The organism is Pseudomonas sp. NPDC079086, from assembly GCF_044542155.1.
Taxonomy (GTDB): Bacteria; Pseudomonadota; Gammaproteobacteria; order Pseudomonadales; family Pseudomonadaceae; genus Aquipseudomonas.
Window position 1 is genome coordinate 1,477,326 of sequence record NZ_JBITTY010000001.1, and the last position, 56,125, is coordinate 1,533,450.

Here is a 56,125-nt window from a genome sequence, read left to right on the forward strand (position 1 = left end):
CAAGCCGGCTACGTGAGCCATGTCGACGAACAGGTACGCGCCAACTTTATCGGCGATGGCGCGGAAGCGTGGGAAGTCCAGAACCTGCGAGTAGGCGCTGAAGCCGGCGATGATCATCTTCGGCTTGTGTTCAACGGCCAGGCGCTCAACTTCGTCGTAGTCGATCAGGCCGGCATCGGTGATGCCGTACTGCACGGCATTGTACATCTTGCCGGAGAAGCTGACGCTGGCGCCGTGGGTCAGGTGGCCGCCATGGGCCAGGCTCATGCCCAGTACGGTGTCACCGGTTTCCAGCAGGGCCAAGTACACGGCGCTGTTGGCTTGCGAGCCGGAGTGCGGCTGGACGTTGGCGTAGTCGGCGCCGAACAGCTCCTTGGCGCGATCGATGGCCAGCTGCTCGACGATGTCGACGTATTCGCAACCGCCGTAGTAACGCTTGCCTGGGTAGCCTTCGGCGTACTTGTTGGTCAGTACCGAGCCTTGGGCTTCCATCACCGCTGGGCTGGTGTAGTTCTCCGAGGCGATCAGCTCGATGTGATGTTCCTGGCGCTGGGCTTCTTGCTCCATCGCAGCAAACAATTCGGCGTCATAACGGGCGATAGTCAAATCACGGCTGAACATAGCATTCCCCTGAGAAAATCAGCTGGGCGGTAGAAAGAGGGGGCGAATTCTACCTCATCCGCACTAAACAGGCATATGAAGCGTGGTCATCTGACGGACAAGCGGGGCTCATCCAGTGGCCGTGTCGAAACAGGCAATGAGGCTGCGCTTCGCCTCATTGCTCCAGCGATGCCAGCCGGTCATGAGGGTTCCCGCCCCGACCAGGCTGTATCCCAGGAGCCATGGGTCAAAGCTTTCTGTGGCCACCAATAGCAACTGCGCCAAGGAAATTAACACCAGCAATATCAGCGGCAGCGCGATTAGCCAGGGCTCCAAGGTCGCATGTAGCCAGGCGAGAAAGCTATCGCGGCAGCGCCAGGCCATCAGCCGTTGATCAATACGTGCGAGCTTTATCTGCAAGTGCCCTGGGCTTGTGTCCACATAGATCAAGCCACCATAACCCGCTTCTGGTTCGAGCACATCGTAGTCCTGTTTAATCAACAGCTCGCCGCAGCGGTACCAATGGATTGGCGTTTCGTTGCGTAAGCTGATTTGTTCCAGCGGGCGCTCAATGCGAAGCAGCTTGCCTGAGCGCTTGGGGGGGAATAGCTCCAATCGTAGTTGCCAGAGAATAATGGACAGTCCCAGAACGAGTGGCAGCAAGCCCATAAATGAAATATCGAGATAGGACAGGATCAGCATGCCTCCGCACATTATCGCGGTGGCCGCGATCAACCAGTTTGACTGGTCATGTTCTTCAAGAGGTTCGGCAAAGGGGGCATAGATTCGCTCCTCCTGAGCGCTGAGCCGGCGCACCGGTTGCATCGCTGTCAGTGCGTGCCACTCGGCAAGTAGGTCATGCTGTAACCCGGCCACGTGATGGCTTTCGAAGGCCAATAACCAGGCTTCGTTGCCCCATATCAAACAGTCGAGATGAATGTGATGAGAGAGGCTGAGCAGCGCTTGGAGACGCTTTGGCACATGCAGTCGTACGCCGTCCAAAGCGGAGTAGCCATCATGAATGATGGCGCGCTTCCATCGACGAATCTCTAAGGGGGCATTCGCATCGGTGTCGCTGATACGGCGACTAACCATCAGTTGATACTCTATCTTCAGCGCAACATGTGCGCGAATACGCTGCGCTTTCTTGAAGCGTGCTGGGTAAAGCTCCGGATAGTTGGCAGAGAGGGCGGCGAAGTCGGCTTCGCACAGGTCGTTCTGGGGCACCTAAGTTCTTCCTTGAGACTTGTGTGCCAGAGGATATAGATGTCTGTCTGGACTAGGTAGCGGGGTTAGCCGAGCATAAACAGGGCGGTGCCGGTAAACAGCGCGGTGAACTGGTGGGCCGGCATTGGCCTGCCGAGCAGGAAGCCCTGCACTTCGTCGCAGTCGTGGCCGCGCAGGAAATCCAGCTGGGCCAGGGTTTCTACGCCCTCGGCGATTACCGTGAGGTTCAGGCTGTGGGCCATGGCGATGATCGCCCGGGCAATCTGGCCGTCCTGTTCGCCGTGGGGCAGACCGTCGACAAAACTGCGGTCGATCTTCAGCACATCGATGGGGAACTGCTTGAGGTAGTTCAGCGAGCTGTAGCCGGTGCCGAAGTCGTCGATGGCGATAAACACGCCAAGCTGCTTCAGGCTGCTGAGGGTCTGCATGGCGTTGGCCACATCTTCCATCAGGATGCTTTCAGTCAGCTCCAGCTCCAGGCAGGCTGCGGGAACACCGCTCTGCTCAAGTATCTGCGCGATACGCTGGTGCAGGTCGCCTTCGGCAAATTGGCGGGCCGAGAGATTGACCGAAATCTTCGGTACGCGAATCTTGGCCTCATGCCATTCGGCCAGCTGCCGGCAGGATTCGCGCAGCACCCAGTCGCCAACCTGCACCACCAGGCCGAGCTCTTCGAGTACCGGAATAAAATCACTCGGCGGCACCAGGCCGCGCTGTGGATGCTGCCAGCGCAGCAGTGCTTCAGTACCGGTCAGGCGCTTGCCGTCGCCGGAGAACTGCGGCTGGTAATACAGCTTGAACTCACCCTGTTCAAGGGCGTGGCGCAGGTCGCTCTCCAGCTCCAGGCGCTGCAGGGCGCTGGCGTTCATGTCGGCCTGGTAGAACTGGAAGTTGTTTTTGCCGCGTTCCTTGGCGTGGTACATCGCCGTGTCGGCGTTCTTCATCAGCTGGCTCAGTTCGTTGCCGTCCTGCGGGCTGAGGGCGATGCCGATACTCGCGGTGACGAAAAACTCGCGGCCTTCGAGGATAAACGGCTGCGCCAGGCTGGCGAGAATCTGCTCGCCGACGTGAATTGCACGGGTCAGCGCGCCTTCGCGCTGGGCCTGGGATTGCAGCAGCAGGGTGAATTCGTCACCGCCCATGCGTGCCACGGTGTCGTCACCATCAACGCAGGCACACAGGCGTACCGCGACTTCCTTGAGCATGCGATCGCCCGCCGCGTGGCCGAGGGAGTCGTTGATCGGCTTGAAACGGTCGAGGTCGAGGAACATCAACACCACCCACTCCTGGTGCCGTTCGCCATGCTGCAGCGCGCTGTGCAGGCGGTCCTGGAACAGTGTGCGGTTGGGCAACTGCGTCAGGGCGTCGTAGTAGGCCAGGCGGTGGATGCGCTGCTCGCTGGCCTTGCGCTCGCTGATGTCGCTGAAGAAACACACGTAGCTGACCAGATCTCCTTCATCGTCCCTGACCGCTGTGATGCCGACCCACGCCGGGAATTTCTCGCCGCTTCTGCGCTTGAGCCATACCTCGCCCTCCCAGCTGCCCTGCTGGTTGAGCTGTTTGATTACATAGGCCAGGTGGCTGGCTTGCTGGGTGTCGGCGGTGAGCATGCTCGGCAGCTGGTCGAGAATCTGCTTCGAGCTGTAGCCGCTGACCCGGCTGAAGGCATTGTTAACCTGAACGATATAGCCGGCCGGATCAGTCACCAGAATCGCCGCCGTGGAGTGTTCGAATACCGTGGCGGCCATGCGCAGATCTTTCTCCGCGCGGCGCTGCAGGCTGATGTCGCGACCGACGCCAAGCAGGCCTTCGAAGCGCCCACTGTCATCCCACATTGGCACCAGGCGCAGCTCCACCGGAATCTTCTGGCCATCGGCGCGCAGTGCATCGAAGACGAACAGCTGTGGCAGAAACTCGGCGCGCAGTTCGGCCAGTCGTTGTGGGTCGCCCAAAGCGTTGCGCACACGCTCGAGCAGGGCGTAGAAGCCGCTCAGCTGACGTGGGTTGGTAGCCAGGCTGTGGAAGCCGTTGGTCAGCGCCCACTCGCTGTCATAGCCGAGCACCGGCATTACCGACGGGCTGACGTAGTTGAGCTGCAGCTGGGCATCGGTGGAGAAAATCACGTCGCTGATGCTTTCCGCCAACAGGCGATAGCGCTGCTCGCTGGTGCGCAGGGATTCGCTGTGGGTGATTTGCTCGGTGATGTCCTTGGCCACACCGATTAGCCGGCTAACCCGGCCCTTGGCGTCGCGCGCCAGGGCCTGCTCGCGGATGTCGAACCAGTGCCAGCTGCCATCGCGGTGTCGCCAACGCAGCTCGAACTGCATCAGCAGGCCATTGCCTTGCACCTGCTGGATATTGCGCATGCGCTGGTACAGCTCGACATCGTCGGGATGCAGAATTTTTTCCCACAGTCGCTCGCCGAGCTGATGCACTTCCGCCTTGCTGTAACCCAGCTGCGGGCCGAGGTGGTTGTTGCTGTACATCACCCGTTTGCCGGCGATGTCGTGCACATAGATAGTGTCGGGGACTGCGCTGACCACATCGGACCAGAAACGCTCGCGCTCAATCAGCGAGGTTTCGATGCGCTTGCGATTGGTGATGTCGCTGATGCTCAGGGTCACTGCGTGCAGGTCATCGCTGCTCTCCGGCAGGCGCAGCAATAGCCATAGATGGCGATCGTGGCCTTGCGGGGTCGTGATCTGGCGCTCCATTTCCAGCTGGCCGCTGCCACTGAGCAGGGCGCTGATCAGTTGCATGCGGAAGCCATCCGCGCGCAGCGGGCCGCTATTGAACAGGTGTTGCCAGGCTTGCTGATTGGAGTCGACACCGAGCAGTTGCAAAGCCACCTGATTGGTTTCGGTCAGGCGCAGGCGCTGGCAGAGCTCGCTGTGGTGCTGCGGGTCGGCGTCCAGCCAGCGTTGCAGGCTGGTCATGTCGCGCAGTTGCTGCTGTTGCAGGTAGCGCTGCAGCTCGGCCAGGTCGAGCACGCACAGGGCGGTGCCGGTGCCGTCGAAGATGTCCTGGTAGCGCCGGCGGGTTTCCTGCAGCACGTGGGAGGCGTGCTGTTCTTCGGTGACATCGCGCAGTACCCAGACAAAACCGGTGCGCTTCTGGTCTTCGCTCAAGTCGCTACGGCTGATGTCGTAGAGGTGGGCGACGCCGTTCTGCTGAATTTCCACCAGATCCGGGCCGAGGTCGTTGTGCAGGGCGGTGTCGTGCAGCAGCAGTGGGTCGAGGCGCGGCAGTAATTTGAGCAGGTGCCAGTTGCGCGCCTCGCTGTTGCTCAGGCCGAACATCGCCTCGGCCTGCGGGTTGAGGTATTGCAGCTGGCCGTTGCTGTCGGTGACCAGCACGCGCTCTTCAATGGCGCCCAACACGCTTGCTGCCTGCTGCAGCGAACGCCGTGAGGCGGTGTTCAATGCATGCAGGCTGCGTTGTTCATTCAGCAGGCGGTACAGCGCAACTAGCGTCAGGGTGGCGCAGAGGATAAACAGCAGCAGTTTGCTGGCCAGTTGCGGCAGTTGCTGGGCGCGTACCTTGCGCTCGTTGAACAGCGCGCGCAGCTGCCAGTCACTGCCCTTGAGCGGGGTTTTCAGCATGCTCTGGTCGAGGTTTTCTGCGGTGACCGGCGGCGCCACCGATGAGCTGTTGGCGCCTTGGGTCGTGTTGCTAGCAATCACCCGTTGCGCATTGCGGTCTTCCAGTAGCCAATGGTGCGAGCTTTGATGATGCTCATGCAGCCAGCTGGTCAGCGCCTGATTGGTCAGGCGTAACACCCAGTAGCCGCTGGCCGCGCTGTCAGGGTTATGCCTCAGCAGCAGGTAGATGCGGCCGTTGTCGTTAGCACTGAAGGTATAGAAGAAGCTTTCGCCGCCGCCGCGCTGTAGCAGCTCGGCCAGGTACAGCGCATCTTCGGTGGGCGCATGGCTGTCGGCGATGATCCGGCCTTGGCCGTTCAGCCAGGCCAGGCTGCGCAGGGTCGGGAATACGCCGCGCAGGGTGTGCAGCAGTTCTTCCAGCTCATCCGGGTTGCTTGGCGGCAGCACATGGGGTTGCAGCAGGGCCTGGCCGGCGCTGGCCTTGAGCTCCATGTTCAAGCTGAGGTGGTTGGCCAGTTGCGAGCTGTAGGCCAGGCCAAGTTGGCGCTGGTTGTCGAGCAGTTGCTGGGATTCCTGGCGCAGTTGCCAGAGCAGCAACACCAGCATGCTCAGCACCAGCACCACCAGTGCGCCACGCGTCGGCCCACGCATCGTCTCAGCCGGCGGAGCGCCGGGTGTACGCGGTGTGGTTGGGGGCGTGACTGTTGGCAAAGACTTACATCCTGGCGGCTGGGCGGCGATGGGCTGGTCCCTGGCGGGTGCGCGGTACGGCCGGCAGGCAGGGGGCGGCTAGAATGCCATAACCGTGGCAAAGTGCCAGCGCCGCCGACGAGCGTCGTTTGCCCTGTCCGGCGCATTCCGGTAGCTTTGCCGCACGCGCGCGTGACTGTGCAAGCGACGCAGCGCAGGCATCGCCTGGCGGCTCCGTCCCCGCCGTGTGGCTTCAGGCTACACGCATCAGTTGGCGGCTTCTTTTTCGTTTCAACCCAGAATCAAGGTCATCATGGCTCAATACGTTTACACCATGCATCGGCTCGGCAAAGTCGTACCGCCGAAGCGGGAAATCCTGAAAAACATCTCCCTGTCGTTCTTCCCAGGCGCGAAGATCGGCGTACTCGGCCTTAACGGCTCGGGTAAATCCACCCTGCTGAAGATCATGGCCGGCGTCGATACCGAGTTCAATGGCGAAGCGCGGCCGATGCCAGAGCTGAATATCGGTTACCTGCCACAGGAACCACAGCTCGACCCGAGCAAGACCGTGCGCGAAGTAGTGGAAGAGGCCGTCAGCCATATCAAGGACGCCCAGGCGCGTCTGGATCAGGTCTATGCCGCGTACGCTGAGCCGGATGCCGACTTCGACAAGCTGGCCGCCGAGCAGGCCAAGCTGGAAGCCATTCTGCAAACCAGCGACGGTCACAACCTCGAGCGTCAGCTGGAAGTCGCCGCCGACGCGCTGCGCCTGCCCGCCTGGGACGCCAAGGTTGCCGTGCTCTCCGGCGGTGAGAAGCGCCGAGTGGCCCTGTGCCGCCTGCTGCTGTCGGCCCCCGATATGCTGCTGCTCGACGAACCAACCAACCACCTGGACGCCGATTCGGTAGCCTGGCTGGAGCATTTCCTCCACGACTTCCCGGGCACTGTGGTCGCGATTACCCACGACCGTTACTTCCTGGATAACGTTGCGGGCTGGATTCTCGAACTCGACCGCGGCGCCGGTATTCCGTACGAGGGCAACTATTCCGGTTGGTTGGAAGCCAAGTCGAATCGTCTGGCCCAGGAGTCCAAGCAGCAGTCGGCTCACGAAAAAGCCATGAAGGAAGAGCTGGAGTGGGTGCGCAAAGGCGCCAAAGCCCGCCAGTCGAAGTCCAAGGCGCGTTTGCAACGCTTCGAAGAAATGCAGTCGCAGGAATTCCAGAAGCGCAGCGAAACCAATGAAATCTACATCCCGGTTGGCCCGCGCCTAGGCGACAAGGTCATCGACTTCGTCAACGTCAGCAAGGGCTACGGCGACCGCGCGTTGATCGACAACCTGTCGTTCAGCATGCCTAAGGGCGCCATCGTCGGCGTGATCGGCGGTAACGGTGCCGGTAAGTCGACCCTGTTCCGTATGCTGATGGGCAAGGAACAACCGGATTCGGGCAGCATCGAGATCGGTGACACCGTGCAGATGGCCTGTGTTGATCAGAGCCGCGATGACCTCGATGGCAGCAAGAGCGTGTGGGAGGCCGTTTCCGATGGCTCCGACATGATCAAGATCGGCAACTATGAAGTCCCGTCGCGTACCTATGTCGGTCGCTTCAACTTCAAGGGCGGCGACCAGCAGAAGTTCGTCAAGGACCTCTCCGGTGGTGAGCGCGGTCGTTTGCACCTGGCGCTGACCCTGAAAGAGGGCGCCAACGTGCTGCTGCTCGACGAACCGTCCAACGACCTCGACGTGGAAACCCTGCGCTCGCTGGAAGAGGCGCTGCTCGACTTCCCAGGCGCTGCAATTGTGATCTCTCACGATCGCTGGTTCCTCGATCGCGTGGCGACCCACATCCTGGCGTACGAAGATGACTCGCATATCGAGTTCTTCGAAGGCAACTACACCGAGTACGAAGCTGACCGTAAGAAGCGCCTGGGTGATGCTGCTGCACAGCCGCACCGCGTGCGTTACAAGAAGCTGGCGCAGTAAGCCACGCTGTTCAACAGAACGGAGCCGCAAGGCTCCGTTTCTGTTTGTGCCCCTCCGCCGTTAGCAAAAGTTACAAAGCACTGACCTGCGACAGTGCACCTCCAGCAGGGCAGGGCCACACTCAAGTCAGTACCCTTGAGGACTGCCAGCATGACCGCGTTTGACCCCCATATCGCCCTCTATACGTTATTGAACGAATACAGCGCTCGCGCTAATGCCATTCGCCAGGATCTGGCGCGTAGCCACTCGGCGGATTTTGCCGAGCAGGCGCAGCAACGGCAGAACGATGAAGTGCTTGAGGCGCTACTTGCCGAGGCCGAAGCCGGCTTGCGTCAAGTCGGCCTGGCCAAGTTGCGTCTGGCCGAGGGGCGATACGGCGCGTGTCTGCATTGTGGTGAGGCCATCAGCCCAACCCGTTTGCAGGCAATGCCAACAGCGCAGTGCTGCCTGGCTTGTGCCGATCAGGCTGAATCCGATTGATGCGATACGCCCATCAGGATTAAGTGCGCCTACTGTCTGGCATCGTTCTCGCGCAGCCGATGCATCACTCTTTGAGATTTGGCCTGCATTGCACGAAACAGGCAGCCGTACGCGCACATTGGATCGAGCATAGCGCTTGTGGATGAGGACCGATGCAGCCATGATTTCCCCAGGCCCCCGTCCAAGGATTTCCAATGCCAGACTCCGTCGCAGCCCATTTGCGGTTGGCACCTGAAGCACTTACCCGTCCCTTTTCACCTGAGCAGTTCAATTTCACCAATACCGAAGACCTGGAGCCCTTCCGTGGCGTATTGGGTCAGGAGCGCGCCGTCGAGGCGTTGCAGTTCGGCGTGGCGATGCCGCGTCCTGGTTACAACGTGTTTGTCATGGGCGAACCCGGCACCGGTCGTTTCTCCTTCGTCAAACGCTACCTCAAGGCTGAAGCCAAGCGCCTGGAAACCCCGGCTGACCGGGTGTACGTCAACCATTTCGATGAGCCGCGCGAGCCGCGCGCGCTGGAGCTGCCGTCTGGCACTGCCGGTGAGTTTCTTGCCGATATCAATGGCCTGATCGACAACCTGCTGGCGACCTTCCCGGCGGTGTTCGAGCACCCCTCGTTCCAGCAAAAGAAGAACGCCATCGACCGCGCCTTTAATAAGCGCTACGACCAGGCGCTGGATGTGATCGAGCGTCTGTCGCTGGAAAAGAACGTCGCTCTGTATCGCGACAGCAGCAATATCGCCTTTACCCCGATGCTTGAAGGCAAGGCGCTGGATGAGGCCGAATTTGCTCAGTTACCGGAAGCCGATCGCGAGCGCTTCCACGCCGATATCGCCACTCTGGAAGAGCGCCTCAACGAGGAGCTGGCCAGCCTGCCGCAGTGGAAGCGTGAGTCGAGCAACCTGCTGCGTCAGCTCAATGAAGAAACCATCACCATTGCCCTGCAACCGTTGCTTGCGCCGCTGTCGGAGAAGTACGCCGAGAATGCCGGCGTCTGCGCCTACCTGCAGGCGGTACAGGTCAATCTGCTGAAAACTGTGGTTGAGCAGCTGGTCGAGGTCGACAAGATTGATGCTCAGACCCGCAAACTGCTCGAAGAGCAGTACTGTCCAAGCTTAGTAGTCGGCCATCACGCTCAGGGCGGCGCGCCGGTGGTGTTTGAGCCGCACCCGACTTACGACAACCTGTTCGGCCGCATCGAATACAACACCGATCAGGGCGCGCTCTACACCAGCTACCGCCAGCTGCGTCCTGGTGCGTTGCACCGCGCCAACGGCGGCTTTCTGATTCTTGAAGCAGAAAAGATGCTCGGCGAGCCGTTTGTCTGGGATGCACTCAAGCGCGCCCTGCAATCGCGTCAGCTGAAGATGGAGTCGCCGCTCGGTGACCTCGGCCGTATCGCCACTGTGACCCTGACCCCGCAAATGATTCCGCTGCACCTCAAGGTGGTGATCATCGGCTCGCGTCAGCTGTATTACACGCTGCAGGACCTTGATCCGGACTTCCAGGAGATGTTCCGCGTCCTGGTCGATTTTGACGAAGACATCCCGCTGGCCGATGACAGCCTGGAGCAGTTCGCCCAGCTGATGAAAACCCGCACTTCGGAAGAGGGTATGGCGCCGCTGAGCGCTGCTGCTGTGGCGCGGGTGGCGACCTACAGCGCGCGGTTGGCCGAGCACCAGGGGCGTTTGTCGGCGCGTATCGGCGATCTGTTCCAGCTGGTCAGTGAAGCCGACTTTATCCGTAGCCTGGCAGGTGATGAAGTGACCGACGCCGGGCATATCGAGCGCGCACTCAAGGCCAAGGCCACTCGTACCGGCCGCGTCTCGGCACGGATCATCGACGACATGCTGGCCGGGATTATCCTGATCGACACCGCCGGCGCGGCGGTCGGCAAGTGCAACGGTCTGACCGTGCTGGAAGTCGGTGATTCGGCCTTCGGTGTGCCGGCGCGGATTTCTGCCACGGTCTATCCCGGTGGCAGCGGCATCGTCGACATCGAGCGTGAGGTCAACCTCGGCCAGCCGATCCACTCCAAGGGTGTGATGATTCTGACTGGCTATCTGGGTAGCCGCTATGCCCAGGAATTCCCTCTGGAAATCTCCGCGAGCATCGCCCTGGAACAGTCCTATGGCTATGTCGACGGCGACAGCGCTTCGCTTGGCGAGGTGTGCACGCTGATTTCGGCGCTGTCGCGCACGCCGCTCAAGCAGTGCTTCGCCATTACCGGCTCGATCAACCAGTTCGGTGAGGTGCAGGCGGTCGGTGGGGTCAACGAGAAGATCGAAGGCTTCTTCCGCCTGTGCGAAGCGCGCGGTCTGACGGGCGAGCAGGGTGCGATCATTCCGCACTCCAATGTCACCACCCTGATGCTCGACGAGCGCGTGCTGCAGGCGGTGCGTGCTGGGCAGTTCCATATCTATGCCGTGCGCCAGGTCGACGAGGCGCTGAGCTTGTTGGTCGGTGCAGATGCCGGTTCGCCCAATGAGCAGGGGCAATTCCCGGCGGGCAGCGTCAATGCACGGGTGGTTGAGCGCCTGCGCGATATCGCCGCCATGGGCATGGAAGTGGACGACAAGGAGGAGCCGAAGAAGGAAGAACCGGCTGCTGCGGTCAAGGAGAAGAAGCCGCGGGCGAAAAAGCCCGCTGCTGAATGACCGCCCGGCTGCGACAATTCGCTCGGTGGCTGGTCAGTCACTGAGCGAATTGCGCAGTCGGCCCGTGCGCCTGGCTCAGGCCGGCTTTTCCTCATTCCATCCACACAGTTATCCACAGCAAGCGGGGGTAACTGTTGGCTTCCCAGCGACGCTTGCTCGGGTGTAGGCTGAAGACCTGCTCCCGAGAGGGTCGTCGCCATGTCGCGCAGCCTCAATCTCACTCGCCACTGTCTGGGTCTGGATACCCGTATCGAATGCGTGGTGTTGCCGCTGGCCGGTAACAATGGCCTCTGGACGCTGATCTGCGCGGCCGGCATGGCCGGTGCGCAGCCTTCCACTATTAAGGCGCAGGGCCCATTCCACGGGGCTTTCGCCGCCGAAAGCATCCTCACGGATATCGCTGAAAACCTGCACGGTATGGGGTACGAGCAATCTACCGATGTGCCTATCTGGCGCCTGCATATCCAGGCCGAGTTGCGCCGTCTTAACGGTGAGCGTGGTCGCCAGCTGGGTGATTACCAGTTTCAGCCGGAAACCTGAGCGGGCAATTGCCGAGAATTTGACCAGGCGGCTGCAAGCCTGCCGAGCGCTGGCTTGCAGCCATTGATCCTGAGCCTGCCCACAAGGTTATCCACAGTTGCCGTGGATAACCGTCGCGGCCATCGATTGCCACACTCCAGGGTTGTCTGGGCGAGGGTGCTGGGTATACTCGCCGGCAGTCTTGAACCCTAAGTGAGCCCCTATGGAACGCTTTATCGAAAACGCTATGTACGCCTCGCGCTGGCTGCTGGCGCCTATCTACTTTGGCCTGTCGCTGGCGTTGCTGGCATTGGCACTGAAGTTCTTCCAGGAAGTCTTTCATATCCTGCCCAATGTCTTTTCTATGGCAGAGGCGGACCTGATTCTGGTGCTGCTGTCTCTAATCGACATGGCCCTGGTTGGTGGTTTGCTGGTGATGGTAATGATTTCTGGTTATGAGAATTTCGTCTCGCAACTGGATATCGCCGAGGGCACCGAGAAGCTCAGTTGGTTGGGCAAGATGGACTCCAGTTCGCTGAAGATGAAAGTGGCCGCTTCCATCGTGGCGATCTCCTCGATTCACCTGCTCAAGGTGTTTATGAATGCGCAGAACATCGACCCTGTTCACCTCAAGTGGTACGTGATCATTCATATGGCGTTTGTGGTGTCGGCTTTCGCCATGGGCTACCTGGATAAGCTGACCAAGCACTGATCACACTGTTAGCGTGACCCACCGCCCGGCCGTGCATAACGGACGGGCGGTTTGCTTTCTGCCTTGCGCTCTTGCTGTATTGTACAAAAATTGTATTTGTATAATTTTTTGTATAGCTTTGCTGGCCTGAGGATATCGCCATGAACCTGCAAGACCTGTCGCTGCACGCCCATGCCGGGCATATCGACGCACTCAACCTGATCTCCATTGAAGGAGGGATCTATCTGCTTGAGGCGCAAATGGATGGCCGCGCCCATCCGCTCAGTGATGGCAAGGGTAAAACCCTGCACCTGCGCTCGGTCGAACATGCGCGCGATATGCTCACTGATATGCCGCCCATACCCTTTCATCTGGTGCATGCGGTAGTGCATGACGAGATGTGCGGCATGCAAGATGGCACCCAGGACGTCCTGCGGGTACCGATTTCCTTCAATTCCTCGTGGTAGTGATGTGACAGCAGCGGCCTCACTGTTTGCCCGTGCGCTTGCCATCGTGGATGTGCAGATCACCGGTATGCACCCCGACAAGGATGGCATCTGGGAAGTAGCGGTGTTGCAAGTTGATGGTGGCTCAGTCACGGCGCGACATAGCTGGTTAATCAATCCCGCAGGTGGTTTGCCAGCCAGTGTCTCGCGCACATCAGGCGTGCTGCTGGCAGAGTTGCTCGACCAGCCGCGGTTCAGCGAGATTGCCGCTGAGCTTGCGCGATGCTTACAAGGGCGAGTTGTGGTGGGGCATAACCTGCGCGTCGCCCACGCTTTTTTACGTCGTGGCTTCGCCTTGGCTGATCAGCCTGTGCGCTATCGCCAGTTATGCACCTTGCAGTTAGCCCGCGCCGCTTGGCCTGACTTGCCCTGTTATGGCCTTGATGTGCTTTGCGCGAGCCAGGCGATCAGTCGTTTTTTCCAACACCGCGCATTGCCAGACGCCGAGGCTGTTTGGCAGTTGCTGCTAAAGCTGGTGGCGCAGTTACCGCAAGATGTAATGAACCGGCAGATCGGACGACAGCTGCGCAAAGCCGCCGTGCCGCGTTATCTGACGGCTGAGCGGCTGCAGGCCTTGCCCGCCAGACCCGGGGTTTACTACTTCTACGGCGAGAATCAGGCCCTGCTGTATATCGGTAAAAGCCGCAACTTGCGCCAGCGGGTGCAGTCGCATTTCCAGAATGATCACCACAGCCGTCGCAGCTTGCAGATGGCCCAACAGGTGCGTGATATCCGCGTGCAGCCGACGGCTGGAGAGCTGGGGGCGTTGCTGCTGGAGTCAGCCGAAGTAAAACGGCTGCTGCCGCTGTATAACCGCCAGCTTCGCCGTCAGCGTGATCTGTTGACGTGGGCGCTTGTCGCCGGCGCAGATGGCTTGCGGCCTGAGTTGCAAGCTGTGGGGCAGAGCGCTGCCGAGGTCAGCAGTGTGGGTCTGTTTCGCTCACGGCGTCAGGCCCATGCTTGGCTGCGCAGTGAGGCCGGCCGCAGCCAATTGTGCTTGCGCGTGCTGGGCTTGGAGCGCGGCGATGGTGCGTGTTTTGCCACGCAGCTTGGCGCGTGTCGGGGGGCATGCTGCGGACGTGAGTCGCGTGAAATGCACGATGCCCGCTTGCTCGCGGGCTGTGAGCAATTACGCATTGCCACATGGCCATGGCCGGGCCCAGTTGCCCTGGTTGAGCGCGATCTAGAACAGCGCGTGTGCCAATGGCATGTGCTCGATCAGTGGCGACACGTGGCCACCGTCGATGATCCCGCGTTGATTCACGCGGCTCGCCAGCAACCTGCTCAGGCATTCAGTCTCGACGCTTATCACATCCTGCGCAGCCATTTAAGGCGTTTTCCGCACACCGAGGTCGTTGTTTTATGAGTGCTCGCCGTCTTGTCCTGGTGCTGGGTGATCAGCTGTCTTTCGATCTGCCCAGCCTGCAGGCCCTTGACCCACAGCAGGATGTCGTACTGCTCGCCGAGGTGGCGGCGGAAACCGATTATGTGCCGCACCACCCGCAGAAAATCGCGCTGATCTTCAGTGCCATGCGTCACTTTGCTGAGGCTCTGCGCGAGCGCGGCTGGCGCGTGCATTACGTCAAGCTGGATGATGCTCAGAACAGCGGTTCGTTGTCTGGCGAGTTGCAGCGTTGGGTGACGCAGCTGCAGGCTGCCGAGGTGCACCTGACTGAGTGCGGTGAGTGGCGCCTGGAAGATCAGCTGAAGCGCTGCGGCTTGCCGATCATCTGGCATGCCGATAGCCGCTTTATCTGTGGGCGTGGCGAATTCGCTCGTTGGGCCGAGGGACGCAAGCAGTTGCGCATGGAATACTTCTACCGTGAGATGCGCCGTAAGACCGGGTTGTTGATCAATGGTGACGGCACGCCGGTGGGCGGCGCTTGGAACTTCGATGCAGAAAACCGCAAGGCGCTGCCCAAGCAGATCAAGGCGCCGATGACGGCGCGCTTCCCCGCGGATGGCATTACCCAGGAAGTGCTGGCGCTGGTGGCTGAGCGCTTCAGTCATCACTACGGCAGCCTGGCGTCCTTCGATTACCCGGTTACCCACGCTGAAGCCGAGGCGTTGTGGCAGCATTTTCTCGATTTCGCTCTGCCGGCCTTTGGCGACTATCAGGACGCCATGGCAGTCGGCGAACCCTTTCTATTCCATGCGCGAATCAGTGCGGCGCTGAACATCGGCCTGCTGGATGTGCGCCGCCTGTGTGCGGATGTCGAAGCCGCCTATTGGCGCGGCCAGATACCGCTGAACGCTGCCGAGGGCTTTATCCGTCAGTTGATTGGCTGGCGTGAATATGTGCGCGGCATCTATTGGCTGCACATGCCCGAGTACGCCGAGCGCAATGGTTTCGGCAATACCCGGTCGCTGCCCGAGTTCTACTGGACCGGTAAAACTCGAATGAAGTGCATGAGCCAGGCCATCGGTCAGACTCTGGAGCACGCCTATGCCCACCATATCCAGCGACTGATGGTCACCGGCAACTTCGCCCTGTTGGCCGGTATCCAGCCCAGCCAAGTCTGTGACTGGTACCTGGCGGTGTATATGGATGCCTTCGACTGGGTCGAGTTGCCCAACACCCTGGGCATGGTCATGCACGCCGATGGCGGCTATCTGGGCTCCAAACCCTATTGCGCCAGTGGCCAGTACATCAAGCGGATGTCCAACTACTGCGGCGACTGCGCCTACAAGGTCAGTGAGAGCGTCGGCGAGCGGGCATGCCCGTTCAATGCGTTGTATTGGCACTTTCTGATGCGCCACCGCGATCAGCTGTCCGGCAACCATCGGCTGGGCATGATCTATCGCGGTTTGGACAAGATGAGTGACGCCAAGCAGCAGGGCTTGTGGGCGCGGGGCGAGCAGTTACTGGCGCGGCTGGATGCCGGTGAGGCGCTGTGAAAAAGGCTGAGCTGCCGGTGAAGACCTGTCAGGTGTGTGGTTTGCCTTTCGCATGGCGCAAGAAATGGACGCGCTGCTGGGATGAGGTCAAGTACTGCTCCGAGCGCTGCCGGCGTAATCGCCAAGGCGCGGCAGGCGGGTAGGGCGGGTAAGCGGTTTGTGCTAGGCTGGCCGACCTTTTTTAGCCCCTAGCGGAGCAGTGTTATGTCCGAAATCAATCTCTCGACTGACGAAACTCGCGTCAGCTACGGCATCGGCCGTCAACTGGGCGGTCAATTGAGCGACAACCCGCCGCCGGGTGTGAGTCTGGACGCCATTCTGGCTGGTCTGACCGACGCATTTAACGGTCAGCCAAGCCGCGTAAGCGAAGCCGAGATGACTGCCAGCTTCAAGGTGATCCGCGAGATAATGCAAGCTGAAGCAGCTGCGAAGGCTGAGGCCGCTGCTGGTGCTGGCCTGGCTTTCCTGGCAGAAAACGCCAAGCGCGATGGCATTACCGTATTGGCTTCTGGCCTGCAGTACGAAGTGTTGAATACCGGTGCTGGCGCGATGCCGACCCGTGAAGACACCATTCGTGCGCATTACCACGGCACCCTGATCGACGGCACTGTGTTCGACAGCTCCTACGATCGCGGCCAGCCTGCCGAGTTTCCAGTTGGCGGCGTGATCGCTGGCTGGACCGAAGCGCTGCAACTGATGAATGTCGGCAGCAAGTGGCGTCTGTATGTGCCGAGCGAGCTGGCTTACGGCGAGCAAGGCGTGGGCAGCATCCCGCCGCACAGCGTGCTGGTGTTCGACGTGGAGCTGCTGGACGTTCTCTAACGTCTCAGGCACTTTACCTTCGCGGGCGCGGCCCGTTCCTACGACGTTGTAGGAGCGTGCCACGCCCGCGATGCGTTTCAGGGGCGCAACGCCCGGGCGTAGCAGTAAAGAAACAGATTACGCACCAGCTCCTTGAGCACCAACGGTTCGCTGGAGCTCAGCTCATGCAGATCCAGATCGCCCTGATCACGCAGCTCATCCAGTGCATCTTCCTTAAGCAGTGCGCAGACTTCGCCGGTGTTGCGATTGAGAATGCGTAGATACGGCTGCGGGCGGTCCAGCCAGGCATCGATCAGATAGGTCATGACTCATCTCCCTTTCAAGTGGTTAGATGAGAATAATTCTTATTATATTTATAGCAAGGATTAATCGCTGTCGTTCGTCGCGTGGTGTATTGCCGTGGATTGCAGGCAATAAAAAGCCCGCCATGTGGGCGGGCTTTTAGTCGGGGCGATCTTAGTGTGTGCGGGCTACAGCAAACCGGCTGAGCTCAATCAGCGCGTCGCGGTATTCGCTAGCGGGCAGCGCATCCAGGCAGGCGATGGCTCGGTCAGCATAATCGCGCGCTAGCTGGGCGGTGTAGTCCAGCGCGCCAGCGGCTTCCACAGCGTTGCGGATGCTTTCCAGGTCCTCGATGCCGCCTTTCTGAATTGCCTGGCGGACCAGTGCGGCCTGCTCAGGCGTGCCTTCACGCATGGTGTAGATCAGCGGCAGGGTCGGTTTGCCTTCGGCCAGGTCGTCACCGACGTTCTTGCCAAGAGTTGTGGCGTCGCCGCGGTAGTCGAGCAGGTCATCGACCAGTTGGAAGGCCACGCCGAGGTGGTCGCCAAAGGTGCGTAACGCTTCAGTCTGTTCAACGCTGGCGCCGGCCAGTGCGGCAGCGCTATGGGTTGAGGCCTCGAAGAGCATTGCAGTCTTGCCGCGGATGACTTCCATATAGGTTTCTTCGCTGGTACTGGCGTCGCGAATTTTCGACAGCTGCAGTACTTCGCCTTCGGCGATCACGCGAGTGGCCTTGGAAAGGATCTTCATCACAGGCATGGAGCCGAGTTCGACCATCATTTCGAATGAGCGTGAATAAAGGAAGTCGCCGACCAGAACGCTGGGAGCATTGCCCCACTGAGCGTTTGCAGTGCTGCGGCCGCGGCGCATGTCGGACATGTCGACCACGTCGTCGTGCAGCAGGGTCGCGGTATGCAGGAATTCGATGGTGGCGGCGAGCAGGCGCAGATTGTCGCCTTCAATACCCAGGGCCTTGCCGCTGAGTAATACCAGCAGCGGTCGCAGGCGTTTGCCGCCCGCGGAGATAATATAGTCGCCGATCTTCTCTACTAGCGGTACGCGCGACACCAGTTGGGCGCGGATGATGCCGTCGACGGCGGTAAAGTCATCCGCCACCACGCGATAGAAAGCCTGGGGTTGCATCGCTTGCACCTGCTACTCATGGGTTGCGCGGCATGCTAGGGGGCAGGGTAGGGGCTGTCAAGGCAAGAGGCTTGGGCTCTAGCTGTCAGGGCCTTGCGTCACGCTGGCTGCTTGCGTACAATCGCGCACCCTGAACTTCCCCCTGGGTATTTCCCTGCCTTACGCAATTGCAAGGGTGTCCTTCCGGCCCCAAGCAGCCATGCCAGCCGACACTTATTCCTATAAAGCGCTGGGTGAGCAGGATTAACGGAGATTTACCATGTACGCAGTAATTGTTACTGGTGGCAAGCAATACAAAGTCACCGAAGGCGAATTCCTCAAGGTCGAAAAAATCGAGCTGGCCACTGGCGAGGCTGTGACTTTTGACCGTGTTCTGCTGATCGGCAATGGCGACGACGTTAAAATCGGCGCTCCGGTTGTTGAAGGTGCCAAGGTTGTAGCTGAAGTGATCGCTCAAGGCCGTCACGACAAGGTCACCATCATCAAGTTCCGTCGTCGTAAGCACCACATGAAGCGCCAGGGCCACCGTCAGTGGTACACCGAGATCAAAATCACCGGTATCCAGGCCTGATTCGTTTCGGTCTGATCCCTTTATAGGAGTATTGAACTCATGGCACACAAAAAAGCTGGCGGTAGTACCCGCAACGGTCGCGACTCAGAAGCCAAACGCCTTGGCGTGAAGATGTATGGCGGCCAGGCTATCAAAGCAGGCAACATCATCGTGCGTCAGCGCGGCACCCAGTTTCACGCTGGTTACGGCGTTGGTATGGGTAAAGATCACACCCTCTTCGCTAAAATCGAAGGCGTGATCAAGTTTGAAGTAAAAGGCGCGTTCAACCGCCGTTACGTGAGCGTCGTTGCGGCTTAATAGCGCGACTGCTGGGAAAGCCCCGTCCTTGCGACGGGGCTTTTTTGTTTCTGTATTCTTGGGGTTCTTGCCAAACTGTCCTGGGTGTAAGCGTTCGATTTGAATACAGGTCAATTTTGCAAGAACCTGGTGTTTCTCGGTTTAGATGACCCGTGTGATAGCGGGAGGCGTAAAAATGAAATTCGTCGATGAAGTATCGATTTTTGTAAAAGCCGGCGACGGCGGTAACGGCATGATGGCTTTTCGTCGTGAAAAGTTTATCGAAAAAGGCGGCCCCAACGGCGGTGATGGTGGTGATGGCGGCTCGGTGTATATCGAGGCGGTCGATAACTTCAATACCTTGGTGGACTACCGCTATACCCGTCGTTTCCAGGCGCAGAATGGCGAGAAGGGTGGCAGCACCGACTGTACCGGTGCCAAGGGTGAGGACCTGATCCTGCCGGTGCCGATTGGTACCACGGTGATCGATGCTGGTACTCAGGAAGTGATTGGCGACTTGGTCCGCTCTGGTCAGCGCTTGATGGTGGCTCAGGGTGGTTGGCACGGTCTGGGTAACACCCGTTTCAAGTCCAGTACCAACCGTGCACCGCGACAGACCACTCCGGGTAAGCCGGGCGAGGCACGCGATCTCAAGCTGGAATTGAAGGTGTTGGCCGATGTCGGTCTGCTGGGTTTGCCGAATGCCGGTAAGAGCACCTTTATCCGCTCGGTGTCGGCCGCCAAGCCGAAAGTCGCCGACTATCCCTTCACCACCCTGGTGCCAAACTTGGGTGTGGTCAGTGTCGATCGCTACAAAAACTTCGTGGTTGCCGATATTCCGGGGCTGATCGAGGGTGCTTCTCACGGTGCTGGCTTGGGTATCCGCTTCCTCAAGCATTTGTCGCGTACCCGTCTGCTGCTGCATCTCGTCGATATGGCGCCGCTAGATCTGACCGATCCGGCCGAGTCGGCAGCGACCATCATTGATGAGCTGACCAAGTTCAGTCCGTCGCTGGCTGAGCGCGAGCGCTGGCTGGTGCTGAACAAGGCTGACCAGATTCTCGATGAGGAGCAGGAGGCGCGGATTGCTGAAATCGTCGCGCGGATCGAGTGGACTGGACCGGTTTATGTGATTTCCGCCTTGGCGCGCCAGGGCACTGAGAAGCTCTGTTATGACATCATGGACTTCCTTGAGGCGCGCGCTGAGCGCATTCAGGAGAACCCAGAGTTCGCCGCTGAATTGGCTGAGCTGGATACGCGCATCGAAGATGAGGCGCGCGCTCAGCTGCAGGCGCTGGACGACAAGCGTGCGCTGCGTCGCTCCGGGGTCAAGGCTGTCGGTGATGTCGATGAAGACGACAGCTTCTGGGATGAAGAAGACGAAGATGATGGCCCGGAAATTATTTACGTCCGGGATTAAGCAACTACAAAAACGCCGCTTAATTGCGGCGTTTTTGTAATCACAGGTCGCGGCTAAGGTTGGAAGATCATGCGTGACAAGGTAACCGGCGCGCAGCGCTGGGTGGTGAAGATTGGCAGTGCGCTACTGACCGCTGATGGGCGTGGTCTGGATCGCGCGGCGATGGCTGTGTGGGTCAGGCAGATGGTCGCGCTGCGCGAGCAGGGTGTCGAGTTGGTGCTGGTGTCCTCTGGGGCGGTGGCTGCGGGCATGAGCAAGCTGGGCTGGAGTGCTCGGCCGAGTGCGATGCATGAGTTGCAGGCAGCCGCGGCGATTGGCCAGATGGTGCTGATTCAGGCGTGGGAGTCGAGCTTTGCCGAGCATGGTCGGCGCACGGCGCAGATCCTGCTGACCCATGACGATCTGTCTGACCGCAAGCGCTACCTGAATGCGCGCAGCACGCTGCGCACGTTGGTGGATCTGGATGTGGTGCCGGTGATCAATGAAAACGACACCGTGGTCACCGACGAAATTCGTTTTGGCGACAACGACACCCTGGCTGCGCTGGTGGCTAATCTGGTCGAGGCTGATCTGCTGGTGATCCTCACCGATCGCGACGGTATGTATAACGCCGACCCGCGGCACAATCCCGGTGCTGAATTGATTTACGAAGCGCGCGCAGATGATCCTGCGTTGGATGCGGTGGCTGGTGGCGTGGGTGGTGCGCTCGGGCGTGGCGGTATGCAAACCAAGCTGCGCGCGGCGCGCCTGGCGGCGCGTTCCGGTGCGCATACGGTGATTGTCGGCGGTGCTATCGAGCAGGTACTGGCACGGCTCAAGGCGGGTGAGCGTCTGGGTACGTTGCTTGCGCCTGAGCGCGGCATGCTGGCGGCGCGCAAACAGTGGCTGGCTGGGCATTTGCAAACGCGCGGCACCCTGGTGCTGGATGACGGTGCGGTCAAGGCCTTGGCGACCGGGACCAAGAGCTTGCTGCCGGTTGGGGTAAAAGCCGTGCAGGGCAGTTTTCGCCGCGGTGAGATGGTGGTTTGTGTAGCGGCAGATGGCCGCGAAATTGCCCGAGGGTTGGCCAATTACAGTGCGCTTGAGGCGCAAAAAATCATCGGTCAGTCGTCGGATGCCATTCAGAAGCTGTTGGGGTATGTTGATGAGCCTGAGCTGGTGCATCGGGATAATTTGATCCTGATTTGAAAGCCTGTACAAAGCCTGCTGCGCGTTGGCCCTGCTGCGTTAAAAGCAGGCTCAGCAAGCCGCTTGCGGCTAACGCGCTTAGCGCGGCCCGGAGGGCGAGCGAAGCGAGTAATGCATTTGCAGCAATAAACTCTGCTTGATTCGCTACGCTCACCCTGCGGGCCAGCCTGCGGCTGTTACTCCGCTACGCTACGTATCTCGCTTGTTTTTGCCTTGCATGGCTCTAGCTCGCGAGGCTTTGAATGGGTTTTGAGGGAAGGCTGATGCGAGTGGTAAAGGGGTTATTGTTGGGTGCGCTAGTGCTGCTGCCTGGTTTTGCGGCGGCTGAGCAGATTGGTGAGGTGTCGACGGTTTTCAAGTTTATGGGGCCGAACGACAAAATCGTTGTCGAGGCGTTTGATGACCCTAAAGTTGAGGGCGTGACCTGCTACCTGTCGCGGGCCAAGACTGGCGGCGTCAAGGGCGGTCTGGGGTTGGCCGAGGATCGCGCTGAGGCGTCGATTGCCTGTCGCCAGGTTGGGCCGATCAGCTTTCTGGAGAAGCTCAAGGAGGGCGAAGAGGTATTTCGCGAGCGCACTTCGTTGGTGTTCAAGACCATGCAGGTGGTGAGGTTCTTCGATCAGAAGCGCAATACTCTGGTTTATCTGGTCTACAGCGACCGGGTAATTGAGGGCAGTCCGCAGAATGCAGTAACGGCCATTCCGATTCTGCCTTGGCCGCAAAAGTCCTGAGCAAAAAGCCCGAAGCGATTCGGGCTTTTTTGTGGCTTGTCATTTTCTGGGCAATAAAAAACCGGCGGTTAAGCCGGTTTTTTAAGAACAATCAGCGTATTGCTAACAGCTTAGGCAGCTGCAGCTTCGCTCAGGGCCTTGATATGACCATTCAGGCGGCTCTTATGACGAGCTGCTTTGTTCTTGTGGATGATGCCTTTATCGGCCATACGGTCGATAACTGGCACAGCCAGGGTGTAAGCAGTAGTAGCAAGAGCTACGTCTTTGGCTTCGATAGCCTTGACGACGTTCTTGATGTAGGTACGGACCATCGAGCGCTGGCTGGCGTTATGGCTACGACGCTTCTCAGCCTGTTTTGCGCGTTTTTTGGCAGAAGGTGTATTGGCCACCGTCAAGCTCCTCGAAAAAATTCTGGGGGTTACAAACAAATAAGGCCGCGAATCATGCCGATATGAGGGAGTGCTGTCAAGCCTGATGGCTTTTCCCTGTGCTGGCCTGACCAGTGGCAGACCGCTACACTCGTCGCCTTTGCGCGCCAGTGCTTGTTTGCGGAGCCGGGATACTACATGAATTTGCTCAAGTCGTTGGCTGCCGTCAGCTCCATGACCATGCTTTCGCGTGTGTTGGGCTTTGTGCGCGACACCATAATTGCTCGCACCTTCGGCGCTGGCGTGGCTTCGGACGCCTTTGTGGTGGCGTTCAAGCTGCCCAATCTGCTGCGCCGTATTTTTGCCGAGGGTGCGTTTTCCCAGGCTTTTGTGCCGATTCTGGCTGAATATAAAACCCAGCAGGGCGATGAAGCTACGCGCACGTTCCTGGCCTACGTCACCGGTCTGCTGACTCTGGTGCTGGCGTTGGTGACGTTTATCGGCATTCTTGCGGCGCCGTGGATTGTTTGGGCCTCCGCGCCAGGTTTTGCCGATGAGGTGGAGCGTTTTGAGCTGACCACCGATCTGTTGCGGGTCACCTTTCCTTATATTTTGCTGATCTCCCTGTCCTCGCTGGCAGGGGCGGTGCTCAATACCTGGAACCGGTTCTCGGTGCCGGCCTTTGTGCCGACGCTGCTGAATATCAGCATGATTGTCTTCGCTCTGTTTCTAACGCCCTATTTCGATCCGCCAGTCATGGCGCTGGGTTGGGCGGTGCTGGTGGGTGGCTTGGCGCAGCTGCTGTTTCAGCTGCCGCATCTGCATAAGATCGGCATGCTGGTGCTGCCGCGGCTGAACCTCAAAGATACCGGTGTGTGGCGGGTGGTGAAGCAGATGGGGCCGGCGATCTTCGGTGTCTCGGTCAGCCAGATTTCGCTGATCATCAATACCATCTTCGCTTCCTTTCTGGTCGCAGGTTCGGTGTCTTGGATGTATTACGCCGACCGTTTGATGGAGTTGCCTGCTGGCGTGCTGGGCGTGGCGCTGGGGACTATTCTCCTGCCAGCCTTGTCGAAAACCCATGCTGGCGCCAGTTGCGAGGACTATTCCAAGCTGCTCGATTGGGGCTTGCGTCTGTGTCTGGTGTTGGCGCTGCCCAGTGCGGTGGCCTTGGCGATTATCTCTGAGCCGCTAATTGCCTCGCTGTTCCAATATGGCAAATTCACCGCTGACGATACCTTGATGACCCAGCGCGCCTTGATTTCCTACTCGCTAGGATTGGTCGGCATCATTCTGGTGAAAATTCTCGCGCCGGCCTTTTACGCCCAGCAGAACATTAAGACCCCTGTGCGCATTGGCCTGGTGACGCTGCTGGCGACCCAGGTAATGAACGTGCTGTTTATTTTCGTGATTCCCCTGGCGCATGCCGGTTTGGCGTTGGCCATTGGTCTTGCCGCCTGTCTGAATGCTGGGCTGTTGTACTGGCAGCTGCGCAAACGCGAGATGTTTCAGCCGCAACCTGGCTGGGTGCTGTTCCTCGGCAAATTGCTGTTGGCGCTGCTGGCGATGGTGGCGGTGCTACTACTGGCCATGCAGCAGCTGCCGGCCTGGGCGGACGGCGCCATGTTCTGGCGTTTGCTGCGTCTGGGCGGGCTGGTTGGGATGGGCATGCTGGTTTATTTGGCTGTCTTGGCGCTGCTGGGCTTTCGCTTGCGGGACTTTGCGCGGCGCAGTTCAGTCTGATGGCTACTAATTTGCTGCCTGTTGTCCGCTGCTCGGTGTGCGTATAATCGACCACTTTATGAGCAAGAAGCGCGTTATGCAGCTGGTTCGAGGCCTACACAATTTGCGGCCCCAGCATCGGGGCTGTGTCGCCACTATCGGTAATTTCGACGGCGTCCATCGTGGTCATCAGGCCATTTTGGCGCGTTTGCGTGAGCGTTCCGCCGAGCTCGGTGTACCCAGTTGCGTGTTGATTTTCGAGCCGCAGCCGCGTGAGTTTTTTGCCCCGGATGCAGCACCGGCACGCTTGGCGCGGTTGCGCGACAAGCTTGCATTGCTGGCTGCTGAAGGCGTCGATCGCGTGCTGTGTCTGAGCTTCAACCGTCGCTTGCGTGAGCTGAGCGCTGCCGAGTTTGTACATCGTGTGCTGGTGGAAGGCCTGGGTGTGCAGCATCTCGAAGTGGGAGATGACTTCCGCTTTGGCTGTGACCGCGCCGGTGATTTCGCCTTTCTGGCTGACGCTGGCGAGCGTGAAGGCTTCAGCGTAGAGGCCGCCAGTACGGTTGAACTGGATGGTATCCGTGTCAGCAGTACGCGGGTGCGTGAGGCCCTCGATGCGGGTGATTTTGCCTTGGCGCAGCACCTGCTTGGCCGTCCTTTCCAGATCGCCGGGCGGGTGTTACACGGGCAGAAACTCGGCCGTCAGTTAAATGCGCCGACCGCCAACGTGCAGCTCATGCGCAAGCGTGTGCCGCTCAGGGGCGTGTATCTGGTCAGCACCGAAATCGACGGAAAAACTTGGCCGGGCGTCGCCAATATTGGCGTGCGGCCCAGTGTTGCAGGTGACGGCAGTGCCCACCTGGAAGTGCATTTGCTGGATTTTGCCGGTGATTTATATGGCCGGCGTTTGACGGTGGCTTTCCACCACAAGCTGCGCGATGAGCAGCGTTTCGCCTCACTTGAGGCATTGAAAACGGCCATTGCTGCCGATATTGCTGCCGCCCGTGCCCATTGGCGCGTTTAAGCACTGAGTGCCAACCGCTTACGAAGAGCCTGACATGACCGATTACAAAGCCACGCTTAATCTGCCTGATACCCAATTTCCTATGAAGGCCGGCCTGCCACAGCGCGAGCCGCAGATTCTGCAGCGCTGGAACGAGATTGGCCTGTATCAGAAGCTACGCGCGCAAGGCGAAGGCCGGCCGAAGTTCGTCCTGCACGACGGCCCGCCCTATGCAAACGGCAGCATCCATATCGGTCATGCGGTCAACAAGATCCTCAAGGACATCATCACCCGTTCCAAAACCCTGGCTGGCTTCGACGCCCCCTATGTGCCGGGTTGGGACTGCCATGGCCTGCCGATTGAGCACAAGGTGGAAACCACCTTTGGTAAGAATCAGCCGTCCGACCTGACCCGCGAGCGCTGCCGCACCTATGCCGGTGAGCAGATCGAGGGGCAGAAGGCCGACTTCGTCCGCCTCGGTGTGTTGGGCGACTGGGACAACCCGTACAAGACCATGGATTTTGCCAACGAAGCGGGCGAGATCCGCGCGCTGGCTGAGATGGTCAAGCAGGGCTTTGTGTTCAAGGGCCTGAAGCCGGTCAACTGGTGCTTCGATTGCGGCTCGGCGTTGGCTGAGGCCGAGGTCGAGTACCAGGACAAAAAATCCGATGCCATCGACGTGGCCTTCGTCGTTGAAGATGTCGACAAGCTGGCCGCCGCGTTTGGCCTGGCCAGCTTGCCTAAGCCAGCCTCCATTGTGATCTGGACCACAACGCCGTGGACCATTCCGGCCAACCAGGCGCTGAACGTTCACCCGGAGTTCACCTACGCGCTGGTCGATACCGGTGAGCGCCTGTTGTTGCTGGCCGAAGAGTTGGTGGAAGGCTGTCTGGCCCGTTATGGCCTGCAGGGCGAAGTGATCGCCACTGCAGGGGGGGCTGCGCTGGAGCTGATCCGTTTCCGTCATCCGTTCTATGAGCGTTTTGCGCCAGTGTATCTGGCCGAGTACGTCGAGCTGGGCGCCGGTACTGGTGTGGTGCACTCGGCTCCGGCCTATGGCGAGGACGACTTCCGTTCCTGCAAAGGTTACGGCATGAGTAATGACGACATCCTCAGCCCGGTGCAGAGCAATGGTGTGTATGTCACCGACCTGCCGTTCTTCGGCGGCCAGTTTATCTGGAAGGCCAACCCGGCCATCGTCGCCAAGCTGGAAGAAGTTGGCGCGCTGCTCAAGCACGAAGCCATCCAGCACAGCTACATGCACTGCTGGCGCCACAAGACCCCGCTGATCTACCGCGCCACCGCGCAGTGGTTTGTCGGCATGGACAAGCAGCCTAACGACGGCGACACCCTGCGTGAACGCGCACTGGCCGCCATCGAGCAGACTGCATTCGTTCCGGCCTGGGGCCAGGCGCGCCTGCACAGCATGATCGCTGGTCGTCCGGACTGGTGCATCTCGCGTCAGCGTAACTGGGGTGTGCCAATCCCGTTCTTCCTGAACAAGGCTACCGGTGAATTGCACCCGCGTAGCGCTGAGTTGATGGAAGAGGTGGCCAAGCGTGTCGAGCAAGAGGGCATCGAGGCCTGGTTTAAACTAGATGCAGCCGAGCTGCTGGGCGATGAAGCGGCTGACTACGACAAGATCAGTGACACCCTCGACGTCTGGTTCGACTCCGGTACCACCCACTGGCACGTGCTGCGCGGTTCGCACAACCTGGGTCATGCCAGCGGCCCGCGTGCCGACCTGTATCTGGAGGGTTCCGACCAGCACCGTGGTTGGTTCCATTCATCCTTGCTGACTGGCGCGGCCATCGACGGCCACGCGCCGTACAAAGAGCTGCTGACCCACGGCTTTGTGGTCGATGAGAACGGTCGCAAGATGTCCAAGTCGCTGGGCAATGTCGTTGCCCCGCAGGAAGTAAATGACAGCCTGGGCGCCGATATCCTGCGTCTGTGGGTGTCGTCTACCGACTATTCCGGCGAGATGGCCGTATCCAAGGTCATCCTGCAGCGCAGCGCCGACTCCTACCGACGCATCCGCAATACCGCACGCTTCCTGCTCTCCAACCTCAGCGGCTTCGATCCTTCGCAGCACCTACTGCCTGCCGAAGACATGCTGGCGCTGGATCGCTGGGCGATGGACCGCGCTCTGCTGCTGCAGCGCGAGATTGAAGAAGCGTACGACAGCTATCGCTTCTGGAACGTTTACCAGAAGGTGCACAACTTCTGCGTGCAGGAATTGGGCGGTTTCTACCTCGACATCATCAAAGACCGTCAGTACACCACTGCGGCTGACAGCGTGGCGCGTCGCTCTTGTCAGAGCGCTCTGTACCATATCGCTGAAGCGTTGGTGCGCTGGATCGCCCCTGTGTTGTCCTTCACCGCTGATGAGCTGTGGACATACCTGCCGGGCGTGCGTAACGAGTCGGTGATGCTCAATGGTTGGTATCAAGGCCTGAGTGAACTGCCAGAAGGCTTCGAGCTGGATCGTGCGTTCTGGGAGCGCGTTATGGCGGTCAAGGTCGCGGTGAACAAGGAAATGGAAAACCTGCGCGCGGCCAAGGCCATTGGTGGCAACCTGCAGGCTGAAGTGACCCTGTACGCTGAGGACAGCCTGATCGCCGATCTAAACAAGCTGGGCAACGAGCTGCGCTTCGTGCTTATCACCTCCACCGCCAGCCTGGCTCCGCTCGCCAGTGCGCCTAGCGATGCCGTGGAAACCGAAGTGGCGGGGCTCAAGCTGAAAGTGTTGAAGTCCGGCCACGCCAAGTGTGCCCGTTGCTGGCATCACCGTGAGGATGTCGGGGTGAATCCGGCGCATCCGGAAATCTGCGGTCGTTGCGTGGACAACATCGAAGGCGCGGGCGAGGTTCGTCACTATGCTTAATAACGGCATGCCTAAGGCCAGCCGTTTCGGGCACTTGGCCTGGCTATGGCTGAGCCTGCTGGTGTTTGTGGTCGATCAGGCGAGCAAGTTCTGGTTCGACAACAACCTGAACATGTATCAGCAGATCGTGATCATTCCGGATTACTTCAGCTGGACTTTGGCCTACAACACAGGCGCGGCATTCAGCTTCCTGGCTGATGCCGCCGGCTGGCAGCGCTGGTTCTTCGCGGCGATTGCGCTGGTGGTCAGCGCGGTGCTGGTGGTCTGGCTCAAACGCCTCAAGCCGGGTGAGAGCTGGTTGGCAGTTGCCCTGGCTTTGGTGCTGGGCGGTGCGCTGGGTAACCTGGTGGACCGTGTGATATTCGGCCATGTGGTCGACTTCATCCTGCTGCACTGGCATCAGCAATGGTACTTCCCGGCCTTCAACGTGGCTGATATGGCCATCACCGGTGGCGCCATCCTGCTGGCGCTGGATATGTTCAAGAGTGAAAAGTCCGGAGAAACAGGTAAATGACTGACGTGCGTATCGGTCCGGACAGGGAAGTGACCCTGCATTTCGCCCTCAAGCTGGACAACGGCGATGTAGTCGACAGCACCTTCGATAAAAAGCCCGCGACCTTCAAGGTCGGCGATGGCAACCTGCTGCCAGGCTTTGAACAAGCTATTTACGGGCTGAAGGCGGGTGACAAGCGCAGCCTGTCGATCAGCCCGGAGCAGGGCTTTGGTCAGGGCAATCCGCAGAATATCCAGATCATGCCGCGCAGCCAGTTTCAGGATATGGAACTGTCTGAAGGCCTGCTGGTGATCTTCAATGATGCCGCCAATGCCGAGCTGCCGGGTGTGGTCAAAGCTTTTGACGACAGCCAGGTGACCATCGACTTCAACCACCCGCTAGCTGGCAAGGCGCTGAGCTTCGATGTGGAAATTATTGAGGTCAAAGCGCTCTGATCAGCGCTATATCTTTGTAGGGTGGGTTAGGCGCCAAGGCTGAGCTTGAAGCAGTTATTTGGCGCGCCGTTACCCACCGTGGTTCGTATGTCAGGTACCGTGTTGTTGGGCTGCGCGGTATTCGTGGCTTAAGCACGCAACGTGCCGCTAACCTTTCCGCGGCAACTTCCGTTTACGCGCGTCGAGATAACCAGCATGCATATCAAACTCGCCAATCCCCGTGGCTTCTGTGCCGGCGTCGACCGCGCCATTGAGATCGTCAACCGTGCGTTGGAAGTCTTCGGTCCACCGATCTACGTACGCCATGAAGTGGTGCACAACAAGTTTGTGGTCGAGGATCTGCGCTCGCGCGGCGCCGTATTTGTCGAAGAACTGGATCAGATTCCTGACGACGTTATCGTCATTTTCAGCGCGCACGGCGTCTCCCAGGCCGTGCGCAATGAGGCCGAGCGCCGTGGCCTGAAGATATTCGACGCCACCTGCCCGCTGGTGACCAAAGTACATATGGAAGTGGTGCGTTACAGCCGGGAAGGGCGCGAGTGCATCCTGATAGGCCACGAAGGCCACCCGGAAGTTGAAGGCACCATGGGCCAATACGACGACAGCAACGGCGGCGCTATCTACCTGGTAGAAGATGAAACCGATGTAGCTGAACTGCAGGTTCGAAATCCAGGAGCACTGGCTTTTGTCACTCAGACCACCTTATCGATGGACGATACCAGCAAAGTAATCGACGCCCTGCGCACGAAATTCCCCGCCATCGGCGGCCCACGAAAGGACGACATCTGCTACGCCACCCAAAACCGTCAGGACGCCGTCAAACAGCTCGCCGCTGAGTGCGATGTGCTACTGGTGGTCGGCAGCCCCAACAGCTCAAACTCCAACCGCCTGCGCGAACTGGCCGATCGCATGGGCACCCCGGCCTACCTGATCGACGGGGCAGAGGATCTTAAACAGGAGTGGTTTGTGGGTGTTGCGGGTATTGGTATTACTGCAGGGGCATCGGCGCCTGAGGTGCTAGTGCAGGGGGTTATTCAGCAATTGAGCGAGTGGGGCGCTACAGGTTCGCAAGAGTTGCTGGGGCGACCGGAAAATGTGACGTTCTCGATGCCGAAGGAGTTAAGGGTTATTGCAAGGCAGTGACCTTTAAGTCAGTTATATATTCATAATGCAATCCGTTTTTTTCATCTGAATATGTCTGATATTTATGCAGGCATGAGGGTTGTGGCGCTTCTGGCTGTCGGTGTATCAACTCGCTCTGCACATTCGTTCTGATACCTGCAATGGCCGATCAATCAGAGGTATGAGTGCGATGGTGGGTGGGAGTGTGTCGGATATCAGACTTAGGTAGAGTGTTCTATTTAAAACAAGGAAGTAAAAGTCGTGTGTAACACATGACGGTTTACTGCTGTTCTAAATAATCTACCGTTGTTGGAGGTGGGGCACTAACCCCGCTACACCACTTCCTCCCATATTAGATATATGGAGGAAGGGGTGTAGGTACAGATTTTTAGCGAGTCTTTATTATTTCCAGCATTCCTCAACAGGCTTTGTTCCAGACCGGCCTTTTATACCTAGGGCATTAAGCGTCATATTTCCACATGCAGTGTCGCCAATTTTTTGTGTTGCTGTCAGTGTGTAACCGCCATCATTAGCGACAGAGGATACTTGTGCTTCGTAGTAGCCATTCTCGGATATTATTTTCTTAGCTGCGGTATCTGTTTTTTGTACCCCCAGCAAGGCCAATTCGTCATTATTTGTTATGTAGCGATTGTTCTGTGCTAAGAATCTTTCTTGACGAGCTGCAATGTCACTAAGTAAGCCGATAGCTTCAGTTCTCTTTGTTCTAGTCATGTATTCGCTGTAGTTGGGTATCGCGATAGACGCGATGATCCCAATTATTGCGATAACCATCATTAGCTCAACTAAAGTAAAGCCTTTGTCCTTATTCTGCATTTTTGAGTCCGTCCATTTCTTCTGCCGTTAGTGGCGGTAGCTCATGGATGTAAACGCTTTTAATGATGTTGTTTGGCGATCCGATGTCGCCGGAAAAATTAATCAAAGCGCCTGGTTTTAACGAGAATATCACCGGCGAATTACTTGATAGTACAGAGTTCGCCAGTGAGTATTTATTGTTGTTTACAGTGATTGTGTTTTTTTCAACAGAAACTTCTTGAATATGACCCACTTCTTCGAAGGTGGCCGCCAGTATAGAAGGAGAAACAATAACTCCTAGAAGAAGCAGCATCTTATGCATTTTCATGGTTAGTAATCCTCAACAATGCGCCAGCTTTGACGTCCACTTGACTCTAAGCCGGGGTCAATAGTTTCACAGCTGCTTGAAGTGCATACTTGAATTTGGCCTTCTGGTGTCGTCGTCACAATCAGGCCGCCCATACCGTCATTTTGGTAGCCTGAGACCGGCACGGTACTTCCGTCAGCTTTTTTATAGTTTGAACGGGAGTCAACATAGCCTTGGCGAGCAAGGTCAAAAACACCAAAGTCGAGTCGTCCCCCGGTTGCTGGGTTTATGCCATAGGTCCAGTTTGATACACCGTCCGCGCAGGGATCGTCATTAGGTGTCAATGTCTGCGCGAGTAAGACTTGACCAATGGCGATCATGTCGTCAACTACCATTTCACCTTCGAGAGTGGTGTTGACTTTGAAGTCGAGAAGCCAACCGTATTTTCCTTTGCCGGTAGTGCTATCGTGCCACTCGAGTGGGTTCTGGCTAAGTATCCTTATATTGCGGTTGTTGCTGCTCCCCGCTTCGTTAGTAAAGGTTGCGCTATTAACTTCCTCAGTGAAAGTCTGCTCAGTAAGATAAGTGTACTCTGTCCCGACCTTGGATCTATTGATGCTTGGTGTAGTTAAGGCCGGTTGGCCTTTTGTTTGTTTGTCCCATATGCCGTAAAGGGTTTGGGCTCTGCTTGTATCGGCTCCCGCATCGCTGGCTTGGAAGTATTTTCCTGTGCCGAAGACGATGATGTAACCCGTGCTTGAGGGGTGCCGAACAATGGAGGGCGCCGCAGTAATTGCTTGGCTAGAGTTATCACTAGCTTGTGCGGAAAATAGTGGTTTTCCGCCAAATGAAACCTTAAAGTTTTTGGCGTTTTCTGGTTTTTCGGCAGAGACAAGTTTCCCACCAGAAACAGCAGTTGTGCGTCCTAGGCGCTCAGAGTCGAGGCTTACGTCTGCTGTAGTTTTGGTCAGTAAATCAAAGCGCCACATATTACCCTGAAGGTCGCCTGCATAAGCATAATCGGCTACGCCATCACTATTGTTGTCTGCTAGTTTTGGTGTTGAAAGACCATTAGGAACACCTTCTTTGCCTTTAACTTCGAGCTTCCGAATAAGGCTGCCGTCCTTAACGTTGAAAATTAACAGCGCTGCTTTGTCATCCTGGCTGGAGTAGCCATTACCAGTTACTACCGCCCACTGACCGTTGTGCAGGCGCGCAACAGTAGGTTTTGGCATGCTGTGACCCATATCCACTTCAGTAGTAAGATTAATCTCCCATAAAAGTTTGATTTTGCTTGGGTCTGTAACATCTAGTGCGAAAATACCTTTTCCGCCAGCCCTGAATGTACCAATTAGTACTGTGCGCCATTCGCCATCAATTACCGTATCTGCCACTACGGGGCTGCCATCAACGTAGAACTGGTGAGCACTACCCTTATAACTGTTGCCTGCAAGTAGGTTGAGCTTTTCAAAGATAGTTGATGGTATAAATGCAAATTCTTCCTTACCGGTAGCCTCATCAAATGCATGGAGCATGCCGTCGTTTGCACCAACGTATATAAGTCGTTTACGTCCTTGTGTTGTGCTTGTCTTGTCTACTTTACTTTTAAAGTCCCCATAAGGAATGCTATCAAACTCTATAGGGTTGGCCAGATATGCAAGGTACTGTGCGTTGGCAACCACAGCCGGAGCGGAGTTGATAATGTCGCCGAGACGAGTTACTCGGTCTCTGAAGTTCGCATTGCTCTTCCCGCGGATGAATTGCAGTCTGGCCTCACCCAACGCATCAACCGTATTATTGCTATCAGGGTTACGATTCAGGAGTGCGCGTTGTGCTGCATTCAGATTGCTCCACTGGAAATCAACCAGGTTTGTCGCGGAGTTGCCGGCAATCATTATTTTCCTGCTATCAGGATCTTGTGCTTCAAGCTTTTCCTGTGCGCTCCATTCTTTGATTTTCTCGGTGATACCGAATTTTTCTTCGAGTTTGTAGCGAATCAAGTCACCAGCCCAGTTTTTTGAACTGTCGAAGCTGCTTTGGTATGCATAACGCAACAAGGTGTCGCCCGATGGGCTCTCTTGCAGTTTTGCTGTAATTGCTGGCCGTGCGGCAGAATTATTGCGATCACCGATACGCGTAAGAATCGTTTGGAAAGCTGACACCATATCTTCGGGAGAATCGGCACTGAAAAACTCGCCACGGGAGTTAATCGCCGCATGCCAAAGGTCATAGACGTTGTTTGCGGAATTATTAGACGCCGCTGGCCATGTAATAGAGCCGTCTGCGAGTTTGCCGTAATCTCCCTCGAAGGTTGACCCGCCCCATGCGGGGCTTGTTAGGCTTGAGGTCAGTCCAAGGCCTAGGGTGAACGTGGTCATGTTCTGCCATGTGGACGGGTTGTTACGTGGGTCCCAATATTCTTTTGTCGAGTCAGTAGGGTTCGCCGCGGAGATAAAAGGCTTGATTTTGTTATCTATATTTGTGCGTGCATCCCGTCTCCAGTAGTTGAAGGCAAGGTCTGCAACTGTATTGCTTGCACCATCCTTGTACGGGGCAATAGCCGTATAGGATTTACCGTCTGGGAGTGTTGCGATGTTTGTGTTGTCAGCATTGCCCACTGAGGCACTGTCGCTGTTCCAGATACCATCAGTCATTAAAATATGGTAGGTGGGGCGGCACGCATACTCTGGATTTGTTTGTTTGCCTAGTGAGTATGCATAGGGGCCATTAATACCTGTTTGGCCTAGAAAATCACCTGCGCGCTGCATTGCTCGGCGTAATGGTGTGCCACCAGTTACGCTTAGTTTCTCAAGCCAAGTGAAAAAGTTGGCACGGTGCTGGCCTGAAAACTCCCGTAGGTAGTTAGTATTACAGTTGCCTGAGCTTGAGCCGCTACCCATCACGTTACAGCTGCTATTGTTTAGCACCTGCCATGTAAGGCGTACATTTTCTGGCAATGAATAGAACGCGAGGTTAGCTGCTGTTTGTGTTGCAAGGGCACGAGTTCGATAAAATGAATACCAGATTGCAAAGTTTTTCTCTGCAGCTGCGGTCGCAGGAATATTTACTTTGCTATAACAGTCTGTGTCGGTTTTTGTCTTGTTGCAATTTGCGTTGTTTGGCCGGTACTCATAGTAGTGCGCACGACCATCTGCTGCCGTATCCACATCTGAGCCGCGGCCATAATCTACGGTAGCAGCATAGTTCGATGAGAGGTTAACAGCTGATGCTTTAGTAAATCCGTTCTTCCATGCGGCGGTGAACGTAGGTGTATCGTATTCTGTTATTTTTAATTCGCCAGAAACTAGAGTTACTTTTTTAGGAAGTTTGTACTCCGTTGTTGGCGAGTAGTACATGGGGTTAAAATAATTAGATTTAAAGTAGTTCTTGTTTCGTTCGCTGACTGCTGCGTCAGGGGCGTAAGCGAATGCCATACTGCCCGAGTCATCGAGAGTTACTAAGATGTTAGGTGCAACACCTTGCGTAAGAAATAGAGGTTGTTGGCTTGGTACCATTGCGGCTGCGCTTGCTTGTTGTGCGCTAGCCATGATTGCAATACTGAGAGAGCTAGCTGTCAGTAATTTACTGCCTTTTACTAAAAGTGCGTTCATTGCGCTCTCCATCAGTTGCTTGTATAGACGCGTGCTACAGTAGACTGCAGCAGGGCTGACCCTTCTGTGCCTGTTGTGGCTCGGGCTCTACTATTGGTGGCATAAAAAAATGTGCCTTCACCGCGCATCAAATTTCCATATTCTGGATTTAGAGCTTCACTGTTCTGCTCGCCAGATGGGATAGGTATGCTGTTCCATGTGATAGTCCTGGTCGGATCTAGAATCGTTGGGTTGTCAATGTCTGAACCTATATAGGGCATCCAGGCTCGGGCATCTGATGGATCTATTTTGTCGAATTCTCTGGGGTCGGCATGTAGCACATTTATATCAAGGCCCAGTGCGGCAAGGTTGACTAAGCATGGATACTTCTTGTTTGTTAGCTCACAGCCTTCACCAGGTTCTTGGGCTGTAAATGTGTTGTTAAATCTGCGCTCTGCTTCACGCAAACCAGAGTCTGCCAAGTTTAGTAGGCGCTTTTGTTCGATTGTGTTGGCAGTTATGCGGCTTTCAAGCGTGACTTCACGCATACTGCCGACTGCTAGAATCGTAATTATCAAAAGCATTATTAGTGCAACTATAAGCGTTGCGCCATTTTGCTTCGTGTTTGGGTTTTTGATCATGGCATCATATTCCGAAGAGTTTGTGCGCCTTGGCCTATAAGGAGTAACTGACCATGCTCTTTAGCGTCGAGCGCAGCTTTGTTTCCGCCGTAATAGGTTATCCAGTCTGCTTTGGCTTTGCTGTCGACGCCTTCTCCTACGCCTTTACGCAGGTCAGCTTCGCCGCTACTTGCAAGCACAGAAAAGCGTACGCCTCTAACGACTTGGTCAGCAGTTGGGGTTTCGGTGAAAGTCTCAACGCTGCGTTTGCCCTTAGGTCCTACTGCGTAACTGATATTGATGTCTTCAATCCCGGATACAATTTCTTGGCCTCCGCATTGTAATGAGCCTGCGGACTTTCCTGTGCCTGGGGTGAATGTTATTCGATAGGTTTTAGTTGCATCGTTGGGGACTTTATCGAAAGACTTGCCAGGTGTTCCCGGTATTAAATTTCCAAGACAGTCGCTTTCGCTGGCCGTTGCTGCTTGGTAGCGGAGGCATATGCCGAGATCGCCTGTTGATGGAGCAATTACTTGGCCTGCAATGAATTCACTGCATCCCCCAGCAGGTTCAGCTTTAGGAAAAGCGCTTTCCATTGGGGTGTCTGCTAAACGCCTGTAACCTGCTTTAACAAGCTGCTGTTCAAGAAGTAGCAGCGTAAATCTGCTATTTTCTTGATTGCTGGCCTGGCCTTGTTGGAAGAAATAATTGTATCGACTATCAATAAAAAGCTGTGAAACTCCAAGAAGGAGGAAGCAGCTAAGCGCCAGCGCGACTAAAAGCTCAATCATGGATAAGCCATTTTGGTGTAACAGTTTTTTATCCATTTTTCTGCTCACAGCTGAGTGCGTAGATTGAATGAACATATTGATTTGTCCGCTGATTGATCATTCGCATCAATACAGGTGCCAGACTTGACTCGCCACGCCATGATTATTTCTATTGCCGAGCCTTTTGTTGCGTTGCAAACGCCCGGCGATGGGCTCCTACATATCTGAAAATGGCTTTTCAGCAGTTCGTTCCCCCCTGGAAGGTTCTCGCCGGCGCGTTCGGCCCAGCAACCAAGCTGATCCTGTGCGGTAAGTGCTGGCTTAGGGCAAGGCGGAAAGTCACTGCCTTTTGCTTTGTAGAAATCGGAGGTCTCCTTGTAGCGTTCGCGAGAGTCAAGGAATGCTTCTGGGTTGGCACGCATGAGTTCAAGTAGTTCATTCGCCATATTGCCAGCGGTGCCGCGTTGGGCAGAGTCTTGAGTGAATTGAATGCTCCGGCCTTGCATTGCAACCATGCCTAAAACACCTGTTGTCACAATTATTAATGTCACTAGAACTTCAATCATACTAAAGCCGGACATACCTACGTGCCGATTCATGGCGTACACCCCCCTAAGGCTGTCGTGTTGTTCGCTTGTTTTCCACGGGCATGTATTCTACTGCTTCCGCTTGCTTGTATCGTGATCAGATATGCGGTTTCTGGTTTGCCGTCATTACAAACGATTGCCCTAACTGCACTTGCTGTGCCGTTAGGGCTATAAGTTACAGTAAGTGGTGATGGGTTGGTGGCAATTGAAATATTTGTAGCGTCAAATATCTCTTGTCGTAAATTCTGATTTCTACTTAAGTCTTTTACTGTCCAAGTGTTTCCGTTGTTGCTGAGATTGATTCGCGCTCTACGTGCAACAGCCTCGCTTCTGGCGTACTGGAGCAAACTATTTATTTGCTGTGCTTGGCTTTCTATTTGATCGTTTCGGATCAAGCTAGCTAGGTTGGGCACGGCAATTGCTATAGCAATTGCAAATAGGGCTAGAACAACCATGAGCTCTATCAGGCTGAATCCGTGCGGGCGTGGTTGAGGCGTCATTGTGCTCTCCTAGGGGGCAGTCAGCATATCCTCTAGAATGATTTTCGTCCTGTCATTGGCTCGATGACAGCTGGTGCTCTGGGGGGGATGATCGGTTGTCACTACTATTTCCCGTGCTCTGGCGGCGTCTAGAACATTGTGCTTGTACAGGTTTCAGGCTTGCTCATCCTTGCATCGGTAGTCTTGAGAAAGGTTATCGTTTTCAGGGCTTGTTTTTAATCGGCCCTGCCGGTTTATCACTAATTGCCACGTAATTTTACGGTTGTTGCATTGATAAATTCTGCCGTTGCTTATCGGTGTTGTTCCATTTGGATAGAATCGTATGCTTTGTGTGAAGCCGCTTCTTCTTATTTTGGTTGAGCCGTCTAGTTTTCGTATCTGTATTGGTTTTTGAGTTTTTAGCTCTTTAATAATCCAACCGTTTGACCAGTCGCTATTGCAGGTTGATTGGTTGCCAATTCCGCATATTTCTATGATCTCTCTATTTAATATAGCAATCGTTCTTGCGTATTCAATCGCGCTTCTAGCCTCGCTGAGAAGCGCTTTGCTTTGGCTGGTTTTGAATAGTTCGATGAGCAGAGGCGCAGCTATAGATATTGCTATAGAGATAATTGATGTCGCGATGATTACCTCAGTCAGCGTCGCTCCGCTAATTTTCTTCTTTGACATTATATTGATCCTTTTGATGTACAGGCTAGCAATCCTTGATAGCCTTTGTTCGCATTTAAAACCTAGTCGTTTTTTTACGTGGCGCAAGTCCATTTTTGATAAGCTTTCTCGCCATTGAGTGATTTCAATAACGCTATTTTATTTTTTAGGTTTTTACGTGGCCGAATGTCAGCTCATCGTTGGTAGTGGGGTGCTTGGCTTGCTATCGGCTTATGCGTTGGCATCAGTCGGCAACCATGTTGCATTGTTTGATTCCCAGTCTGTGGGGGCGGAGTCCTCCTGGGCGGGTGGCGGTATCGTATCGCCGCTCTATCCCTGGCGTTACAGCTCAGCGGTAACGGCGTTGGCGCATTGGTCGCAGGATTTTTATCCGCGTTTGGGTGAGCAGTTGCTGTCGCAGACGCAGATTGATCCGGAGGTGTATGTCACCGGGTTGTATTGGCTTGATCTTGATGACGAGGCTGAGGCGCTTGCCTGGGCGCAGCGTCAGGGGCGGCCGCTGCAGCGTGTGGATGTTGCTGTAGTCGAGCGTGCGGTGCCGGCCTTGGCTGAGGGCTTTGGGCGGGCGGTGCAGATGGCCGATGTGGCGAATGTGCGCAATCCGCGCTTGGTCAAGGCGCTGCGAGCGGCGTTGCAGCAGATGCCGAATGTCACCTTGCATGAGCACTGTGCGGTTAGTGGTTTTATTCGTGAGGGCGCGCGCATCACGGGTGTGCATACAAGTCGTGGCGATATGCACGCTGATCAGGTGGTGCTCGCAGCAGGTGCCTGGAGCGGTGAGCTGATGAAGGCCCTCGGCATTGAGTTGCCTGTGGTGCCGGTCAAAGGGCAGATGATCTTGTACAAATGTGCCGAAGACTTTCTGCCTGCCATTGTGCTGGCTAAAGGGCGCTATGCGATTCCGCGCCGTGACGGCCATATTCTGATCGGCAGCACGCTTGAGTATGCCGGGTTTGACAAAACGCCGACCGATGAGGCGCTGGCTAGCTTGAAGGCTTCCGCTATCGAGTTGCTACCGGCGCTGGCCGATGCCGAGGTGGTAGGGCATTGGGCCGGGTTGCGGCCTGGTTCGCCTGAGGGCATTCCGTTTATTGGATCGGTGCCGGGGTATGAGGGTTTGTGGCTGAACTGCGGGCATTACCGCAATGGACTGGTGCTGGCGCCAGCGTCCTGCCAGTTGCTGGCAGACCTGATGCTCGGGCGTGAGCCAATTGTTGATCCGGCACCCTATGCGCCTGCTGGTCGGCTGGCTTCGGCTGTTTGATTCGATCGATTTGGGTGGGGCTTTGCGGCTAAAGCCCCGTCCTCAGATGGTGCCTTGAGATGGATGGCGTTAGTCGATACCAAGTTTCTTCAGACGGTAGCGCATTGAGCGAAAGCTCAGGCCCAGGCGCTGCGCGGCGGCCGTTCGGTTCCAGCGGGTTTCTTCCAGGGCCTGCATGATTAACTTGCGTTCGATGGCTTCCAGGTAGTCTTCCAGATTGTCGATTTGTGCGAGATTGGCTTCGCCGTTCTCGCTGATCGGTACGCTGTCTGCCAGGCGCAGGTCATTGGTGGTGATGCGATCGTCTTCGCACAGGGTGTAGGCGCGCTCGAGCATGTTCTCCAGTTCGCGCACGTTGCCCGGGAAACGGTAGCTCTTGAGCTTCTCCAGGGCGTCGTCGTCCAGCTTAGCCGGGCTTAGGCCGGTGCCGTCGGCCAGGCGCTTAAGCATGATGCCGGCTAGCAGTGCGATGTCCTCGCGACGCTCGCGTAGGGCGGGCACGCGCAGTTCGATCACATTGAGGCGGTAGTACAGGTCCTGGCGGAAACGCCCGGCTGCAACTTCGCCGGCCAGGTCCTTGTGGGTGGCGCAGAGGATGCGCACATCGACAATCAGTTCCTGCTGACCACCTACGGCGCGTACGGCTTTTTCCTGAATCGCGCGCAGCAGTTTGACCTGCATCGGCAGTGGCAGATCGGCGACCTCGTCGAGGAACAGGGTGCCACCGTTGGCGGCCTGGAACAGCCCTTGTTTGTCTTCGATGGCGCCAGTGAAGCTGCCTTTCTTGTGGCCGAAGAACTCACTTTCCATCAGTTCGGTGGGGATGGCGCCGCAGTTGACGGGAATAAAGGGTTGTTCGCCGCGTGAGCCCTGCTCGTGGATCAGGCGGGCGACCAGCTCCTTGCCGCTGCCGGATTCGCCGCTGATATATACCGGTGCCTGGCTGCGCGCGAGTTTGAGGATTTGTTTGCGCATAGCCCTCATCGGCGGTGAGTCGCCGAGCAAGCGGCTATCCACCGGCAGCTCTTCGCCATCGGCACTGCGCAGACGCAAGGCGGCGGCAACCAGTTCGCGCAGGCGGCCGAGGTCAACTGGCTTGGTCAGAAAGTCGAATGCGCCGGCTTTCAGGGCGTTGATCGCGGTGTCCAGGCTACCGTAGGCGGTGATCATCGCCACCGGTACTTGCGGGTGGCGCAGCAGAATATGTTGCACCAGTTCCAGGCCGGTGCCGTCAGGCAGGCGCATATCGGTCAGGCATAGGTCGAAGGGCTCCTTGGCCAGCCACTCGCGGGCTTCCTTGACGTTGCGCGCGCTGCGGGTGTCGAGTTTCATGCGCCCTAGGGTGATCTCCAGGAGTTCACGAATATCGGGTTCGTCATCGACGATCAGGGCTCTCTGGCGGGTCATGGTCAGCTCAGTTTGCGCGGGTGGGCGAAGGTGATACGCAGGCAGCTGCCGCCACCTTCACGAAGTTTATAGTCGAGGCGGGCCTGATTGCTTTCGCACAGCTCGCGAGAAATATACAGGCCCAGGCCGGTGCCCTTGTTTTCGGTGGTGTAGAAGGGTTCGAACAGGTGATGCAGTTGTTCTTCGGCAACGCCTGGGCCGTCGTCCAGCACCTCGAGTACCGGCAGCTCGCTCTCCGGGTCGCGAAACAGCTTCAGCCAGACTTGCCCGTGCTTGTTCTTTTGCGCGCTGTAGCGCAGGCCGTTCTCTACCAGGTTACTCAGCACTTGCGTGAGCTGGTGCGGGTCCATCCGGGTTTGAATGCTGCCGCTGCTGGTCTCCAGGTGCAGGGTCTGGCCGGGTGCCGCGCTGCTGCGGAACTCGCTGGCAAACCGGTGCAGCCAATACTTCAGGTCCAGTAATTGCGGCTCGGCTTGGCGCCGTCGCGACAGTTGCAGGACGTTCTCGATCACCAGGTTCATGCGCCGCGAGTGGTCCTGGATGATCTGTGCCAGGCGCAGGTCCGGGCCTTCCAGTTCTTCCGACTCTTGCAGCAGCTGTGCGGCGTGACTGATGGCCCCCAGTGGGTTGCGAATCTCGTGGGCGATACCGGCAGTCAGGCGGCCCAGCGAGGCGAGCTTGAGTTGTTGTGCCTGCTGGGCGATCTGCGAGATGTCATCAAGAAAGATCAGCGTATGTTTATATTCGCCGCGCTGCAGGGCAATAAAACTCGGCTGCAGCACGCGGCCATCGGGCGCTGCTTGCAGGCTGGTAGGGCGTAGGCTGGGGTTGTGTGACCATTGCTGCATGCGCTTGATCAGCCCCGGGCAGTGTGGATCGAGAATTTTGCCGGTTAGGTCGGCATGTCCAAGCAGGTGGTTGGCGCCCTGGTTGGCTAGCAGCACACGATGCAATTCATCCAGCACCAGAATGCCCGTGCGCATACGTTGCAGGATCAGGGCGTTCAGCGCTTCCAGGTTGGCCACGTCGGCAGCGCGCTGCTCCGCCAGGTTTTCGCTGACTTGCAAGCGGCGTGTCAGGCCCTGCACAAACAGTGCGGCGGCAAAGCACAGTGCGCCAAGTGCTCCGGCCTGCACGTACTGGGCAGCCGCAGCCGGTCGGCTGAGGCTGAGGTAGAAGGTCAGGTAGATCATGCCCGTTGCGGCGACTGCGGCAATCAGCAGGCCGATACGTCCGCGCAAGAGGATATTGGCGATCGCCACGGCAACAATCAGCAGGTTGCCGATGCCGCTGGGTGTGCCGCCGGCGGCATAGAACAGGCCAGACAGCAGAATCACATCGACCAGGGCGAGGCTGAATATCTGCGCCAGGCGCTTGGGGCGGCGCACTGTAGCGATGACCAGGACGTTGAGTACCAGATACAGCCAGCTGCCATTGCGAAACAGCGTCGGGTGCATCATGTCTAGCAGTTGTGCGTCGAGGTCGCTGGAAATCAGCAGCGCCAGGGTAATGCCAATAACCAGGCGGTACAGATGGTAGAGCCGCAGGATTCGCCAGCTTTGCCCCCCGCTTAGGGAGAAATCAGCGCTCACCGGATTGTGGGCCTTGTTCTAGGTGGGTCTGGCTGCAGAACCACTGTTCACCTTTTGCCAATGCATGGTCGCGCGGTACATGGGTGCCGCAATGATCGCAGCGCACCATGGGGGTGGGTGCTGCGCTGGTTTTGCGGTCTTCGGTTCGATGGGCTGCTGGTCGAGTAAGGCGTCGCCACAGCCAAAGCGCGGACGCAATGATGGCAATCCAGAATAGTAAGCGGAACAGGCCCATGGCGCTCTCTTTCTATCGGTAAGCGGGCAGTTTAGCTAACCCGTTTGTGTGCGCCCAGCATTGAAAGCGTGCGCTGAGTGTCGTTTCCGCTGCTTTGAGCGATAAGTGGAGCTTGGTGTTATGTGGTGGGCTTGCGTGCAGCCCAGCTTCGGCCATTTGGCCAAGAAAAAGGGAGGCCTTGGGCCTCCCTTTTTTCTTGCGCTTTGCCGGCTTAGTCGAACAGGCCAAAGGTCAGGTAGCTGAACCAGGAGCGGCTCTGCTGCTCTTCGCTGGTGCCTGCCTTGAGGTCGTCCGGAATTTGCTCTTCGGCATCTTCGTACTGGCGAATCACGTCTTGGCTGGCGCGGGTTTCGCCCGGCGGCAGCGGGGTATCGGTTTCGATCAGGCCCAGCGTGGCCTTAGCCAGCCAGGAGCGGCTGTCGGCTTCTTCTTCGCGCGGAACGAACTGGCCGTCTACCAGGCTCGGGTGATCCGGGTAGTTGAGTTTGAGGGTTTCCAGGCTGGTGGCGGCAAGGTCATCCAGGGTCAGGCGCTGGTATGCTTCAGTCATTACTGCCAGGCCGTCGCCGACTGCTGGGGTTTCCTGGAAGTTTTCCACCACGTAACGACCTCGGTTGGCAGCAGCCACGTAGGCATTGCGGGTCAGGTAGTAGTGCGCCACGTGAATTTCGTAGGCCGCCAGTAGGTTGCGCAGGTAGATCATGCGCTGCTTGGCATCTGGCGCGTAGCGGCTGGTAGGGAAGCGGCTAGTGAGCTGGGCGAACTCGTTATAGGAGTCGCGGGCGGCACCTGGGTCGCGCTTGGTCATGTCCAGCGGGACGAAGCGGGCAATCAGGCCGCGGTCCTGGTCGAACGAGGCCAGGCCTTTGAGGTAGTAGGCGTAATCAACGTTAGCGTGCTGCGGGTGCAGGCGGATAAAACGATCCGCTGCGGATTTGGCCGCTTCTGGCTCAACGTTCTTGTAGTAGGCGTAGATCAGCTCCAGCTGCGCTTGCTCGGCATAGCGGCCGAACGGATAGCGCGACTCCAGCGCCTTGAGCTTGGCTACTGCGGCGGTGTAGCTACTATTGTCCAGGTCGGCCTGTGCCTGCTGGTAGAGTTCGGCTTCACTCAGATTTTCGTCGACCACCGGTTTCGATGAGCAGGCGGCGGTGAGGGCGAGGATTGCGATCAGCAGCAGGTGTTTCACTTGCATGGCGGCTTGCGTCCCTGTGACGGCGGCTGTCTTGAGCAAAGCCGTCCTGTTATGATGAGCGCCCCCGGTACCCCTGGGGCAAAGACGCCGTATTTAACCACAAGCGTGTAGCCGAAACCAAAAGCTATGCCCCCTCTGTTGCCGAGCATGTCCTCTATTAATAAGCAGATTATTCAACTGAACGCCGAGGTGCCCTATGAAATGGGCGGTCAACGCCTCGATCAAATCGCCGCACTCCTGTTCGCCGAGCACTCGCGTTCGCGTCTGTCTGCCTGGATCAAAGAGGGTCTGCTGACCGTCGATGGCGAGGTGTTGCGCCCGCGCGACATCGTCCACGGTGGTGCATTGCTGGCGTTGAACGCTGAGCAGGAAGCCCAAGGCGAATGGATCGCCCAGGACATCGCGCTAAATATCGTCTATGAAGACGAGCAAATTCTGGTGATCGACAAACCGGCCGGTCTGGTTGTGCACCCGGCTGCCGGGCATGCCGACGGCACCTTGCTCAACGCTTTGTTGCACCACGTGCCGGACATTATCAATGTGCCGCGCGCTGGCATTGTTCATCGTCTGGACAAGGACACCACCGGCCTGATGGTGGTGGCCAAGACCATCGAAGCGCAGACCCGCCTGGTCGACCAGCTGCAGAAGCGCTCGGTCAGCCGTATCTATGAATGCATCGTGATTGGCGTGATCACCTCGGGCGGCAAGATCAACGCGCCGATTGGCCGCAGCTCCTCGCAGCGTCAGCGCATGGCGGTGAGCGATGGCGGCAAGCCGGCGGTCAGCCACTACCGGGTGCTGGAGCGCTATCGCTCGCATACCCATGCGCGGGTCAAGCTGGAAACCGGTCGCACCCACCAGATTCGCGTACACATGAGCCATATCGGCTACCCGCTGGTGGGCGACCCGGTCTACGGCGGGCGTTTCCGTATTCCGCCGGCGGCCAACCCGAGCATGGTGCAAACTCTCAAGGAGTTTCCGCGCCAGGCCTTGCATGCGCGTTTCCTTGAGCTGGATCATCCGATTACCGGTGAGCGGATGAAATGGCAGTCGCCATTGCCAGATGACTTTGTTTGGTTGCTGACGCTATTGCGTCAGGACCGTGAGGCCTTTATCGGCTGAAAAGAGTTGGCTAATACCGCGACGGGAAATAGGGAGCAGGGTGACAGGATGCACGACTGGCTAGCGCCGCAATGGCCCGCACCGGCAAGAGTAAAGACCAGCGTCACTACCCGTAGTGGTGGTGTGAGCGTTGCCCCGTTCGACAGCTGCAACCTGGGCGAGCATGTCGGTGATGACTCGCAGGCTGTGCTGAAAAATCGTCAACGCTTGGTCAGCCTGCTCGGCTGCAAGCCCGCTTGGTTGCAGCAGGTGCATGGCGTTGCGGTTGTTGAGGCTGACCCTGCTCTGGTGTGGGAGGCCGACGCCAGTTGGACCAGCAAGCCAGGTGTCGCCTGTACAGTGATGACCGCCGATTGTCTGCCCGCGCTGTTCTGTGACCGTGCCGGCACCCGTGTTGCTGCGGCCCATGCCGGCTGGCGCGGGCTGGCAGCTGGGGTGCTGGAAGCCACTCTGGATCAACTGGCAGTGCCGGCGGACCAGGTATTAGTCTGGCTGGGGCCGGCCATTGGGCCGCAGGCCTTCGAGGTTGGCGCGGAGGTGCGTGAAGCTTTTGTCGCCCAGCATGGGCAAGCGGCAATGGCATTCCAGCCCAGCGTCAATCCGGGCAAATTTATGGCCGATATCTATCAGCTGGCGCGCATTCGCCTGGCCGCGCGTGGCGTCGACGCGGTGTACGGCGGGGATTTTTGCACCTTCAACGACCCACGATTCTTCTCCTACCGCCGCTCGGCGCAAACCGGGCGCTTTGCCAGCCTAATCTGGCTGGGCAACTGATCCTCGCTGCCGCCTCTGCGGCACTGTTGCGGTAAATGACCCAGGTCAACGCCGCTCGGCTTGAAACACGCACAATCGGCCTCATCTACTCTTCATCCGCAGGCTTTCTGTTTGGGCGCGATTCAGTGCGCCGGCCTGCCATCACCACGAGGGATGATTGTTTATGCGTATTGATCGTTTAACCAGCAAGTTGCAACTCGCGCTCTCCGATGCGCAGTCCCTGGCCGTTGGCCTTGACCATGCGGCCATCGAGCCGCTGCACTTGATGCAAGCATTGCTTGAACAGCAGGGCGGCTCGATCAAGCCGCTGCTGATGCAGGTCGGTTTTGATGTAAACAGCCTGCGCCTGGCTCTGGGCAAGGAGCTGGATCAGTTGGGCAAAATCCAGAATCCCTCCGGCGACGTCAATCTTTCACAGGATCTGGCGCGATTGCTCAATCAGGCTGACCGTCTGTCGCAGCAAAAGGGCGACCAATTTATCTCCAGTGAACTGGTGCTGCTCGCCGCAATGGATGAGAACACCAAGCTGGGCAAGCTGCTGCTCGGCCAGGGCGTCAGCCGCAAAGCGCTGGAAAACGCCGTGACCAACTTGCGTGGTGGCGATGCGGTAAATGACCCGAACGTCGAGGAAAACCGCCAGGCCTTGGATAAATACACTGTCGACCTGACCAAGCGCGCCGAAGAAGGCAAGCTCGACCCGGTGATCGGGCGTGATGATGAAATTCGCCGCACCATTCAGGTGTTGCAGCGCCGTACCAAAAACAACCCAGTGCTGATCGGCGAGCCAGGTGTGGGCAAGACGGCGATTGCCGAAGGCCTGGCCCAGCGCATCGTTAACGGCGAGGTGCCGGATGGCTTGAAGGACAAGCGCCTGCTGTCACTGGACATGGGCGCGCTGATCGCTGGTGCCAAGTTCCGCGGCGAGTTCGAGGAGCGCCTGAAGGCTGTGCTCAATGAGCTGAGCAAGCAGGAAGGGCGGATCATCCTGTTTATTGACGAGCTGCACACCATGGTCGGCGCCGGCAAGGGTGAAGGCTCGATGGACGCCGGCAATATGCTCAAACCGTCCTTGGCGCGCGGAGAACTGCACTGCGTCGGCGCGACCACGCTCAATGAGTATCGCCAGTACATCGAGAAGGACGCGGCGCTGGAACGTCGCTTCCAGAAAGTATTGGTCGATGAGCCGAGCGAAGAAGACACCATTGCGATTCTGCGCGGCCTTAAAGAGCGCTACGAAGTGCACCACAAGGTGGCCATTAACGATGGTGCAATCATCGCGGCAGCCAAGCTGTCGCATCGCTATATCACCGACCGCCAGCTGCCGGACAAGGCCATCGACCTGATCGACGAAGCGGCCAGTCGCATTCGTATGGAGATCGATTCCAAGCCTGAGGTGCTCGACCGTCTTGAGCGTCGGTTGATTCAACTCAAGGTTGAAGCTCAGGCGCTGAAGAAAGAAGACGACGAAGCGGCGATCAAACGCCTGGCCAAACTCAATGAAGACATTGCGCGGCTGGAGCGTGAATACGCCGATCTGGAGGAAATCTGGAAGTCGGAAAAAGCCGAGGTACAAGGCTCTGCGCAGATTCAGCAGAAGATCGAGCAGGCCCGGCAGGAGCTTGAGGCGGCACGGCGCAAGGGTGACCTAAATCGCATGGCCGAGCTGCAGTACGGGATTATTCCGGACCTGGAGCGCAGCCTGCAGATGGTCGATCAGCACGGCAAGAGCGAGAACCAGTTGCTGCGCAGCAAGGTCACCGAGGAAGAAATCGCTGAGGTAGTGTCGAAGTGGACCGGTATCCCGGTGAGCAAAATGCTCGAAGGCGAGCGCGACAAGCTGCTGAAGATGGAAGGTCTGCTGCATCAGCGGGTGATCGGCCAGAACGAGGCGGTGGTGGCGGTGGCCAACGCGGTGCGGCGCTCCCGTGCCGGGCTGTCTGATCCAAATCGGCCGAGCGGCTCGTTCCTCTTTCTCGGTCCAACTGGGGTCGGTAAAACCGAGCTGTGCAAGGCCTTGGCCGAATTCCTCTTCGATACCGAAGAGGCGCTGGTGCGTATCGATATGTCCGAGTTTATGGAGAAACATTCCGTGGCGCGGTTGATCGGTGCGCCACCGGGCTATGTCGGTTACGAGGAAGGTGGCTATCTAACCGAGGCCGTGCGCCGCAAACCCTATTCGGTGATCCTGCTGGATGAGGTGGAGAAGGCGCACCCGGATGTGTTCAACGTGCTGTTGCAGGTGCTGGAAGACGGTCGCCTGACTGACAGCCATGGCCGCACCGTGGACTTTAAGAACACCGTGATTGTGATGACCTCCAACCTCGGCTCTACGCAGATTCAGGAGCTGGTCGGTGATCGCGAGGCGCAGCGGGCAGCGGTGATGGATGCGGTGGGCACCCACTTCCGTCCTGAATTTATCAACCGTATCGATGAGGTGGTGATCTTCGAGCCGCTGGCTCGTGACCAGATTGCCGGTATCGCGCAAATTCAGCTGAGTCGTTTGCGTCAGCGTCTGGCTGAGCGTGAGCTGAGTTTGGAGTTGTCCGATGAGGCTTTGGACAAGTTGATCGCCGTCGGTTACGACCCGGTATACGGTGCGCGCCCACTCAAGCGTGCGGTGCAGCGCTGGATCGAGAACCCCTTGGCGCAGCTGATCCTGGCTGGCAAGTTCGCCCCAGGCAGCAGCGTGACAGGCAGGGTTGAGGGCGATGAAATTGTTTTTGGCTAAGCGCCGCCGGCCACAATAGGGCTGCACAATAAAGAACACCCCGGTTCAGTTCGCGCTGACCGGGGTGTTTTTATAGGTGCGGATTACAGGTGTTTGAGCAGGATTTCCAGCGCGGCGGCCTGATCCTCAGCCAAATCAATGATGTGGAAGCCGGCCCAGCAGTGCTGGCCGTCGGCGCCGGGGCGGCTCCACAGGCAGTCGGCCCCCAGTGTAACTTCACACACCCCTTCAATCTCTTGTTCGCTGACCAGGCGGCACTCCACCAGTTCGTCGGCGGTAAGCGGCGTGTCGCTGAACAGCATAAAACCATCGGCGGACAGGTCGACCACACGGCCCAGGCGTTGCCCGGTGTGTAAGTCGAAGACTTCCAGCTGCACGTCGGCGTTATGCCGGCTGTGCAGGCGACGTTCGTCATCCATAGGAGTTCCTTATTCTGGGGTCTCAGCCGTGCGCCCGGTAAAACGCTGGAGCACGCGGTAAATGGCGGTAAGGGCGCGGTCCACCAACGGTGCACCTCGTTCAGGGGTGACGATGCGCGCCAGCCCTTGTTCCATTTCGGTGGCCAACTGGGTGAGTGGCTTGATTGCCACGCGCTGGCCGCTCTGGTCGACAAACATGTAGTTACGGGTCGTTGGGCTGAACCAGGACAGTTTGAGTGTGCGCACCTGCTCGCCATTGACGAATTCGAACCAGGTGCCGAACTCGATATGCCCAAGCTCCTTGGCCAGCGCCTGCGCGCGGGTCGAGAGTGTTGATTCGCGCGGCGCTAGAGTGGCCAGCGCCGCGTCTTCGCCAAGCATGGCGCCCAGCGGGCTCTCTGGCAGGGTTGGCTTGAGCAGGGCAGCTACCTGCGGTTGTTTGGCCTGTACGGCGTGCTGACAGGCCACCAGGTCTTGCAGCAAGCGGCGGATGCCGTCCTCGTGGTAACCGCCGAGCAGTTCCAGGCCTTTACGCAGGTCTTCGAGCAGCGGTACGCGCAGTTTCTGCAGGCGGTCACGGCCCGCTTCGTCGAGCAGGGTGCCGCTCCAGGCCAGTTGCTCGGCCGCTTCACAGGCACGCTGCCATTCCGGGCTCTGTTCGCCATTGCGCAGCAGCACGAACACCAGCACGTCGGCCCAGGTCAGCTCGAGGAAGTTGCGAATGATGGTCGGCGGCTGGCGATTGCTCAGGCTGTTGGCGATCACTTCGACCGCGTGCTGGCGTGCGCCGAGTAGTTTGTCGCGACCCTTGGCTGCTTCCACCGCGCGACGCTCGCGCAGTTCGACCTTGTGCCTGAGAGTGGCAACAAATTCATTGAACTCCTCCAGAAGGCCTTCAAATAGTTGCAGGTCGCCGAAGAAGTCATGGATGACGCGTTCGACCACCCACTGCATTTTCGCCAGCAGGCCGCGTTCATCGCCTTCTCCGCCATACAGCACGCCGGCCTGGGCCATGGCATTGAGCAGGCGGCGGGCCGGGTGGTGGTGCTGGGTGAACAGGGCTTTGTCCTGCAGCGCCACTTTGAGATAAGGCGTGTGTAGGTGGGACAGGGTGGTCTTGCAGTTGTCGGGCAGGTTGTCGTCGTCGAGGATAAAGTCGAACAGCATACCGACTAGGTCGATCACGTCAGCTTCTTGGTCGGAAACCTTCTGCTGGCCAGGCAGCTCGCTGTGAGCTTCCAGCTGTTGTTGCAGATCCGCCTTGAGGCCTTCTACCTGCTGCGGGCGACTCAGGCGTTGCGACAGGTCGTTGGCCGATTGCTGTTGCATACGGTTGAGCGCATCCAGCAGGGCCGAGGCGCTGTAGGTGCTGGTCGCCTCGCGCGGGGTGAAGCTGGCAATACTGCGGGTGCCGCCAAGCAGAGGGGCGTCAATGTCGCGCTGGCGGTGTTCGCCTAATAAGGTCGCCAGGCTGCCGAGTAACTCCTGCGGGTCACTCGGCGGCGGGCCGCTGAGGTCTGTGCTAGCAGCGTTATAGGGTTGCCCATGCGGCTGCGTAACGGTTGCAGCGCCCGCGTTTTGGCTGCTATTGGTGCTGCTCTCAGTCGTTTGTTCGGTTGGTGCGGCAGTTGTTGTCTTGGGGCGTGCCGGCGGGTTGTTGCGTTGCGCGGTGTACTTCAGATTAGGCAGCACGCCGGCATCAATCAGGCGCTGATTCAGCGCGGCATAGATGCTGTCCAGGCTCTGCATGACGTGAGTATCAAACAACGTGTAAAGGATGACCTTTATACGCAGCGGAAACGGGCAGGGCGTCAGGGCGTCGCGAAAGGCCTGGGCAATCATCTGCGGACCGAAGGGATTGATGTCCTCGCCTAGCTTCTGACCGTTGTTCAGCAGCGCGAGGCGTTGCTCCAGGGCAAACAGCGGTTGCGCGCAACGTGCTTTGACCCGGCTGACCATATTGGTGACTTGCAGGCTTTCTTCATAATCTTCGTTCTGCACCAAGGCCATGTGCTCGGCGTCCAGTTCGCTGGCGCTGGGAGGTGGCTTGAGCTTGCCGTCGAGGAAATCGGAGAAGTTCTGCGCAATCTGCTGGTGGTAGCTGCGTTCTATCTGGGGGCGCTGCCGGCGGATCTCACGCATGTTGTCGAAGAACAGGGTTTGCACCTGATTGTTCTCGGCTTTTTCGGCGCACTCAAATAGCGTGTCGTCGACCTGGGCGAAGACGCCGGTCAGGTGTTCGGCCAGGCGGTTCATCACCAGTTTTCGACAACTTTGCACCAGATCGCCGAAGCGCGGCTGGATACCCCGGCTGGCAAGGGTCTGCGTTGAGCCGGGTGGATTTGGTGGTATGCCCTGGTTACTCATGGACTTTCCTGGCTGGAGCCTTACGGCTGGTGCGTCCTGCAATGAATACAGACATAGGGAAGATATAGCAGCCGCTCACGCAGCTGCAAATCATTGTACTAAAAGCAATTTAAGGGGTTGACAGGCGCGCGCGGAAACGTAAAATGGCGCGCCTCAGACACGGGAAACGATTTAACAACCGGCTCCGGTTTCTGAGAAAGGAAGCAAGTAGTTCCGCGATAGCTCAGTCGGTAGAGCAAATGACTGTTAATCATTGGGTCCCAGGTTCGAGTCCTGGTCGCGGAGCCAATCTTTCATCGGGGTATAGCGCAGTCCGGTAGCGCGCCTGCTTTGGGAGCAGGATGTCGGGAGTTCGAATCCCCCTACCCCGACCATTTTTGGGTCGTTAGCTCAGTTGGTAGAGCAGTTGGCTTTTAACCAATTGGTCGTAGGTTCGAATCCCACACGACCCACCATTTCAAGCGTGCTTGAATGATAAAAAACCCGCCTAGTGCGGGTTTTTTATTGCCTGCGATTTATGGCGGAGGCCTTTTAGGCGCTTACATAAATGAAAGAGCGGGCCATGGCCGCGCTCATCGTTTCGCGGCCATGGCCCGCCTAGTGCGGTTATTTCGAGTCGAATCAGTGCAGTTTGAGGCGCGGCTCGGTGCTGCGGCCGATGCGGTCGCCAAGCATCATCAGCAGTGTACGGGTCGCGCCGTACAGGGCGATCTGGTGCATGCGGTAGAGCGATACGTAGAACATTCGGGCTAGCCAGCCTTCGAGCATGACGCTGCCGGTCAGGTTGCCCATCAGGTTGCCGACTGCCGAGAAGGTCGACAGCGAGATCAGTGAGCCGTAATCGCGGTAGCGGTATTCCGGCAGCGTCTTGCCTTCGATGCGCAGCTTTAGCGATTTGGCCAGTAGTGAGGCTTGTTGATGTGCCGCTTGTGCGCGTGGCGGTACGTTGCGTCCTTCGCTGCCGGGTTGTGGGCAAGCGGCGCAGTCGCCAAAGGCAAAGATGTTGTCGTCCAGGGTTGTCTGGAGTGTCAGGCGTACCTGCAGCTGGTTGATGCGATTACTTTCCAGGCCATCCAGCTCCTTGAGGAAATCAGGTGCGCGAATCCCTGCTGCCCAGACTTTGAGGGTGGCTGGGATAAGTTGGCCTTGCGCGGTATGCAGTGCCTCGCGCGTGACCTGGCTGACGGCGGCGCCGGTGAGGACGGTTACGCCGAGCTTCTCCAGGGTTTTGTGTACCGGCTGGCTGATGCGCTCAGGCAGGGCTGGCAATACCCTTGGGCCGGCTTCGATCAGGGTGATGCGCATATTTTCCGGGCTGATTCGATCCAGGCCGTAGGCCGCCAGTTCACGTGCGGCGTGGTGCAATTCGGCGGCCAGTTCCACGCCTGTGGCGCCGGCACCAACGATGGCGATGTTGATCAGCTCGGTGGCCTCACCCTGGCTAGCATGGGCGCGCAGGTAATGGTTGAGCAGTTGGTGATGGAAGCGTTCGGCCTGCTCGCGGGTGTCGAGAAACAGGCAGTGCTCTGCTGCACCATCGGTGCCGAAATCATTGGTGGTGCTGCCCACGGCGATGACCAGGCTGTCATAGCTCAGCTCGCGCGCAGGCATTAGCACCTGGCCTTGGTCATCCAGGGTGGCGGCCAGGCTAATGCGTTTTTTCGCGCGATTGAGGTCGCACATCCGGCCTAGCTGGAATTCGAAGTGATTCCACTTGGCTTGCGCCACGTAGTTCAGTTCGTCGCCGGAGGAGTTCAGCGAGCCAGCGGCCACTTCATGTAGCAGCGGTTTCCAGATATGCGTCAGGTTGGCGTCGACCAGGGTGATTCTGGCTTGGCCGCGTTTACCCAGGGTTCTACCCAGGCGGGTAGCAAGCTCCAATCCGCCGGCGCCACCGCCGACAATTACGATTTGATGAGTCATCAGACACGCTCACAAGGCTTTTAAGAAAAAGTGGCGAGTCGTTATGGGCGAGCGCCAAGCAGCTCATAGCACCAGTCGACTCAAAAGACGGCTCAGCACGCCCAGGCCAATCGTGATCATTACGATGATCAGCAGCAGCCGCCAAACCTTGAACGGCTGGCGCTCGACCTGATGCTGTGGCGCGCTGAGGTATTGCTCGACACGTTTTTGATCATCAGGGTTTAGGCGGCTGGACATGAGTGCCTCGCATTAAGGGGGAGTTGGCAATTAATTGAAACCGATTGCCAGCTGAGGTGCTGGGCATTTTAGCGGCGTGGCTTACAAAGGCTCAACGCGTAGGGCGTCATCAAGGCGAATAATTCCCCCTTGTAACACGCGCGCGGTAATTCCGCCGTGGCCGCGCATGGCCTGAAAGGTGCCAAGCCCCAGGCGTTCTTCCAGCTTGGCGCAGGGTTGGCACCAACCGGTGGTTTCCAGAATTGCCTGGCCTAGGCGAAAACGGCGGCCCTTGAGACTGAACAGGTTGATGCCACTGATGGCGATATTGCGCCGCAGCTCAATCGCGCTGATCGGTTGCTCGGCAGGGCGTCCCATCAATGCGCTGATCACCGCCAGGTGTTCCCATTGAATCAGGGTGACTTGCCTGGCATTGCGCGGCCCCGGCCTACTGTGGTCGCCGGTAAGGCCGGCTTCGCGGCGCGCTTCAACGGCGTTCAGTTCGATCATTGCTGCCCGCGAAGCGGGGCGCACGCCAATCCAGCGCACGCGGCCTTGTTGCGGCACTGCCGCGAGCAATTCGTGTAAAGGGCTCACAGGCTGATGCCTACATCGAAGAGTACCGAGCGGCCGAGGTTGTGGCGCAGAAAGTCCGGTGCGTCTGGGTGGGCGAACAGTACGCGGGCAAAGGTCGGCCCCACCAGTGACAGCGAGCGCCAGCCCTGGCGGAGAAACTCGGTCGGCGGTGGGAAGTGGCTGTTGAAGTCCGGCACAGCGCGTTTCAGGTTGACGTAGGCGAGCAGGTCCAGCTCGCCTAGGTCGAGACCGCGCTCTTTATAGTTGTGGGCTTTCTTGCGCAAAGTTGGAGTTAGCCGCTGTTGCAGCTCGGCCGCGGCAATACGCCGTGGTTTGGCTTCGCGGCGCACCAATTGGCTGAGGGAGAATGCGCTGCGTCGCCGCTCCAGTTCGGCGCGCCATTCATCATTCAGGCGGCGGCCTTCATCGAGAACAAAGAACACTTCGAAGCTGGCCTCGCGGAACAGTACGTCAGGTGGCTCATGGCTGGCGGCGCTGAACTCATCCAGGCGGTGGCTGACATTTAATGCTTGCAGCAGGCGCTGACAAACCCAGCGCTCGCGTTCCCACTTGCGCGCGTTGGAGAGAAAGGCATTGGCTTGTTCGGCCTGATGCGTCAGCAGGCGCAGGTAATCTGAGTCATCCATGGGCTCAGCTTAGCCTGCGCGGTTGGGTTATTGGTACCCCATCGGCGATGCTTGTTGCAGGCTTTTCATGTGTTGCTGGGGCGCCAGTTGTAGACTGCGTAAGTCGGTCACTATGGCGTCGGAGTTGTTCTGCATGATTGCCGCAAGCGTGCTGTCTTCCACCAGTCAGATCCTGGGCTGGGCAATCTATTTACCACTGCTGTGCTGGGCTGTCTGGCGCGCGCCCTGGGTAGAGCTGTGCAGTGATCTTCGCCGCCAGCATTTACTCGGCGGCACGGCGCTAGCGCTTTTTGTACTGTGGCTGGTGCGGCGCGATTTTGACTCTGGCTTGTCCTATCACTTTATCGGCATGACGGCGGTCACCCTGTTGCTGGATTGGCCGTTGGCCATGCTAGTGGGGCTGATTGCCCAGCTGGGGTTACTGGCGCTGGGCCGGCAGGACTTAGCCGCGCTGGGCGTCAATGGTGTGCTGCTGGTGGTGATTCCCGTGTGGGTGACCGAGGCCTGCGCGCTTTGGGTTGAGAGAAAACAACCGCGCAATCTGTTCGTCTACATCTTCTGCAGTGGCTTCTTCGCCGCAGCACTGGCGGCATTGCTGTGTATTGCAGCCGCCTTCACCCTGCTGTGGATAGATGGGCTGTTCCCAATGCCGCCCTGGCTGGAGGATTTTATCGGCTACCTCTGGCTGGTGATTTTCCCCGAGGCCTTTATCAACGGCATGCTAGTTACAGCGCTGGTGGTGTTCTATCCGGATTGGCTGGAAACCTTCAACCGCACGCGCTATCTGGCCGTGCCCTGGAAGGATGATGATCTGCCGCGCTGATGGCGTGTCCTTCAGCGTTTCGATTGCGTTGCGCGGGTTGATCCAGATCAAGCTGCGCGGACGGCTATGCGCGATCTTTCACCTATCAATAGGGAGGGCGTGAGATGGGTGTGCATCAGTGGGCAAGGCAGGCAATCGAGCAAAGCTTGCAGGACGTCGAGGCGCAGAGTTTTGATCCGGCTATGGCGCTGCGGGCATTGCTCAGCGCCGTGGTCGAGCGTAGCCGGGCAGGGCGCAGCGCGGCGGATCTGGCCGCAGAGCTGCAGTTTCTCGCTGACAATCTGGATGACGAGCGCGACTACAGCTTTATGCGGCCCTGACTATCAGTGTTCGCGCGGTGGTAGCTCGCCAGAGAACAGATCATCTTCAAGTGGGTTGCCGGCAATTGCGTGCTCTTCCGAGGCCCAGGCGCCGAGGTCGATCAGCTTGCAGCGTTCAGAGCAGAAGGGCCGGCTCGGGCTTTGCGGGCCCCATTCGACGGGCGCGCTGCAGGTAGGGCAGGCGACTAGGGTTGGCGTGCTCATGTTTGGCCTCCGCGTAGGCTCAGGTAAAAGGTGTGGAGTCGCTCCACTTCGGCTTGCAGCCAGGGTAGATCTTGGTCATTTAGCAGCACATCGTGGGCGTGGCGCAGGCGTTCTTCACGGTTG

Annotated in this window: 53 protein-coding genes and 3 tRNA genes (2 of these 56 only partly in view); 30 read left to right on the plus strand and 26 right to left on the minus strand. The window is 58.0% G+C overall.

Annotated features, from left to right (window positions below; all coding sequences use genetic code 11):
* The 3 genes from glyA to ACIGEK_RS06885 all read right to left on the minus strand — a co-directional run.
* Positions 1–621, minus strand: the 5' end (the start) of a protein-coding gene (gene glyA / locus ACIGEK_RS06875; RefSeq protein WP_397492571.1) for a serine hydroxymethyltransferase. 633 nt of this gene lie to the left of the window's left edge; 621 of the gene's 1,254 nt are visible here — the first part of the coding sequence; the start codon lies at positions 619–621; the stop codon falls past the left edge of the window.
* 108 nt (positions 622–729) lie between these two features.
* Positions 730–1,827, minus strand: coding sequence for a hypothetical protein (locus ACIGEK_RS06880; protein ID WP_397492572.1), 1,098 nt, complete (start codon positions 1,825–1,827; stop codon positions 730–732).
* Positions 1,828–1,892: 65 nt separating this feature from the next.
* Positions 1,893–6,080 (minus strand): EAL domain-containing protein, encoded by a 4,188-nt coding sequence (locus tag ACIGEK_RS06885; protein ID WP_397492573.1) that lies wholly within the window; start codon positions 6,078–6,080, stop codon positions 1,893–1,895.
* A 352-nt stretch (positions 6,081–6,432) separates the two neighbouring features.
* On the opposite strand from ACIGEK_RS06885, the gene ettA reads away from it, so the two are divergent.
* From ettA to ACIGEK_RS06935, 10 genes are all read left to right on the plus strand, one after another.
* Positions 6,433–8,100, plus strand: coding sequence for an energy-dependent translational throttle protein EttA (ettA, locus tag ACIGEK_RS06890; RefSeq protein ID WP_397492574.1), 1,668 nt, complete (start codon positions 6,433–6,435; stop codon positions 8,098–8,100).
* Positions 8,101–8,250: 150 nt separating this feature from the next.
* Positions 8,251–8,580 carry a TraR/DksA family transcriptional regulator gene (locus ACIGEK_RS06895; RefSeq protein WP_397492575.1) on the plus strand — a complete coding sequence of 110 codons (330 nt, stop codon included), beginning with the start codon at positions 8,251–8,253 and terminating at the stop codon, positions 8,578–8,580.
* 194 nt (positions 8,581–8,774) lie between these two features.
* Positions 8,775–11,237, plus strand: a complete 2,463-nt coding sequence (locus ACIGEK_RS06900) for a Lon protease family protein (RefSeq protein ID WP_397492576.1) — start codon at positions 8,775–8,777, stop codon at positions 11,235–11,237.
* Positions 11,238–11,435: 198 nt separating this feature from the next.
* A complete protein-coding gene (locus ACIGEK_RS06905) occupies positions 11,436–11,777 on the plus strand; it encodes a hypothetical protein (RefSeq protein ID WP_397492577.1) in 342 nt (113 codons plus the stop codon).
* A 202-nt stretch (positions 11,778–11,979) separates the two neighbouring features.
* Positions 11,980–12,468 (plus strand): TIGR00645 family protein, encoded by a 489-nt coding sequence (locus ACIGEK_RS06910; RefSeq protein WP_397492578.1) that lies wholly within the window; start codon positions 11,980–11,982, stop codon positions 12,466–12,468.
* A gap of 140 nt (positions 12,469–12,608) precedes the next feature.
* The gene (locus ACIGEK_RS06915; RefSeq protein WP_397492579.1) at positions 12,609–12,914 is read left to right on the plus strand and encodes a DUF6482 family protein; all 306 of its coding nucleotides are present in this window, start codon (positions 12,609–12,611) and stop codon (positions 12,912–12,914) included.
* A gap of 4 nt (positions 12,915–12,918) precedes the next feature.
* Positions 12,919–14,319, plus strand: coding sequence for an exonuclease domain-containing protein (locus tag ACIGEK_RS06920; RefSeq protein ID WP_397492580.1), 1,401 nt, complete (start codon positions 12,919–12,921; stop codon positions 14,317–14,319).
* Positions 14,316–15,851: a cryptochrome/photolyase family protein gene (locus ACIGEK_RS06925; protein ID WP_397492581.1), complete on the plus strand. Its 1,536-nt coding sequence runs from the start codon at positions 14,316–14,318 to the stop codon at positions 15,849–15,851. The genes ACIGEK_RS06920 and ACIGEK_RS06925 overlap by 4 nt, the downstream gene beginning before the upstream one ends.
* Positions 15,848–15,994, plus strand: a complete 147-nt coding sequence (locus ACIGEK_RS06930) for a DUF2256 domain-containing protein (RefSeq protein WP_397492582.1) — start codon at positions 15,848–15,850, stop codon at positions 15,992–15,994. Before ACIGEK_RS06925 ends, ACIGEK_RS06930 begins: the two co-directional genes overlap by 4 nt.
* Positions 15,995–16,055: 61 nt before the next feature.
* Positions 16,056–16,673, plus strand: coding sequence for an FKBP-type peptidyl-prolyl cis-trans isomerase (locus ACIGEK_RS06935; protein ID WP_397492583.1), 618 nt, complete (start codon positions 16,056–16,058; stop codon positions 16,671–16,673).
* 77 nt (positions 16,674–16,750) lie between these two features.
* On the opposite strand, the gene ACIGEK_RS06940 is transcribed toward ACIGEK_RS06935, so the two are convergent.
* Both ACIGEK_RS06940 and ACIGEK_RS06945 read right to left on the minus strand, forming a co-directional pair.
* Positions 16,751–16,978 (minus strand): hypothetical protein, encoded by a 228-nt coding sequence (locus tag ACIGEK_RS06940; protein ID WP_397492584.1) that lies wholly within the window; start codon positions 16,976–16,978, stop codon positions 16,751–16,753.
* Positions 16,979–17,129: 151 nt separating this feature from the next.
* Positions 17,130–18,098, minus strand: a complete 969-nt coding sequence (locus ACIGEK_RS06945; RefSeq protein ID WP_397492585.1) for a polyprenyl synthetase family protein — start codon at positions 18,096–18,098, stop codon at positions 17,130–17,132.
* Between the two features lie 259 nt (positions 18,099–18,357).
* Here ACIGEK_RS06945 and rplU point away from each other — a divergent pair, with 259 nt between their 5' ends.
* The 5 genes from rplU to ACIGEK_RS06970 all read left to right on the plus strand — a co-directional run bounded on the left by rplU (position 18,358) and on the right by ACIGEK_RS06970 (position 22,284).
* Positions 18,358–18,669: a 50S ribosomal protein L21 gene (gene rplU, locus ACIGEK_RS06950; RefSeq protein WP_296127239.1), complete on the plus strand. Its 312-nt coding sequence runs from the start codon at positions 18,358–18,360 to the stop codon at positions 18,667–18,669.
* Between the two features lie 39 nt (positions 18,670–18,708).
* Positions 18,709–18,966 (plus strand): 50S ribosomal protein L27, encoded by a 258-nt coding sequence (rpmA, locus tag ACIGEK_RS06955; RefSeq protein ID WP_085584170.1) that lies wholly within the window; start codon positions 18,709–18,711, stop codon positions 18,964–18,966.
* Positions 18,967–19,141: 175 nt separating this feature from the next.
* Positions 19,142–20,365: an Obg family GTPase CgtA gene (cgtA, locus tag ACIGEK_RS06960; protein ID WP_397492586.1), complete on the plus strand. Its 1,224-nt coding sequence runs from the start codon at positions 19,142–19,144 to the stop codon at positions 20,363–20,365.
* Between the two features lie 69 nt (positions 20,366–20,434).
* Complete coding sequence (gene proB / locus ACIGEK_RS06965) at positions 20,435–21,553, plus strand: glutamate 5-kinase (protein ID WP_397492587.1); 1,119 nt, start codon at positions 20,435–20,437, stop codon at positions 21,551–21,553.
* 263 nt (positions 21,554–21,816) lie between these two features.
* Positions 21,817–22,284 carry a CreA family protein gene (locus ACIGEK_RS06970; protein WP_397492588.1) on the plus strand — a complete coding sequence of 156 codons (468 nt, stop codon included), beginning with the start codon at positions 21,817–21,819 and terminating at the stop codon, positions 22,282–22,284.
* Between the two features lie 110 nt (positions 22,285–22,394).
* Here ACIGEK_RS06970 and rpsT read toward each other — a convergent pair whose 3' ends face one another.
* The gene (gene rpsT / locus ACIGEK_RS06975) at positions 22,395–22,673 is read right to left on the minus strand and encodes a 30S ribosomal protein S20 (RefSeq protein WP_304866148.1); all 279 of its coding nucleotides are present in this window, start codon (positions 22,671–22,673) and stop codon (positions 22,395–22,397) included.
* Positions 22,674–22,850: 177 nt separating this feature from the next.
* On the opposite strand from rpsT, the gene murJ reads away from it, so the two are divergent.
* The 6 genes from murJ (at position 22,851) to ispH (ending at position 30,355) form a co-directional block, all read left to right on the plus strand.
* Positions 22,851–24,395, plus strand: coding sequence for a murein biosynthesis integral membrane protein MurJ (gene murJ, locus ACIGEK_RS06980; RefSeq protein ID WP_397492589.1), 1,545 nt, complete (start codon positions 22,851–22,853; stop codon positions 24,393–24,395).
* Positions 24,396–24,471: 76 nt separating this feature from the next.
* Complete coding sequence (gene ribF / locus ACIGEK_RS06985) at positions 24,472–25,398, plus strand: bifunctional riboflavin kinase/FAD synthetase (RefSeq protein WP_397493095.1); 927 nt, start codon at positions 24,472–24,474, stop codon at positions 25,396–25,398.
* Positions 25,399–25,432: 34 nt separating this feature from the next.
* Positions 25,433–28,264, plus strand: a complete 2,832-nt coding sequence (gene ileS / locus ACIGEK_RS06990) for an isoleucine--tRNA ligase (protein WP_397492590.1) — start codon at positions 25,433–25,435, stop codon at positions 28,262–28,264.
* Positions 28,265–28,271: 7 nt separating this feature from the next.
* A complete protein-coding gene (gene lspA / locus ACIGEK_RS06995; protein WP_397493096.1) occupies positions 28,272–28,778 on the plus strand; it encodes a signal peptidase II in 507 nt (168 codons plus the stop codon).
* Complete coding sequence (fkpB, locus tag ACIGEK_RS07000; RefSeq protein ID WP_275960662.1) at positions 28,775–29,212, plus strand: FKBP-type peptidyl-prolyl cis-trans isomerase; 438 nt, start codon at positions 28,775–28,777, stop codon at positions 29,210–29,212. The genes lspA and fkpB overlap by 4 nt, the downstream gene beginning before the upstream one ends.
* Positions 29,213–29,407: 195 nt before the next feature.
* Positions 29,408–30,355, plus strand: a complete 948-nt coding sequence (gene ispH / locus ACIGEK_RS07005; protein ID WP_397492591.1) for a 4-hydroxy-3-methylbut-2-enyl diphosphate reductase — start codon at positions 29,408–29,410, stop codon at positions 30,353–30,355.
* A 381-nt stretch (positions 30,356–30,736) separates the two neighbouring features.
* On the opposite strand, the gene ACIGEK_RS07010 is transcribed toward ispH, so the two are convergent.
* From ACIGEK_RS07010 to ACIGEK_RS07045, 8 genes are all read right to left on the minus strand, one after another.
* Positions 30,737–31,168, minus strand: coding sequence for a type IV pilin protein (locus tag ACIGEK_RS07010; RefSeq protein WP_397492592.1), 432 nt, complete (start codon positions 31,166–31,168; stop codon positions 30,737–30,739).
* Positions 31,158–31,475 carry a PilY2 family type 4a fimbrial biogenesis protein gene (locus tag ACIGEK_RS07015; RefSeq protein ID WP_397492593.1) on the minus strand — a complete coding sequence of 106 codons (318 nt, stop codon included), beginning with the start codon at positions 31,473–31,475 and terminating at the stop codon, positions 31,158–31,160. The genes ACIGEK_RS07010 and ACIGEK_RS07015 overlap by 11 nt, the downstream gene beginning before the upstream one ends.
* Before the next feature lie 2 nt (positions 31,476–31,477).
* Entirely contained in the window at positions 31,478–35,065 is a 3,588-nt protein-coding gene (locus ACIGEK_RS07020) for a pilus assembly protein (RefSeq protein WP_397492594.1), read from the minus strand.
* Between the two features lie 11 nt (positions 35,066–35,076).
* Complete coding sequence (locus ACIGEK_RS07025) at positions 35,077–35,685, minus strand: PilX N-terminal domain-containing pilus assembly protein (RefSeq protein WP_397492595.1); 609 nt, start codon at positions 35,683–35,685, stop codon at positions 35,077–35,079.
* On the minus strand, positions 35,682–36,491 hold the full coding sequence (locus tag ACIGEK_RS07030) for a PilW family protein (RefSeq protein ID WP_397492596.1): 810 nt from the start codon (positions 36,489–36,491) through the stop codon (positions 35,682–35,684). The genes ACIGEK_RS07025 and ACIGEK_RS07030 overlap by 4 nt, the downstream gene beginning before the upstream one ends.
* 8 nt (positions 36,492–36,499) lie before the next feature.
* Positions 36,500–37,033, minus strand: a complete 534-nt coding sequence (gene pilV / locus ACIGEK_RS07035) for a type IV pilus modification protein PilV (protein WP_397492597.1) — start codon at positions 37,031–37,033, stop codon at positions 36,500–36,502.
* A complete protein-coding gene (locus tag ACIGEK_RS07040) occupies positions 37,030–37,521 on the minus strand; it encodes a GspH/FimT family pseudopilin (protein WP_397492598.1) in 492 nt (163 codons plus the stop codon). Before ACIGEK_RS07040 ends, pilV begins: the two co-directional genes overlap by 4 nt.
* A 153-nt stretch (positions 37,522–37,674) precedes the next feature.
* The gene (locus ACIGEK_RS07045; protein ID WP_397492599.1) at positions 37,675–38,190 is read right to left on the minus strand and encodes a GspH/FimT family protein; all 516 of its coding nucleotides are present in this window, start codon (positions 38,188–38,190) and stop codon (positions 37,675–37,677) included.
* A gap of 157 nt (positions 38,191–38,347) precedes the next feature.
* On the opposite strand from ACIGEK_RS07045, the gene thiO reads away from it, so the two are divergent.
* Entirely contained in the window at positions 38,348–39,454 is a 1,107-nt protein-coding gene (gene thiO, locus ACIGEK_RS07050; protein ID WP_397492600.1) for a glycine oxidase ThiO, read from the plus strand.
* A gap of 69 nt (positions 39,455–39,523) precedes the next feature.
* Here thiO and ACIGEK_RS07055 read toward each other — a convergent pair whose 3' ends face one another.
* The 4 genes from ACIGEK_RS07055 to ACIGEK_RS07070 form a co-directional block, all read right to left on the minus strand.
* Complete coding sequence (locus ACIGEK_RS07055) at positions 39,524–40,861, minus strand: sigma-54-dependent transcriptional regulator (protein ID WP_397492601.1); 1,338 nt, start codon at positions 40,859–40,861, stop codon at positions 39,524–39,526.
* A 2-nt stretch (positions 40,862–40,863) separates the two neighbouring features.
* Complete coding sequence (locus ACIGEK_RS07060) at positions 40,864–42,453, minus strand: sensor histidine kinase (RefSeq protein ID WP_397492602.1); 1,590 nt, start codon at positions 42,451–42,453, stop codon at positions 40,864–40,866.
* Positions 42,443–42,688 (minus strand): PP0621 family protein, encoded by a 246-nt coding sequence (locus tag ACIGEK_RS07065; RefSeq protein ID WP_397492603.1) that lies wholly within the window; start codon positions 42,686–42,688, stop codon positions 42,443–42,445. The genes ACIGEK_RS07060 and ACIGEK_RS07065 overlap by 11 nt, the downstream gene beginning before the upstream one ends.
* A gap of 211 nt (positions 42,689–42,899) precedes the next feature.
* A complete protein-coding gene (locus tag ACIGEK_RS07070) occupies positions 42,900–43,883 on the minus strand; it encodes an outer membrane protein assembly factor BamD (protein ID WP_397492604.1) in 984 nt (327 codons plus the stop codon).
* A 147-nt stretch (positions 43,884–44,030) separates the two neighbouring features.
* Between ACIGEK_RS07070 and rluD the strand changes: the two genes are divergently transcribed.
* The 3 genes from rluD (at position 44,031) to clpB (ending at position 48,507) form a co-directional block, all read left to right on the plus strand.
* Positions 44,031–45,005, plus strand: a complete 975-nt coding sequence (gene rluD / locus ACIGEK_RS07075; RefSeq protein WP_397492605.1) for a 23S rRNA pseudouridine(1911/1915/1917) synthase RluD — start codon at positions 44,031–44,033, stop codon at positions 45,003–45,005.
* 48 nt (positions 45,006–45,053) lie between these two features.
* On the plus strand, positions 45,054–45,779 hold the full coding sequence (gene pgeF / locus ACIGEK_RS07080) for a peptidoglycan editing factor PgeF (RefSeq protein WP_397492606.1): 726 nt from the start codon (positions 45,054–45,056) through the stop codon (positions 45,777–45,779).
* 163 nt (positions 45,780–45,942) lie between these two features.
* Positions 45,943–48,507 (plus strand): ATP-dependent chaperone ClpB, encoded by a 2,565-nt coding sequence (gene clpB / locus ACIGEK_RS07085; RefSeq protein WP_397492607.1) that lies wholly within the window; start codon positions 45,943–45,945, stop codon positions 48,505–48,507.
* 83 nt (positions 48,508–48,590) lie between these two features.
* Here the strand turns inward: clpB and ACIGEK_RS07090 are convergent, their stop codons facing one another.
* Both ACIGEK_RS07090 and ACIGEK_RS07095 read right to left on the minus strand, forming a co-directional pair.
* Positions 48,591–48,926 carry a PilZ domain-containing protein gene (locus ACIGEK_RS07090; RefSeq protein ID WP_397492608.1) on the minus strand — a complete coding sequence of 112 codons (336 nt, stop codon included), beginning with the start codon at positions 48,924–48,926 and terminating at the stop codon, positions 48,591–48,593.
* Positions 48,927–48,935: 9 nt separating this feature from the next.
* Complete coding sequence (locus ACIGEK_RS07095) at positions 48,936–51,293, minus strand: DUF1631 domain-containing protein (protein ID WP_397492609.1); 2,358 nt, start codon at positions 51,291–51,293, stop codon at positions 48,936–48,938.
* A gap of 212 nt (positions 51,294–51,505) precedes the next feature.
* Here ACIGEK_RS07095 and ACIGEK_RS07100 point away from each other — a divergent pair.
* From ACIGEK_RS07100 to ACIGEK_RS07110, 3 genes are all read left to right on the plus strand, one after another.
* Positions 51,506–51,581: transfer RNA gene (locus ACIGEK_RS07100), tRNA-Asn, on the plus strand.
* Between the two features lie 9 nt (positions 51,582–51,590).
* A tRNA-Pro gene (locus tag ACIGEK_RS07105) sits at positions 51,591–51,667 on the plus strand.
* Between the two features lie 5 nt (positions 51,668–51,672).
* Positions 51,673–51,748, plus strand: a tRNA-Lys gene (locus ACIGEK_RS07110).
* 166 nt (positions 51,749–51,914) lie between these two features.
* Here ACIGEK_RS07110 and ACIGEK_RS07115 read toward each other — a convergent pair.
* From ACIGEK_RS07115 to ACIGEK_RS07130, 4 genes are all read right to left on the minus strand, one after another.
* Positions 51,915–53,216: an NAD(P)/FAD-dependent oxidoreductase gene (locus ACIGEK_RS07115; RefSeq protein WP_397492610.1), complete on the minus strand. Its 1,302-nt coding sequence runs from the start codon at positions 53,214–53,216 to the stop codon at positions 51,915–51,917.
* Between the two features lie 63 nt (positions 53,217–53,279).
* A complete protein-coding gene (locus ACIGEK_RS07120; RefSeq protein WP_397492611.1) occupies positions 53,280–53,453 on the minus strand; it encodes a DUF3094 family protein in 174 nt (57 codons plus the stop codon).
* 81 nt (positions 53,454–53,534) lie between these two features.
* On the minus strand, positions 53,535–54,029 hold the full coding sequence (locus ACIGEK_RS07125) for an MOSC domain-containing protein (protein ID WP_397492612.1): 495 nt from the start codon (positions 54,027–54,029) through the stop codon (positions 53,535–53,537).
* On the minus strand, positions 54,026–54,655 hold the full coding sequence (locus ACIGEK_RS07130) for a DUF1780 domain-containing protein (protein WP_397492613.1): 630 nt from the start codon (positions 54,653–54,655) through the stop codon (positions 54,026–54,028). The genes ACIGEK_RS07125 and ACIGEK_RS07130 overlap by 4 nt, the downstream gene beginning before the upstream one ends.
* 133 nt (positions 54,656–54,788) lie before the next feature.
* On the opposite strand from ACIGEK_RS07130, the gene ACIGEK_RS07135 reads away from it, so the two are divergent.
* A complete protein-coding gene (locus ACIGEK_RS07135; protein ID WP_397492614.1) occupies positions 54,789–55,478 on the plus strand; it encodes an energy-coupling factor ABC transporter permease in 690 nt (229 codons plus the stop codon).
* 104 nt (positions 55,479–55,582) lie between these two features.
* A complete protein-coding gene (locus ACIGEK_RS07140) occupies positions 55,583–55,798 on the plus strand; it encodes a hypothetical protein (protein WP_397492616.1) in 216 nt (71 codons plus the stop codon).
* Positions 55,799–55,801: 3 nt separating this feature from the next.
* On the opposite strand, the gene yacG is transcribed toward ACIGEK_RS07140, so the two are convergent.
* Positions 55,802–56,002: a DNA gyrase inhibitor YacG gene (yacG, locus tag ACIGEK_RS07145; protein ID WP_090249319.1), complete on the minus strand. Its 201-nt coding sequence runs from the start codon at positions 56,000–56,002 to the stop codon at positions 55,802–55,804.
* Positions 55,999–56,125 carry the end of a dephospho-CoA kinase gene (coaE, locus tag ACIGEK_RS07150; RefSeq protein ID WP_397492617.1) on the minus strand. 488 nt of this gene lie beyond the right edge of the window, so 127 of the gene's 615 nt are visible here — the last part of the coding sequence; the start codon falls outside the window, past its right edge — the gene reads right to left on this strand; it ends in the stop codon at positions 55,999–56,001. The genes yacG and coaE overlap by 4 nt, the downstream gene beginning before the upstream one ends.

Excerpts from the sequence above, each read along its gene's own strand:
- ACIGEK_RS07015 (WP_397492593.1), bottom strand. The coding sequence starts at position 31,475 with ATGAAAATGCATAAGATGCTGCTTCTTCTAGGAGTTATTGTTTCTCCT.
- ACIGEK_RS07070 (WP_397492604.1), bottom strand. The coding sequence starts at position 43,883 with ATGCAAGTGAAACACCTGCTGCTGATCGCAATCCTCGCCCTCACCGCC.
- ACIGEK_RS07135 (WP_397492614.1), top strand. The coding sequence starts at position 54,789 with ATGATTGCCGCAAGCGTGCTGTCTTCCACCAGTCAGATCCTGGGCTGG.
- ACIGEK_RS06905 (WP_397492577.1), top strand. The coding sequence starts at position 11,436 with ATGTCGCGCAGCCTCAATCTCACTCGCCACTGTCTGGGTCTGGATACC.
- clpB (WP_397492607.1), top strand. The coding sequence starts at position 45,943 with ATGCGTATTGATCGTTTAACCAGCAAGTTGCAACTCGCGCTCTCCGAT.
- ACIGEK_RS06915 (WP_397492579.1), top strand. The coding sequence starts at position 12,609 with ATGAACCTGCAAGACCTGTCGCTGCACGCCCATGCCGGGCATATCGAC.
- ACIGEK_RS06900 (WP_397492576.1), top strand. The coding sequence starts at position 8,775 with ATGCCAGACTCCGTCGCAGCCCATTTGCGGTTGGCACCTGAAGCACTT.
- ACIGEK_RS07055 (WP_397492601.1), bottom strand. The coding sequence starts at position 40,861 with ATGACCCGCCAGAGAGCCCTGATCGTCGATGACGAACCCGATATTCGT.
- ispH (WP_397492591.1), top strand. The coding sequence starts at position 29,408 with ATGCATATCAAACTCGCCAATCCCCGTGGCTTCTGTGCCGGCGTCGAC.
- cgtA (WP_397492586.1), top strand. The coding sequence starts at position 19,142 with ATGAAATTCGTCGATGAAGTATCGATTTTTGTAAAAGCCGGCGACGGC.
- ACIGEK_RS07130 (WP_397492613.1), bottom strand. The coding sequence starts at position 54,655 with ATGGATGACTCAGATTACCTGCGCCTGCTGACGCATCAGGCCGAACAA.
- rplU (WP_296127239.1), top strand. The coding sequence starts at position 18,358 with ATGTACGCAGTAATTGTTACTGGTGGCAAGCAATACAAAGTCACCGAA.
- ACIGEK_RS06885 (WP_397492573.1), bottom strand. The coding sequence starts at position 6,080 with ATGCGTGGGCCGACGCGTGGCGCACTGGTGGTGCTGGTGCTGAGCATG.
- ACIGEK_RS07065 (WP_397492603.1), bottom strand. The coding sequence starts at position 42,688 with ATGGGCCTGTTCCGCTTACTATTCTGGATTGCCATCATTGCGTCCGCG.
- ACIGEK_RS06925 (WP_397492581.1), top strand. The coding sequence starts at position 14,316 with ATGAGTGCTCGCCGTCTTGTCCTGGTGCTGGGTGATCAGCTGTCTTTC.
- fkpB (WP_275960662.1), top strand. The coding sequence starts at position 28,775 with ATGACTGACGTGCGTATCGGTCCGGACAGGGAAGTGACCCTGCATTTC.
- murJ (WP_397492589.1), top strand. The coding sequence starts at position 22,851 with ATGAATTTGCTCAAGTCGTTGGCTGCCGTCAGCTCCATGACCATGCTT.
- ACIGEK_RS06940 (WP_397492584.1), bottom strand. The coding sequence starts at position 16,978 with ATGACCTATCTGATCGATGCCTGGCTGGACCGCCCGCAGCCGTATCTA.
- rpmA (WP_085584170.1), top strand. The coding sequence starts at position 18,709 with ATGGCACACAAAAAAGCTGGCGGTAGTACCCGCAACGGTCGCGACTCA.
- ACIGEK_RS07010 (WP_397492592.1), bottom strand. The coding sequence starts at position 31,168 with ATGCAGAATAAGGACAAAGGCTTTACTTTAGTTGAGCTAATGATGGTT.
- ACIGEK_RS06970 (WP_397492588.1), top strand. The coding sequence starts at position 21,817 with ATGCGAGTGGTAAAGGGGTTATTGTTGGGTGCGCTAGTGCTGCTGCCT.
- ACIGEK_RS07045 (WP_397492599.1), bottom strand. The coding sequence starts at position 38,190 with ATGTCAAAGAAGAAAATTAGCGGAGCGACGCTGACTGAGGTAATCATC.
- ACIGEK_RS06945 (WP_397492585.1), bottom strand. The coding sequence starts at position 18,098 with ATGCAACCCCAGGCTTTCTATCGCGTGGTGGCGGATGACTTTACCGCC.
- ribF (WP_397493095.1), top strand. The coding sequence starts at position 24,472 with ATGCAGCTGGTTCGAGGCCTACACAATTTGCGGCCCCAGCATCGGGGC.
- ileS (WP_397492590.1), top strand. The coding sequence starts at position 25,433 with ATGACCGATTACAAAGCCACGCTTAATCTGCCTGATACCCAATTTCCT.
- ACIGEK_RS07140 (WP_397492616.1), top strand. The coding sequence starts at position 55,583 with ATGGGTGTGCATCAGTGGGCAAGGCAGGCAATCGAGCAAAGCTTGCAG.
- ACIGEK_RS06910 (WP_397492578.1), top strand. The coding sequence starts at position 11,980 with ATGGAACGCTTTATCGAAAACGCTATGTACGCCTCGCGCTGGCTGCTG.
- ACIGEK_RS07120 (WP_397492611.1), bottom strand. The coding sequence starts at position 53,453 with ATGTCCAGCCGCCTAAACCCTGATGATCAAAAACGTGTCGAGCAATAC.
- ACIGEK_RS07030 (WP_397492596.1), bottom strand. The coding sequence starts at position 36,491 with ATGGATAAAAAACTGTTACACCAAAATGGCTTATCCATGATTGAGCTT.
- ACIGEK_RS07095 (WP_397492609.1), bottom strand. The coding sequence starts at position 51,293 with ATGAGTAACCAGGGCATACCACCAAATCCACCCGGCTCAACGCAGACC.
- ACIGEK_RS06935 (WP_397492583.1), top strand. The coding sequence starts at position 16,056 with ATGTCCGAAATCAATCTCTCGACTGACGAAACTCGCGTCAGCTACGGC.
- rluD (WP_397492605.1), top strand. The coding sequence starts at position 44,031 with ATGTCCTCTATTAATAAGCAGATTATTCAACTGAACGCCGAGGTGCCC.
- proB (WP_397492587.1), top strand. The coding sequence starts at position 20,435 with ATGCGTGACAAGGTAACCGGCGCGCAGCGCTGGGTGGTGAAGATTGGC.
- lspA (WP_397493096.1), top strand. The coding sequence starts at position 28,272 with ATGCCTAAGGCCAGCCGTTTCGGGCACTTGGCCTGGCTATGGCTGAGC.
- ACIGEK_RS07040 (WP_397492598.1), bottom strand. The coding sequence starts at position 37,521 with ATGACGCCTCAACCACGCCCGCACGGATTCAGCCTGATAGAGCTCATG.
- ACIGEK_RS07025 (WP_397492595.1), bottom strand. The coding sequence starts at position 35,685 with ATGATCAAAAACCCAAACACGAAGCAAAATGGCGCAACGCTTATAGTT.
- pilV (WP_397492597.1), bottom strand. The coding sequence starts at position 37,033 with ATGAATCGGCACGTAGGTATGTCCGGCTTTAGTATGATTGAAGTTCTA.
- ACIGEK_RS07090 (WP_397492608.1), bottom strand. The coding sequence starts at position 48,926 with ATGGATGACGAACGTCGCCTGCACAGCCGGCATAACGCCGACGTGCAG.
- pgeF (WP_397492606.1), top strand. The coding sequence starts at position 45,054 with ATGCACGACTGGCTAGCGCCGCAATGGCCCGCACCGGCAAGAGTAAAG.
- yacG (WP_090249319.1), bottom strand. The coding sequence starts at position 56,002 with ATGAGCACGCCAACCCTAGTCGCCTGCCCTACCTGCAGCGCGCCCGTC.
- ettA (WP_397492574.1), top strand. The coding sequence starts at position 6,433 with ATGGCTCAATACGTTTACACCATGCATCGGCTCGGCAAAGTCGTACCG.
- ACIGEK_RS07115 (WP_397492610.1), bottom strand. The coding sequence starts at position 53,216 with ATGACTCATCAAATCGTAATTGTCGGCGGTGGCGCCGGCGGATTGGAG.
- ACIGEK_RS07020 (WP_397492594.1), bottom strand. The coding sequence starts at position 35,065 with ATGAACGCACTTTTAGTAAAAGGCAGTAAATTACTGACAGCTAGCTCT.
- ACIGEK_RS06895 (WP_397492575.1), top strand. The coding sequence starts at position 8,251 with ATGACCGCGTTTGACCCCCATATCGCCCTCTATACGTTATTGAACGAA.